This is a genomic window from Azospirillum halopraeferens DSM 3675 (assembly GCF_000429625.1).
Classification (GTDB): Bacteria; Pseudomonadota; Alphaproteobacteria; order Azospirillales; family Azospirillaceae; genus Azospirillum; species Azospirillum halopraeferens.
Map to the genome: position 1 here is coordinate 1 of NZ_AUCF01000013.1, position 56488 is coordinate 56488.

Genomic DNA, 56488 nt, shown 5'->3' on the forward strand with positions numbered 1-56488 from the left:
CTTTCCCCCGAAGGGCGTATCCGGTGTTAGCTCCAGTTTCCCGGAGTTATTCCGAACCGAAAGGCAGGTTCCCACGTGTTACTCACCCGTGCGCCACTAAGGCCGAAGCCTTCGTTCGACTTGCATGTGTTAGGCATGCCGCCAGCGTTCGTTCTGAGCCAGGATCAAACTCTCAGGTTCAAGTCGGCCGGGCCGTAACCCAACCGCTCGTTCGGGGCCGCCCTCAAGCGACACACCTCAAACCTAAGCTCGATTCTGAACTTACCTTCAAGATGCGACTTGCGAACGACCCGACAATCCAATCCACTCCCGTGAACCGGACCACAGTGCCCATCCGCCTGCGCATCCCTTCTCAAATCACGTCTTCACTTGTCAAAGATCCGGTCGCCGATCCCTGGCGGGTCGTGCGAAACGGGACCTTGGCCTTTACACCGGCGTGACGTCAATCAACTTGCGTTGTCTGAGCGGCTGGTGCGCTTTGCTTTTGGTCCCGGCCCGGCGGCGTCGGCTCGTCTTGCGTGCCGTCCACCGCGTCGGGAGCCGGGTTATAGGCGGGGAGACCGCCCCGGTGCAAGCATTTTTTTCGGTCTTTGTTCGGCCCATTTGGGCAGGATTGTTGCGCCCTATCCCGCCAGTGCGGCGATCAGCAGCCGGATGTCCGTTTCCGCCGCGGCCGGAAGCAGCCGGCGCAGGTTCGCCTCGGCGGTGGCCGGGTCGCCCTGTCCCGGCCGCAGGCCGGATGCGGCCAACAGGCGGTCCTGCTCCACCCGCTCCGCCTCCAGCTCCAGGGCCTTCACCTTCTCCCGCAACGCGGCGGCCGCGGCGTCGTGTTTGAGGTGGCGGCGTACGGCGCGCAAGGGGCCGACCACCCCGGCCTGCCATGGCCCGACGGCGGCGCGCAGCCGTTGCAGGTCGCCGGCGTCCAGCGCCGCGCCGCAGACCCCGCCGGCCCACAGGGCGAATAGAACGAGATTGACGTCGGCCCCGCAGCGGTCCTGCAGGGCGAGGCACGCCCCGGCGACGCCGGGGCGGCCGTAGAAGTCCAGCGAGAATGCCCAGAACGGGTTTCCCGCCACGGCGGATCAGTCGCCCAGGCTGATGCCCAGGCCGCGCGCCGTTTTCACCAGCGTGCCGTCCAGCTCGACGCAGGAGTACTTGGCGATCGCTTCCTCGATGGGCACGTCGATGACGCCGCGGTTCGACCAGGCGACCATGCGGTCGAACTTGCCCTCGGCGATCAGGTCGACGGCGTGCACGCCGAACGCCGAGGCGACCAGGCGGTCACGCGGACTCGGCGGGCTGCCCCGCTGCACGTGGCCCAGCACGGTGACGCGGGTCTCGGCACCGGTGGCTTTGGCAATCCGCTCCCCGATGTAGTCGCCGATGCCGCCGTAGCGCTTCTCGCCGCCCTCGTAGACCTTCTTGACCTCGCCGCCGTCCTCGGTCTTCACCGCCTCGGACACGACGACCAGGGCGAAGTTGCGTCCGGTGGAGCGGACCTGGCGGATCTTCGCGGCGATCTTGTCGATGGAATAGCGGATCTCGGGGATCAGGATGACGTCGGCGCCGCCGGCGATGCCGGCCGACAGGGCGATGTGGCCGGCGTCGCGGCCCATCACCTCCAGCACCATGACGCGGGCGTGGCTGGCGGCGGTGGGCTGCAGGCGGTCCAGCGCCTCCACGGCCACGCCGACGGCGGTGTCGAAACCGACCGACACCTCGGTCATGCCCAGGTCGTTGTCGATGGTCTTGGGAACCCCGACCAGCTTCAGCCCGCCCTTCTGGGCCAGCTTGCGCAAAATGGCGAAGCTTCCGTCGCCGCCGATGCCGATGACCGCATCCAGCCCCAGCTCGCGGTAGCCGCCGACGATCTCGTCGGAGCGGTCCTTGGTGCTGCCGTCCACCATGGGATAGGCGAAGGGGTCACCGCGGTTGGTGGTGCCCAGGATGGTGCCGCCCATGCGCATCATGTTGCCGTCCACCATGGGCAGGTCGAGGACCTGGTACTGGACGGGCCGGTGCAGCAGCCCCTGGGTGCCTTCCTTGAGGCCGAGCACCTGCCACCCGTAGGTCAGGACGGCGCGATGGACGACGGCACGGATGACGGCGTTCAGACCGGCGCAGTCACCTCCGCTGGTCAGGATGCCGATGCGCTTGGCAGGAGTCATGTGGGGTTCCCGTTTCGCGTGGTCCTTGGCAGTGCGCCTAGACATACCAGAATGCCGAAGGTCCGCAATGCCATGCTTGGTGCAACCGGGGCGCGGGGCGATGGTTTCGGCGTACCTCCCGGCGCGGAATCTGTTATCATCGCCGCTGCGTTGCAGCCCTTGCGCCGGCATCATGAACGAACAGGAAATGTTGAGGCAGAAGCTTGCCGCCCTCAAGAGCGAACACCGCGATCTCGACGACGTGATCGCGCGGCTCGTGGAGCGCGCCCCCTTCGACCAGCTTCAGATGCAGCGTCTGAAGAAGCGCAAGCTGTGGCTCAAGGACCAGATCGCCCATCTGGAAAGCCGGCTGCTGCCCGACATCATCGCCTGACCGCGCGACCGGGGCCGGCGCGGTGCCGGCGCCCGGCACACCATCGACCAGGGGCGGCGAATCGCTCAACGCCCCGCTGAAGGAGGCGCCGCCGGCGGGCGCGCCGGGGAGGTCCGGGTAGCCATGTCGGTCCTGCGCACGTTGCTCGTCATCCCGCCCCTGGCCGCCGGAATCGCGCTGGTCGCCGTCGCCGCCGCCAACCGGCCGGCCCCCGCCCGCACCACCGCGGTCGAACGGACGGTGGTCGCCCGCACGGTCACGGTCGAACCCGTGGCCTTCGTGCCCCGCGTCATCGGCTATGGCACGGTGCAACCGGCCCGCACCTGGAACGCCGTGGCACAAGTGGCCGGCCGGGTGGAGCGGCTGGCGCCGGAGTTCGTGCGGGGCGCCTTCGTTCCCGCCGGCACCGAACTGGCGCGCATCGCCCCGGAGGATTTCGAACTGGCGATCGCCCAGGCCGACGCCGCCATCGCCACCGCCGACGCCAACATCGAGGAGCTGGCTGCCTCGGCCGGGGCGACGCGGGCGTCGCTGGCGATCGAGCGGGACGCCCTGAACCTGGAAGCGCAGGACGTCGAGCGCCAGCGCGCCCTGCTGGCGCGCGGTTCGGCGTCGGCCAGCGCGGTGGAGCAGAGGCAGAGCAGCCTGCTGCGCCAGACCGCCCGGGTGCAGGAGCTGGAGAACGCCCTTGCCCTGGTGCCCGCCAAGCTGCGGGCGCTGGAACAGCAAAGGGCGCTCAGCCTCGCCAACCGCCGCATCGCCGAACTGAACCTGGAGCGCACCGTCATCCGCGCCCCCTTCGCCGCCCGCGTCGCCGCGGTCAACGTGGAGGCGACCCAATTCGTCGGGGTCGGCGCGGTGCTCGGCACCTTCGACGGAATCGACGCGTCGGAGGTGGACGTGCAGATCGCGCAGACGGACATGCGGGACTTCGCCGGCCTCGCCGCCCTCAATGGATCGGGTTCCGCCACCACGGCGGACATCGGGACGCGCATCCGCCTGCCGGCCACGGTGCGCCTGCGCGTGGGTGACCGCACCATCGCGTGGGACGGCCACGTCCACCGCGTCAGCGACGCCGTCGACCCCAAGACCCGCACCGTCGGCGTGATCGTCGCCGTCGAGAACCCCTACCGCGACGTGGTGCCCGGCGTCCGGCCGCCCCTGATCAAGGGCATGTTCGTCGAGGTGGAGGTGCGCGGCGCGCCGGTCCCCGGCAGCATCGTCGTTCCCCGGGCGGCGGTGAGCAACGGCCTCGTCCATGTGGCCGATCCCGACGACCGGCTGGCGGTGCGCCCGGTGCGGGTCGCCTACACCTTCCGCGACGCGGCCGTGATCACCGAGGGGCTGGCGCCCGGCGATCGGGTCGTGATCGGCGACCTGGCCCCTGCCCTGCCCGGCATGAAGCTGGTGCCGGTGCGCGACGAGGAGCGTGAGCGGAGCCTGCGCGCCCTGGCCGGCGCCGGGGACGCGCCGTGATCCGCTTCTTCGCCGCTCACCCCACGGCCGGCAACCTGCTGATGCTGGCCTTCCTGGCCGTCGGTCTCCTCACCCTGCCGAGCCTGCGCCGCGAGACCTTCCCGCGCATCGAGCCGCGGGAGGTGGAGGTGCGGGTGCGCTACCCCGGTGCCGGGCCCGAGGACGTCGAGCGCACCATCTGCCGCCGCATCGAGGAGGCGGTCGAGGGCATCGAGAACGTGGCCGAGACCGCCTGCGACGCCCGCGACAACCTGGCCATCGCCACCATCGAGATGATCGCCGGCCGCAACGCCGACCTGTTCCACACCGACATCCGCACCGCCATCGACGGCATCGACGACTTCCCGGCATCGGTGGAGACGCCGATCATCACCCGGCTCGGCCGGACGGAGTTCGTCGCCTCCGTCGTCGTCACCGGGCCGGAGCGCGCGACCGACCTGAAGGCCCTGGCGGAGGACCTGAAGACCCGCATGCTGCACCACGGCGGCATCCCCCGGGTCGACGTCACCGGCTTTTCCGACCGCCAGATCCGCATCGAGATCCCCGACGTGGTGGCCCGCACCCTGGGGCTCAGCCTCGCCGACATCGCCGCGGCGGTGGAGCGCCAGAACGTCGACCTGCCCGCGGGCGAGATCGAGGCCGCCGACGGCATCATCCGCCTGCGCTTCGCCGACGAGCGGTCGACGCCGGACGCCTACCGCGACATCATCGTGGCGTCGGGCGAGCGCGGCGGCCAGATCCGGCTGGGCGACATCGCCACCATCACCGACCGGTTCGAGAAGGCCGAGGTGCGGATGCAGTTCGACGGCCGGCCGGCTGCGGTGCTGAACGTCACCAAGACGCCGAACGACGATTCCCTCGACGTCATGGCCGCCATCCGCGAGGTCCTGGACGCCGAGCGCGCGCAGGCGCCGCCCGGCGTCGCCTTCACCATCGCCAACGACGTCACGTCGATCGTCTCCGACCGGCTCGACCTGCTGGTGACCAACGCGTTGCAGGGGCTGGCGCTGGTGTTCGCCACCATGTGGCTGTTCTTCGGCATGCGCCACGCCTTCTGGATCGCCATGGGGCTGCCGACCTCGTTCCTCGGCGCCATCGCGGTGATGGGGGCGCTCGGCTACTCCCTGAACATGCTGACGATGGTCGGGCTGCTGATCGTGATCGGCATCCTGATGGACGACGCCATCGTGCTGTCGGAGAACATCGCCAGCCACCGCGCCCGCGGCAAGGCGCCCATCGACGCCGCCGTGGAGGGTGCCCGGGAGGTCGGTTCCGGTGTCGTCTATTCCTTCCTGACCACCGCCGCCATCTTCGGTCCGCTGGCCTTCCTGTCCGGCGACCTGGGAGAGCTGCTGCGGGTCATCCCGGTGGTGATGGTCCTCGTCCTCACCTTCTCGCTGGTCGAGGCGTTCCTGATCCTGCCCAATCACCTGAGCCACGCCGGTCCCGCCCCGGCACCGCGCGGGCCGCGCCGACTGGCCGAGGCGGCCATCGCCCGGCTGCGCGACCGGGTCGTGGTGCCGGCGACGATGATGGCGGTGCGCTGGCGCTACCTGACCCTGGGGATCGGCGCCTTCTTCTTCCTGGCGTCCCTGGCCCTGCTGGCCGGCGGTGCGGTCCGCTTCGAGGCGTTTCCGGACATCGACGGCAATGTGCTGGAAGCCCGCATCCGGCTGGCCCCCGGCGCCACGCTGGCCGACACGGAGGAGGCCGTGCGGCGGGTGGTGGAGCCGCTGGAAACGCTTGGCCGCGGGTGGCAGGCGCAGCAGCCGGGCGGCGAACCCGTGATCCGCGGCATCCTCGTGAAGTTCAACGAGAACGCCGATGCCGGGACCACCGGCTCCAACCTCGCCACCGTCGTGGTCGACCTGCTGAACGCCGAGTTCCGCGCCGTCGATAACGCCACCATCCTGGCGCGCTGGCGCGAGGCCCTGCCGCGGGACCTGCCCGCGGCGCGCATCACCCTGACCGAGGCGGTGCTGGGACCGGCCGGCAATCCCCTGGAGTTCCGCCTGTCCGGCGACGACCTCGCGATGCTGGAGGCCGCCGCAGGCGAGCTGACGGCGTGGCTGGACGGCTACGCCGGCGTCCTCAACGTGGGCAGCGACCTGCATCCCGGAAAGCCGGAGCTGCGCGTGCGCCTGCGCGAGGGGGCGGGCACCCTGGGGCTCGACGCCCGGGCGGTGGCCGGCCAGCTTCGCGCCGCCTTCCAGGGGACCATCGCCGGCACCATCCAGGTGGACGCCGAGTCCTTCGAGATCGACGTCCGCGCCGCCGACCGCGACGGCATCGACGACTTCGATCGCTTCGTGGTCACCACGCCCGGCGGCGGCCAGGTGCCCCTGTCGGCGGTGGCGGAGATCGAGGAGGCGCGCGGCTACGCCCGCATCCGGCGGGTCAACGGCCGCCCCGCCGTGACGGTGGCCGGCGACGTGGACACGGCGGTCACCAACGCCGCAGACATCGTGCGCGACACGCAAGCCCGCTTCCTGCCCGGCCTGACGGCCCGCCACCTCGGCCTGACCGTGACGGTGGAAGGAGCCAGCCGCAACGCTGCGGTGACGCAGGGATCCATGATGCGCGGCATGGCCATCGGCCTGATCGGCATCTTCCTGCTGCTGAGCTTCCAGTTCCGCAGCTACGCCGAGCCGGTGGCGGTCATGATCGTGATCCCCTTCGCGCTGACCGGGGCCGTACTGGGGCACCTGATCATGGGCATCAACTTCGCCATGCCCAGCATGCTGGGCACGGTGTCGCTGGCCGGCGTCGTCGTGAACGGCTCGATCCTGATGATCGAGTTCATGAAGCTCCATCACGACCCGACCAACCCCGACATCGCCGCGGCGGCCGCGCGCGCCGCCGCGGCGCGCCTGCGGGCCATCGTGCTGACCACGGCGACGACGCTGGCCGGCCTGTTTCCCATGCTGTTCGAAACCAGCCTGCAGGCCCGCATCCTGATCCCGCTGATCACCAGCATCGCCTTCGGCCTGATGGTGGCGACGCTGCTGATCGCCTTCGTGGTCCCGGCCTTCTACGCCGTCCTCGACGACCTCGGGCTGACCGCCCCGGCGGCGGAGCGGCGCGCGCTGCGGCGTGCCGCCCGGGCATCGGGATGACCGGTCATCGAGTCGCTGGACAGGCGCGGCGCCGTTCCTATAATGCGCCGCTTTCCGGACCAATTTGGGAAGCCAGCAGCCGTGCCCGTCCCGACACCGTCCGCCGACCCGCAGCCGCTGGTCGGCATCATCATGGGCAGTCAGTCGGACTGGCCCACCATGAAGCACGCCGCCGACACCCTGGCGGCCCTCGGCGTCGCCCATGAAACGCGCATCGTCTCCGCCCACCGCACGCCGCTGCGCCTGGTGGACTACGCCACGACGGCGCGCGAGCGCGGCCTGAAGGTGGTCATCGCCGGGGCCGGCGGTGCGGCACACCTGCCGGGCATGGCCGCGTCCATGACCCCGCTGCCGGTGTTCGGCGTGCCCATTGAAAGCCACGCGCTGAAGGGCATGGACAGCCTGATGTCCATCGTGCAGATGCCGGGCGGCGTGCCCGTCGGCACGCTGGCCATCGGCAAGGCCGGCGCCATCAACGCCGCCCTGCTCGCAGCCTCGGTCATCGCGCTGATGGACCCCCGGGTCGCCGCGGCGCTGGACGCCTGGCGCGCGCGCCAGACGGACGCGGTCGCCATGATCCCCCGGGACGAGGGGCCGTAACCCCATGCTGCCTCCCGGTTCCACCATCGGCATGCTGGGCGCCGGTCAGCTCGGCCGCATGACGGCGCTGGCCGCGGCGCGCCTCGGCTACCGGCTCCACGTCTACGCCCCCGACGCCGCCGACAGCCCGTGCGCCCCGGTGTGCGCCCGCGCCACGGTCGCCGGCTGGGATGACCGGACGGCGCTCGCCGCCTTCGCCGCGGCGGTCGACGTGGTCACGCTGGAATGGGAGAACGTCCCGGTCGACACCGTCGAGTTCCTGGCCGAGCGCGTGCCGGTGCGGCCCGGTGCCGCCGTCCTCGCCGTCACCCGGGACCGCATCGCCGAGAAGTCGTTCGCCAACGGCCTGGGCATCGCCACCGCCCCGTGGCGACCGGCGAGCGGTCCCGGCGACGTGGCGCTGGCGCGTGACGCCATCGGGCCGCACTGCATCGTGAAGTCGAACCAGCTCGGCTACGACGGCAAGGGTCAGGCGCGCATCGGCCCCGACACCGACATCGCCGCGGCGTGGCGGAGCATCGGTTCCGATTCGTGCGTCGTCGAGGGGTTCGTCGATTTCACCTGCGAGGTGTCGGTGATCGTCGCCCGTCGCGGCGACGGCGCCATGGCCGTGTTCCCGACGGTGGAGAACCGGCACCGCAACGGCATCCTCGACCGCACCCTGGCTCCGGCCCGCGTCCCCCCGGCCACCGCGGCGGAGGCCGAACGGGTCGCCCGCCGCCTGGCCGACGCGCTGGGCGTCGTCGGCCTGCTGGCGGTGGAGATGTTCGTGACGAAGGACGGCCGCGTCCTGGTCAATGAGATGGCCCCGCGCCCGCACAACTCCGGCCACTGGACCATGGACGCCTGCGCGACCAGCCAGTTCGAACAGTTCGTCCGCGCCATCTGTGGCCTGCCGCTGGGCTCCACCGACCTCCTGATGGAGGCGGAGATGGAGAACCTGATCGGCGACGATGTCGAACGCTGGGCGGCCATCCTGGCCGAGCCCGACGCGCGCCTGCACCTCTACGGCAAGGCGGAGGCCCGCCCCGGCCGGAAAATGGGCCACGTCAACCGCGTCACCCCCCGCCGGTGACGCTGCCCGCGGCGGCGGCAGGGTGAACGGATGGCGGCGGTCATGCGGCGGACGAACGACCCGGCGCAAAGTCGCAGTCGTCCGCTGCTTCTTCCTGCTTTTGCGAATCGCGCAACGGAGGTACTCTCCCTTAGCAAAGTGCCGAAATAGTCTTTCGGAATTTGTCTAAAATTGTTTCTGACGGCGGCAGGGGCATGGAAGGGTTGGCATCCACGCCGGGCGCACCGGCTTCCGGCATACGCCGCCCGAACCGAACGGTGGAGGCGCGCCCAACTCCCCGGCCGGTGCAGACTCACCGCGACCGCGACCGATTCGTCGGTTTCGCCTTCGCAGCCGCCGATCTGCTGATCGAAACCGATCATGACGGCACCATCCTGTTCTGCGCCGGTGCGCGCTGCCGCCTGACGCGCGGCGATGTCGCCACCCTGGTCGGGCGGAATCTCGCCGATCTGGTGGCGTCCACCGACCGCAAGTATCTGCGGGTTCTGTTGGACCGTGTGATCGAGAAGACGCGGATCAAACCGGCCCGCGTCGTGTTCGAAGGGGTGGACGACCAACGGTTCCCTGCCCTTCTCGGCGGCTGCCGGCTTGATTCCTGCCCCGGATCTTTGTTCCTTACCGTGCTTCTGGCGTCGGGTCCCCATGGCCCGCATGCGGCATCGCCGGGTTCCGGCGCCGGGCAGCTTCTGGACCACCATGGCTTCCTCTCCATCCTGGAGGACCGCATCGTCCGCGCCCGCGAAAAGGGTCTGGAACACGGCCTCACCCTGCTGCTCGTGGAGGGCATGCAGGCCATGGTGGACTCGCTGCCCGAGGGGGCGGCGGCCGAGGTGCGCCAGGGCATCGACGCCTATCTGCGCGGCATTTCCGCCGACGGTGAGAGCGCCGGACAGCTCTCTGCCGACCGTTTCGGCGTCATTCACGCGTCGGACGTGGATTGCCAGGAGGTCCAGAAGCACATCGCCGCCATCATCGAGGACGCCGGTGGCGAACTGCCGGGCGGCATCCGAACCTGGGAGCTGGAACTGGACGAAACGCCGCTGGACGCCGCCGATGCGGCGCGAGCCCTGGTCTACACCGTCCAGGCCTTCGCCTCGGCGCAGGGCGGCGAGTTCACCATCTCCAGCCTGGAGGACGGCGCCCGGCGCATGATGTCGGACGCGGTGGAACGCATCGGCCAACTTCGTGCCACCATCGAGAAGCGGGACTTCGTCGTCGTCTTCCAGCCCATCGTCGCGCTGGCGACCGAGACGGTGCACCACCTGGAGGCGCTGACGCGCGTCGATGGCATGTCGTCGCCCATCGACTTCATCACCTTCGCCGAGGATGTGGGGCTGATCTACGACTTCGACCTTCTGCTCACCCAGTCGGTCCTCGACACGCTGAAGGCCTTCCACAAAGAGCCCAAGCTGCCGGACGTGGCCATCAACCTCTCGGCCAAGACGCTGATGAGCCCTCTGTTCCTCAAGCAGTTCCAGGCGGTGACCGAGCCCTATGGCGCGCTGTCGCGCAAGCTGCTGATCGAGGTGACGGAGACCGTCGTCGTCACCGACATCGCCCGCCTCAACGACGTCCTGCAAAAGCTGCGGTCGTCCGGGTTCCGCATCTGCCTGGACGACGTCGGGTCCGGGTCGACGTCCTTCCAGTCGCTCTACGGGCTGCAGGTCGATTTCGCCAAGATCGACGGCTCCTTCGTGCGCGGAGCCGCCGGCAGCCAGCGCGACATGGCCATGCTGCGCTCGATGGTCGATGTCTGCCAGCAGCTCGGCCTCGCCCTGATCGGCGAACAGGTGGAGGAACCCGAGCACGCCCGTCTGCTCACCGACCTCGGGGTCGGCTACGCCCAGGGCTACCTGTACGGTCATCCCAGCCGTGACTTCGGCTATTTCGCCAGGGACTGGTCCAGGATGGCCGGCAAGGGCGGCAAGGTGCTGAAGAAGGGTTAGCCGTTGCGCGCGGCCCGCGTTTCCAGCGCGTCGGTCTGCTCGCGGATCGCCACCTCCGTGCGCGACAGCACCTGACGGCGCAGCAGCACCGCCACCACCGCCGCGCTCGCCCCCATGAACAGCCATGGGTTGATGAACCACGCCAGCGCCGCCAGGGCGAAATAGTACGCCCGCAGCCCGCCGTTGAAGGCGGTCACCGCCAGGGTGAGCGCCGACGCCAGACGGCCGGCCATCGCCTCCCGTTCCCCGCACTCCAGCGGCGGCAACGGGGCGGCGCCGATCAGCGCACAGCAATAGTTGTACTGGCGCAGCGCCCAGGTGAACTTGAAGAATCCGAAGGTGAAGATGCCGACCATCACCAGCATCTTCATCTCGAAGAACTGCCGCGATGTCGGCACGGTGAAGGACAGGTCGGCGACGATGCCGTGCGCCTGTTCGATGGCGCCGAAGGAGCCGATCAGCCCGGCGAGCACCAGCATGGTGGTGGATGCGAAGAAGGTGCAGCTCTGCATGGTGTGGCCGACGAGCGTGGAGTCCATGATGCGGTTCTCCCGCTCCAGCATCCGCGTCATCCAGTGGCGCCGCAGCACCTTCATGTGCTGGTTCAGGCTGCTGCGACCGCGCAGCAGCACGTCCTGCCACAGGTTGAACAGCGACCACGTGCCGAGGAACCACGCGAAGGCGACGAGGTCGAGCGTGGTGACGTCGGAGGGGAACAGGCTGGGCACGGCGGCGGTGCTCCGGAACACGGCGGGCGGATGCCCACCCGTGTAATCCCCGCCTGCACCGCTGGCAAGCCTGTGGGCGGACGGCGATGGCGTTGCTATAGTGCCGCCGCGGACCGGGCCGGTCCGTCGCCGGGATAGGTTCAGCGTGCGCCTGCGCCCCTTCCTTCTCGCCCTCCTCCTTGCGCCGGCGATGCTGTTCGGCGGCGGCGGGCCCGTGCGCGCGGGATGGGAGGCGTTCGACACCCGCCCGGCCTATGACGAGCGGGAATGGTTCGACACCTACAGCCGCTATGTCTTCGTGTTCAACCAGTGGGTCTACGGAACCCTGAATGGCGCGGCTGACGCATCGGCGGAGGCACCGGCGGAACCGGCGCCGCCGTCACCCTGGCTGGCCGGCATCGGCAACATGGCAGCCAACATCGTAAACGAGCCCATGTCCGTGCTGGCGGCCGCCGTGGCCGGCGACGGCGGGGCCATGGCCCGGTCGGCCGGCCGCTTCGCCATCAACAGCACGGTCGGGCTGCTGGGCTTCCACGACGTCGCCCGCGACTGGGGGCTGGAGCCGTACCACACCGATCTCGGCCTGGCGCTGTGCGCGCACGGTGTGGGCGAGGGGCCCTACTTGGTGATTCCCTTCATCGGCCCGCGCACCCTGCGCGACGGGGTCACCGACGTGCTGATCACCAACGTCGTGCTCTATTCCATGTTCATGCCGCTGATGCCGCAGGGGTCGGGGCTGGAGGCGATCCTGGTGGTGGAAGCCATCGAGATCGTGGCGGACATCGCCGCCACCCGCCAGATCGACACCCGCGCCAAGGCGATGCCTTTCGACGATTACGACCGCCTGCGGGATGCCTACCTCGCCCAGCGCCGCCAGCGTTGCGCCGCCCTGGTGGCGGAGCGGGAGGCGGATGCCCGGACGACGGTCGCCGAGCGGCCGCCGACGCGGTGATCGACCGTCACCCGGCCGGCGGAGACTGACGGGCGGGGTCCCGGCGGCCGCGCCGAACGGTGATCGTGAACACCGACCCGCGGCCGGGGCACGTGCGGACCTCCGTCGCATGGTCCAGGATGATGCCCAGCCGGCGGACGATGGACAGTCCGAGGCCCATGCCGCGCTGTCCCGCCGGCTCCCCGTGCGCCTGCTGGAACTCCTCCCAGATCAGGTCCAACTTGTCGGCGGCGATGCCCGGTCCGGTGTCCCACACCTCGATCCGAATGCCGTTGCCGCGGCGTCGGCAGGCCAGCAGAATGCGGCCGTGTTCGGTGTAGCGGACGGCGTTGACGATCAGGTTGCGCACCATGCGTTCCAGCAGCGCCGGGTCGCTGTACACCACCTCGTCCAGGCTGCGGAACCGGAAGTCCAGCCCCTTGGCCTCGGCCCGCGCCGCGGCCTCCGCGGCCAGCGGCGCCAGCAGGGCGGTCAGCGGCACGTCCCGCCGGTCGGGCCGGACGGCACCGGCGTCCAGTCGGGTCACGTCCAGCAGATCGTTCAGCAGGCGCTCGCTCGTTTCCAGCGCGCGGGCGGAGTGAGCGGCGATCCGGCGATGGCTGTCCTTCTCCAGGGTGTTGTCGATGATGCCGAGGAACAGGCGCAACGCCTGGAGCGGCTGGCGCAGATCATGGCTGGCAGCGGCGAGGAACCGCGATTTGGCCAGGTTGGCGGCGACGGCCTGCCGGCGCAGGGTGTCCATCTCCGCCATGGTATTCTCCCGGCGCCGCAGTTCCGCCAGCAGCAGGCGGCCCAGCAGCGCAGCGACCAGGATCGCCGCCATCGTCACGGCGCTCAGCCAGGCGGCCCGCACCCGCCACGGCGCCAGGGCGGCATCGACCGGCAGGCCCACCGCGACGAACACGCCGTCATGGCCCGGGCGGCGGAACGAGACCAGCCACTCGGCCCCGTCCGGTGGCATCCGGACACGCTGCGTGCCCTCGGCGGCCGCAGCCACCGCGGCAAGCAGCGGGGAACCGACGATGTCGGCGCCCGCATCATCCGGCGACACCGGCTGCCGGACCACGATGCCGCCGTCATCGCGAAAGATGCCGTAGAACGCATCGTCGCCCGTACCGATCAGGTCGTACAGGCGCGTGAAATAGTCGGTGCGGATGCCGGCGGCGATGACCCCGGCGAAACGGCCGGCGTCATCGTCCAGACGGCGGGCAACGGTGAACAGCAGCGTTCCTGACGCGCGTCCGCGCACGATCCGGCCGACATAGGGCTCGGGCGCCCCGGCCTTCAGCGCCCGGAAGAAATCCCGGTCGGCCACGTTGAACGCCGGCTGCGGCTGGTCCATGGTGCTCAGAATCGACATTCCGGCGGCGTCGAAGATCACCACCACGCCTTCTTCCGGTAGGTGCGCCGCGGTGCGGTGCAGGAACTGCCCGCCCTGCTCCACAAGCGTGGCCTCCGGGCCGTTGGTGTGGATTCGCTCCGCAACCTGGCGCAGCACCGTGTCGACGGCGGCGAAGGTCCGCCGGGCGTGTTCCTCCAGCAGGCGGACGGCCGCCTCGGTCCGGGTGGTGGCGAGGTCCAGAGTATGATGACGGTCGTACAGGACGAACAACACCAGTGCTCCCGCCAGCAATGCGATGAGCAACCCCACCACCTGGAGCGCGAGGCGAGCCGGCCCGCCGGCGATATGATCCCCGATCGTCACTCCGCGCGCCCCCGCCACGCCCCGGCATCGCCCTCATGCCGCCGGTATCGTACACGTCCGGTTGTTAACGCTCCTTGACTTTAGCCTGTGACAATCCCCGGTCCTCGCGCAACCGGCGGAGCACGAACACGCGGATCGCGCTCGACAGGTTGCCGGTGCGGCCGGCGTCGATGCGTTCGATCAGGGTGTTGACCGAGACGCCCTGCGCCCCGGCCAACTCCTTCAGGGCGTCCCAGAACTCCTCCTCCAGTGACACGCTGGTGGAATGCCCGGCGATGAGGACGGAACGTTTCTTCACGGCCCGGCCCGGCCCTCCCCCTCCTTCCACCGCAGCACGGGCTTGCGGGCGGCGGTGGTCTCGTCCAGACGGCGGCGCGGGGTCAACCGCGGGGCCGCCTGGAACCAGGCCGCCGCGTCACCGGCCCTGGCGCGCTCGGCCAGCGCCCGCAGGGTATCGACGAACTGGTCCAGCCCGGCCCGCGACTCGGTTTCCGTCGGTTCGATCAACAGGGCCCCGTGCACCACCAGGGGGAAGTACATGGTCATGGGGTGGAACCCCTCGTCGATCAGCGCCTTGGCGATGTCGAGCGTGGTCACACCCGTGCCCTTGAGGAAGCGGTCGTCGAACAGGCATTCGTGCATGCACGGCCCGTCGAACGACGGGGTCATCACGTCGCCGAGACGCGCCATGACGTAGTTGGCGTTCAGCACCGCATCCCCCGACGCCTGCCACAGGCCGTCCGCACCGTGGCTGAGGATGTAGGCCAGGGCGCGCACGAACATGCCCATCTGGCCGTGGAACGCCTTCATGCGCCCGAAGGCGGTTCCGGCGTCCGGACCGCCCGCGTGCTCCACCAGGCGCAGGCCGTCGGGGCCGTGCACCACGAACGGCACCGGCACGAAGGGCGCCAGCGACTCCGAGAAGACCACCGGGCCGGAACCGGGCCCGCCGCCGCCGTGCGGGGTGGAGAAGGTCTTGTGCAGGTTGATGTGCATGGCGTCGATGCCGAGATCGGCCGGCCGCACGCGCCCGACGATGGCGTTGAAGTTGGCCCCGTCGCAGTAGAAATAGGCGCCGGCCTCATGCACCGCGTCGGCGATGGAGCGGATGTCGCGCTCGAACAGGCCGCAGGTGTTGGGGTTGGTCAGCATGATGCCGGCCACATCCGACCCCAGCTTCGCCTTCAGGGCCGCGGCATCGACGCGCCCGTCCGGCGCGCCGGGCACGGGATCGACGGTGAAGCCCAGGGCCGCGGCGGTGGCCGGGTTGGTGCCGTGGGCGCTTTCGGGCACCAGCACGCGGGTGCGCCCGCCCTCGCCGCGGTGCTCCAGCGCGGCGCGGATCGCCATCATGCCGCACATCTCGCCGTGGGCGCCGGCCGCCGGGGCCAGGGTCACCGCCGGCATGCCGGTCAGCGTCTTCAGCCAGTGCGCCAGGGTGTCCATCAGCTCCAGCGCCCCCTGCACCGTCGCCTGCGGTTGCAGAGGGTGCAGGTCGGCGAAGCCGGGCAGCCGCGCCATCTTCTCGTTCAGGCGCGGGTTGTGCTTCATGGTGCACGACCCCAGCGGGTACAGTCCGGTGTCGATGGCATAGTTCTTCTGCGACAGCCGGGTGTAGTGGCGCACCACCTGCGGCTCCGCCAGGCCCGGCAGGCCGATGCGGCCGCGCGGCCGGACGGTGCCCAGGCGCAGCGGCGCGTCGGGCACCGCGGGCAGGTCGACACCGGTCATGCCGGGGCTGTCCTGCTCGAAGATCAGCGGCTCCTCGATGCGCAGGCCGCGGTTGCCGGTCACGGTTTCCTCGCCGCCGGCGGATTCGCCGGCGAAGGCGGCGGTGGGGCGTCCCTGAGCGTTCATCGTCATCGCAGCACCTCGGCCAGGCCGTTCGCCAGGGCGTCCATGTCGGAATCGGTTGTGGTTTCGGTGGCGGCAACGAGCAGCAGGTCCTCGTGCTCGCCCGCGAACAGACGCGACACCGGCACGCCGGCCAGGACGCCGCGGCCGGCCAGCGTGTCGACGACCGCCGCCGCCGGCTTCGTAAGCCGCACCGTGAACTCGTTGAAGAAGGCGTCGTTCAGCACCGCGACGCCGGGCACGCCGGCCAGCCGGTCGGCCAGCCGGACCGCCCGGGCGTGGTTCAGCCGGGCGAGGTGCCGGAACCCATCCTCTCCCAGCAGGCTGAGGTGGATGGAGAAGGCCAGCGCGCACAGGCCGGAGTTGGTGCAGATGTTGGACGTCGCCTTCTCGCGCCGGATGTGCTGCTCGCGCGTCGACAGGGTCAGCACGAAGCCGCGCCGCCCGTCGGCGTCCACCGTCTGCCCGCACAGGCGGCCGGGCATCTGGCGGACGTACTTGTCCTTCACCGCGAACAGGCCGACGTAGGGGCCGCCGAAGCCGGTCGGGTTGCCCAGCGACTGCCCCTCGGCGGCGACGATGTCGGCGCCCATGTCGCCGGGCGGGGTCAGCAGGCCCAGCGACACCGCCTCCGTCACCACGACGATCAGCAGCGCCCCCCGGGCCCGGCAGAGGTCCGCCAGCTCCGTATAGTCGCGGACGTGGCCGAAGACGTCGGGGTTTTGGACGACCACGCAGGCGGTCCCGTCATCCACCAGCGCCGCGATGTCCTCGCCCCCCGTCGGGGCGGGCGGCAGCACCACCGTTTCGAAGCCGATGAAGCGGGCATCGGTGGTGGTGGTGTCGCGGTAATGGGGGTGCAGGCCACCCGACAGGATCGCCTTGCGCCGCCGGGTCAGGCGGTTGGCCATCATCACCGCCTCGGCGCACGCGGTGGCGCCGTCGTACATGGAGGCGTTGGCCACGTCCATGCCGGTCAGCAGGGCCACCTGGGTCTGGAACTCGAACAGGACCTGCAGCGTGCCCTGGCTGATCTCGGGCTGGTAGGGGGTGTAGGCCGTGAGGAACTCGCCCCGCTGGATCAGGTGGTCGACGGCCGCCGGGATGTGATGGCGGTAGGCGCCGCCGCCCAGGAAGGAGGGCACGCTGCCGGCCGGCACGTTCTTCGCCGCCATGGCGCCCAGGGCGCGCTCCACCTCAAGCTCGCCCATGTGATCGGGCAGCCCCTCGACGGGGCCGCTGCGGCGCGCCGCGTCCGGCACGTCGCGGAACAGGTCGTCGACCGACCGGACGCCGATGGCGTCCAGCATCGCCCGGCGGTCGGCCTCGGTCAGAGGCAGGTAGCGCATCAGTGCAACCCTTCCACGTAATCCTTGTAGGCGGCCGCATCCATCAGCCCGTCGAGCTGGGCCGGGTCGGCGATGCGCAGGGTGTAGAACCAACCGTCTCCTTCGGCGGCGCTGTTGACCAGGGCGGGGTCCTCGACCAGCGCCTGGTTGCCCTCCAGCACCTCGCCGGACACGGGGGCATAAATCTCGCTGGCGGCCTTCACCGATTCCACCACGGCGCTTTCCTTGCCCTGCTCCAGCGTGCGGCCGGGTTCGGGCACCTCGACGAAGACGACGTCGCCGAGCTGGCTCTGGGCGTAGTCCGTGATCCCAACCGTGCCCACGCTGCCCTCGACGCGGATCCACTCGTGGTCCTTGGTATACCTTACGTCAGCCATCGATCCCCTCCGGAAGCCCTGTTCGTGTTGCAAGACGTCAACCGCGATAATAGCGCTGCGGCACGAACGGCATGGCCGTCACCCGGGCCGCCAGCGGTTTGCCGCGCACCATGAGCTGCACCGGCGTGTCCGGTGCGGCGTGTGCCGATTCCACGTACCCCATGGCCACCGGCGCGTTGACGGTGGGACCGAATCCGCCGCTGGTGACGGTGCCGATGGCCCGCCCGTCGGCGTCGGCGATGCCGGCCCCCTCGCGCGCGGGCTGGCGCCCCTCCGGCCGCAGGCCGACGCGGCGGCGCGCCGCCCCTTCGGCAAGCTGCTTCAGGATGACCGCGGCGCCGGGAAAGTTCGCCTCTTCGCGCCGGCGCTTCGACAGCGTCCATTCCAGCGCCGCCTCGACGGGCGTCGTCTCCTCGGTGATGTCGTGGCCGTAGAGGCAGAGGCCGGCCTCCAGACGCAGCGAGTCGCGCGCGCCAAGGCCGATTGCCTCCACCTCGGGCGAGGCCAGCAGGCTGCGGGCGATGGCCTCCGCATCGGCGGCGGCGCAGGAGATCTCGAATCCGTCCTCGCCGGTGTAGCCGGAGCGGGTGAGCACCACGGGAATGCCGTCGAACACGGCCGGCAGATGGCTCATGAAGGCCATGGTGGCGGCCTCCGGCACGAATCGGGCGAGCACGCCGGCGGCGTCCGGCCCCTGAAGCGCCATCAGCGCCGCGTCGTCCAGCGGCTCCACCGCGGCACGGCCGGCCAGACGGTCGCGCAGGTGGGCGATGTCGTGCGCCTTGCGGGCGGCGTTGACCACCAGGAACAGGTGATCGCCGGCGTTGGTGACCATGAGGTCGTCCAGGATGCCGCCGCGCTCGTCCAGGAACAGGGTGTAGCGCATGCGGCCGGGCTTCAGGCCGCGGATGTCGCCGGGCACCAGCGACTCCAGCGCCGCCGCGGGATCGTCGCCGACGAGGCGGACCTGCCCCATGTGGGACACGTCGAACAGGCCGGCGCGGGCGCGGGTGTGCTGATGCTCCTTCAGGATTCCCGCAGGGTATTGCACCGGCATGTCGTAGCCGGCGAAGGGAACCATCCTGGCGCCCAGCTCCACATGCAGGGCGTGCAACGGCGTCCGCTTGAGTGTTTCCGATGCCCCGGTCACAACGGTCCTCCCGACAGGTTGGCCCACCCGCGCAGGGATTGCGCGGATGCTCGGGCCCCCTCTGTCTTGGACCTGAGAGATTCACCGGCCGGGACCAGCCCGCTCCACCGGCTTACTCCTTCGGTGAGGCCCCGTCCGTGGCCGGCCGGGTCCTGCTTTCCAGAGCGCCTTTCCCTGCGGTCCTTTTGCCTGAGAGTTTCCGGGGCGGTTGCTCCTTCGGCGCCGCCCGGCCGGAGTCCCCGGCCACAGGGCCGGTGGACGCCGCGGCGGTCTCTCCCGCGAGGGATCGTCGGCGTATGGGTGACAAGCTACCCGGCCGGGCGGGTTTGTCAATCCGGGGAACCATATTCAGGTCCCGCGGCCATGCCACGGGACCGTGGACCCGGACGGCAAAGAGGCGCAGGTATGCGCCCCATGGCTTCCCAACTCCTCTCCATCCTCCTGCCCGTCTTCACCATTGCCGCCATCGGCTGGACATGGGTGCGGCTGGGCCGGCCCTTCGACCCGGCAACCCTCTCGGCCCTGGTGACGACGATAGGCGTGCCGGCCCTGCTGCTCTCCTCACTCACCCGCTCGGCGGTGACTCCGGCCTCGCTGCTGGAGATGCTGGCGGCGGGCGCCCTGGCCCTGGCGGCATTCGCCGCCATCGGCGCGGCGGTGCTGCGGTTCGTGAAGCTGCCGGTGCGCCTCTATCTGCCGGCGCTGATGCTGCCCAACACCGGCAACCTCGGCCTGCCCATCGTCTTCTTCGCCTTCGGCGAGGCGGGCATGCCCTATGCCGTGGCCTTTTCCACCCTGGTGCAGATCGGGCATTTCACGGTCGGGATCGGACTGGCATCGGGGCGGATGGCACCGCGCACGCTGCTGACGACACCGGCCATCTGGGCCTTCCTCCTGGCGCTCGCCCTGATCGGCACCGGCACCCCGCTGCCGGGGTGGGCGGCGGACGCGGCGCGCATCCTCGGCGGCATGGCGGTGCCGATCATGCTGCTGATGCTGGGGGCATCGCTGGCGCGGCTCAGCGTGCGCAACCTCGCCCGTCCGCTGGGGCTGTCGGTGGTGCGCGTGGCGATGGGATTTGCGGTGGGTCTGGCCGCGGCGCGGCTGGCCGGGTTGGGGCCCGAGGCGGCCGGCGCCCTGGTCCTCCAGTGCGCCATGCCCGTCGCGGTGTTCAGCCACCTCTTCGCCGTTCGCTACGGCGGTCCGGCGAACGAGGTGGCGGCGATGATCGTGCTGTCGACCCTGGTCTGCCTGGCGACCCTTCCGCTGATGCTGCGGGTGGTTCTGTAGCGGCGGCCGTCAGCGGTTGAAGACCGTCCGGTTGAAGGCAAGCTGTTCCGGCGTGAGCTGGAAGCCCAGCACCACCTGCCAATCCTTGGCGTTGACGTCCTTGCCCACGGGAATGGTGACCGCCACCTCGTCGGTGCCGGCGGCGCGGGCGGCGTTGGCCGGGAAGGTGACGGAGACGTCGTAGACCGCCTTCTGCACCGGGTCCTCGTGACCGGGCGCCATCACCGCCACGAAGTAGCGGTAGGCCGCGCTGTTGCCCTGCATGGCGGGACCGCGCTCGGCCAGCAGGTCGACCTTGACGTTCACGGTCACGCCGCGGGAATCGTACTCGCAGTTGCCGGAATAGTCGGTCAGCGCGGCCCGCGAGGCCACGTCGGTCATGTCGCGTCCGCCGGGGCGGAACTCCGTCACCTCGTGCAGGCCGCCGATGATCGACACCTTCGGGCAGGCCAGCGCCAGTTCCGCCGGCGTCGAGCCGCCGCCCAGTCCGATGCTGGAGCAGCCGGCGAGGGCCAGCACGGCACCCGCCAATCCGGCCACCACGGGGGTTTTCCGGACGAGGGTTCCTATATTACGGTCGCGGCGGGAGGTCATGCGTGTGCCCGAATTCCTGGTTGCATGCGTCGTTCCCGCGACTTTAGAGAAGCCGCCGCAGCCGCACAAGCCGCGGCCCGTGCGACCCTGCCCTTCATCGAACCGCGACGGAAACCGTCATGCCCAAGGCGCCCCTGACCATCCTGCTTGCCGCACCGCGCGGATTCTGCGCCGGCGTCGACCGCGCCATCCAGATCGTGGAGACGGCGCTGGCCCGCTTCGGCGCCCCCGTCTATGTGCGCCACGAGATCGTCCACAACCGATTCGTCGTGGAAAGCCTGGAAGCCAAGGGCGCCGTCTTCGTGGACGAACTGGACCAGGTGCCCGACGGCGTGCCCGTGGTCTTTTCCGCCCACGGCGTGCCCAAGGCGGTGCCGGCGGAGGCGGAGCGGCGTGGCCTGTTCTATCTCGACGCCACCTGCCCGCTGGTCAGCAAGGTCCACCGCGAGGCGGAGCGCCACCATCTGGACGGTCGCCGCGTGGTGCTGATCGGCCACGCCGGCCATCCCGAGGTGATCGGCACCATGGGCCAGCTCCCCGACGGCGCCGTCCTGCTGGTGGAAACCGTCGACGACGTGGCGCGGCTGGAGGTGGCCGATCCGGACAACCTCGCCTACGCCACCCAGACCACCCTGTCGGTGGAGGAGACGGCCGGCATCCTGGCCGCTCTGCAGGCCCGCTTCCCCGCCATCGCCGGGCCGCGCAAGGAGGACATCTGCTACGCCACCACCAACCGCCAGCAGGCGGTGAAGGCGATCGCCCCGCAGGTGGACGCGCTGCTGGTGCTGGGCGCCCCCAACTCGTCCAACTCCAAGCGCCTGGTGGAGGTGGCCAGGGGGGCCGGCTGCGCCCGCGCCCGCCTCGTCCAGCGCGCCGGCGAGATCGACTGGGACTCCCTCGCCGACGTGCGCCGCCTGGGCATCACGGCCGGCGCCTCGGCACCGGAGGTGCTGGTGGAGGAGGTGATCGCCGCCGCCGGGGAGCACTTCACGGTCACGGTGGAACAGGTTCGCACCGCCCACGAGGACATCGTCTTCAAGCTGCCCCCGGCGCTGGCCGGCACGGCGGCGGCCGGAGGTTCCTGACCGCGCCCACCGTGCCCGGGGGAACACAGGCGGGGCGCCATGGCGCGTCGTCCGCCTGCGCACCGTTGACAACCGCCGCGGCGCGCTTCACGTCTGTGCCGGGGTTGCCCCTCGCGTGCCCCGATGGCCAACCGCCGGGGACGGCCGCGCCGCGCAACATTTTCGCCGCCCGGCGGTCATTGCCGTGACAGAGTGCCGCGCTATCCTGGTCCGGCACCGGCGCGCCGCTCCCGACCACCGGAACCCGTTCAGGATACCCCATGAAACGCAAAGGCAGCCCGACCCGCCGCTTCCGTCTGACGAAGATCGTCGCCACGCTGGGTCCGTCCTCCTCCTCGCCGGAGATCATCCGCACCCTGTTCGAGGCGGGCGTCGACGTGTTCCGCCTGAACTTCTCCCACGGATCGCACGAGGACCACGGCCAGCGCCTTGCCATCATCCGCGCCCTGGAGGCGGAACTGGAGCGGCCCATCGCCGTCATGGCCGACCTTCAGGGCCCCAAGCTGCGCATCGGCCGCTTCGCCGAGGGGCCGATCACGCTGGAAGCCGGTCAGCGTTTCCGCCTGGACCTGTCGGGGGACCCCGGCGACGGCCGGCGCGTCACCCTGCCCCATCCCGAGATCTTCGCCGCCCTGGAGCCGGGGGCCGACCTGCTGCTCGACGACGGGCGCGTGCGCCTGCGGGTGGAGGAGTGCAGCAGCGACCACGCCGATACGGTGGTGATGAGCGGCAGCCGCCTGTCCGACCGCAAGGGCGTCAACGTCCCCGGCGTCGTGCTGCCGCTGTCGCCGCTGACCGAGAAGGACCGTGTCGACCTGGCCTTCGCGCTTGACCAGGGTGTCGACTGGGTGGCCCTGTCCTTCGTGCAGCGGCCCGAGGACGTGGCCGAAGGCCGCCGCCTCGTCGCCGGCCGCGCCGCCCTTCTGTGCAAGCTGGAAAAGCCGTCGGCCATCCAGCACCTGGACGCCATCGTCGAGATGTCCGACGGCATCATGGTGGCGCGCGGCGACCTCGGCGTGGAGATGCCGGCGGAGGACGTGCCGACCATCCAGAAGCGGATCATCCGCGAATCGCGGGCGGCCGGAAAGCCGGTGATCGTCGCCACCCAGATGCTGGAATCCATGGTCTCCAGCCCGGCGCCGACCCGCGCCGAGGCGTCGGACGTGGCAACCGCCGTCTATGACGGTGCCGACGCGGTGATGCTGTCGGCGGAGACGGCGGCCGGCGCCTACCCGGTGGAGGCGGTGTCGATGATGGACCGCATCGCCCGGCGGGTGGAGCACGATCCGCTCTACCGCACCATCGTCGGCGCCCAGAGGCCGGAGCCGGAGCAGACCTCGGCCGACGCCATCACCGCGGCCGCCAGCCAGGTGGCCCACACCATCCAGGCCGCCGCCATCGTCACCTACACCACGTCGGGCTCCACCACCCTGCGCGCCGCGCGCGAGCGGCCGGAGGTGCCGATCCTCTGCCTGACGTCGAGCCGCGAGACGGCGCGCCGCCTGGCTCTGGCCTTCGGCGTCCACAGCGTGCACACCGAGGACGTGCAGAACTTCTCCGAGATGGTCCAGAAGGCCGTCAAGATCGCCTACGAGGACGAGCTGGCGCTGGAAGGCCAGCGGCTCGTCATCACCGCCGGCGTGCCCTTCGGCACCCCCGGCAACACCAACATCCTGCGCATCGCCTGGGTCGAGGCGTAGGAGGCGCGCTACAGCGCCTCCCCCGCCAGGTCGCTGCGCAACTCGTCCGCCCGGGCGCGCACGCCCTTGAGGTGGGGGTTGATGGACAGCGCGCCGTCGAAGGCGCGCAGCGCCCCGCCCGGCTCGTCGATGGCGAGATAGATCAGGCCGAGCCCCGCCAGAGCCGGAAAGTGCCGGGGCTCCAGCTCCAGCGCGGTGCGGATGTCGGCCACCGCCGCCGCGTAATCCCCCATCAGGTAATGGGTGTTGGCGCGCCGGTTCCAGCCCTCGGCGTAATCGGGGGCCAGGTCCACCACCCGGTCGAACATGGCCAGGGCGTCGGTGAAGCGTTCGGCGAACAGGTATTGCACCCCCTCTTCCATCAGATCCCGGATCTCCGGACCGGGGTGCTCCAGCCAGATGCTCCGGATGGCGTCCTGGGTCGCCTGCGCGACGGCGTCGTCGCGGGTGTCCTGAAGGACGCGGAACAGGGTGTCCAGGCGGGCGTCATCCTGGCGCGCCGACGCGGGCGGGGCCAACGCGAGGATCACCGCCGTCACGGCGGCGAGAAGAGATGGCAAGCGGATCATGGTGTAAGTGTGGGCCGCCGCCGGCCCGGCGCCCATCCTCCGGGAGCATACGGCGGCCCCCTTGGTCGGGTTAGACCGGGCGCGCCGGCCCTCAGGGCGTGACGTGGATGCGCAGCACGAACGGCGACTGCAAGCCGCCGGCCACCACCACGCTCTCACCGGGCGGCAGGCGCAGCCAGTCCTTGGCGAAGATGCCGCCGAGGAACTGGCCGTTGACCGTTGTGCCCAGCTCGCTGCCCAGGTCGCGCACCACCAGCCCCAGCCGGTCGTCCCGGTCGATGGCGAAATGGCCGGGCGACAGCCGGTAGGGCGGCGCGTCGGGAAGCAGCAGGGCGCCGCGCTCGCGCACCGGCGGGCCGCCATCACGAGGGGCGCGGCCGACGCGGAACGGCAGCGTGTCCACCCACACCGGCGGCATCGCCGGCCGACCCTCCCACCGGATGCTGATGGCGTGGGAGCCGAGACCCAGCCGCGCCGACTGGATATAGCGGCCGATCCGGCGCTCCGCCTCCGCCGCCACCGGCATCGCCGGGACCGGCGCGTCCGGTTCGTCCGGTACGTTCCCCGACGGATGGTCCGGCTCCGCCTCCGCCGGCAGCGGCTCCGCCCCGGCATCGGCGGCGCTGCGCAGGTGTGCCACTTCCTCCGACAGGCTCCGCACCCGCTCGCTCAGGCGCGCGAGCATGCGGCGCGCCGTCTCCGGCTCCCCTGCCACGATGTCGGCCAGGCGGTCCGCCGCGATCAGCTCCACCGTGACGTCGCCGGCGGCCCGTACCGTGGCGCTGCGCGGCCGCCGCTCGATCACCCCCATCTCACCGACGATGTCCCCCGGCCCGGCCTCGCCCAGTTCCACCGCCGCCCCCGGCCCGTCCCCGGGGACCTCCTTGATAACCAGCACCCGCCCCTCGACGATGCGGCAGGCGAAGTCGCTGGCGTCGCCTTCGCGGAACAGAACATCGCCTTCCCTGAAGCGCATCATCATGGCCGCCGCCTCCTCCCGCCCACCCGGATTCGAACGGGCCAACCCAACGTTGTCAAAGGGTTTTCCGGCCCGCTCGGCCGCCGGACGTGACGATTCACCGCGCAAGCGCAACCGCGGCCGTCTTGCGGAATCGGCAAAAATTGCCTACTCTTTCAGGGTAGCATCACGGTTCGGCGGCGTGCGACCGATGGTCGGCTGCCGGCGGCCCGGAACGGAGACCAGCCATGAACATCGGCGCAGTCGGCGGCACGCCATCCTACGTCAGCCCCTTGCAGAGCGGCCCGAACGCCGCGCAGCAGGCGCAGATCCAGGATCAGCAGCAACAACAACAGGCCAGCCAGCAGGCAGGGGCCGGTGACGAGCAGGCGCGACCCGGCACCGTCACGGAAACCCGCGGCAACAACCTGAACATCGTCGTCTGAACGACGCGGACGTTCGCCCCCGACCGGGGAGTCCGCCGGCGTCGTGAGGAGGCGTGCCCATGGACATCAAGGCGATTGCCAGCGTTGCGGCGGCAAGGACCCCGGTGCCCGGGAACGCATCTCCGGCTGCGCCGGCCGCAATCAATGGTACGACGACCAACGACCGGGGAGCCGACTCCGGCGGACGGAGCGGTGAAACCCCGGCGACCGGCGTGTACATCAGTCCGGTGCTCCGCTACGACGTGCTGGCGAAGCTGCCGGTGCTGTTCTTTCGCGACTCGGACACCGGCGAAATCCGCGACCAGATCCCGCCGGAGCGGGTGGTCGAACGGTACCGCAAGGCCGGAGGGCGCGACCGGGCGTACGCCGACGATGGCACCGGCGACCCTTCCGTCGAGGTTGTCGGCGATGAGCGGCGCACGGACGTCGGCGCGTTGCCCGCAGAGACGCCGCCTGCGCTGCGTCCGCCTCCCTCATCCCCGATGTCCCCGGCCTTCGTGCCGTCCATGCCGCCCCCACCCGCGGGCGGGCCACCCGGAATGGGTGGCGGCGCCGGTGCCGCTCCGCCGTCCGGGGACGGCGGGCGTGTGTCGGTTACGGTGTGATGCGGCCGGAAACGAGGTCGTCGGGAAAGGCGAAGGTGGCGACCACCGGGGCGTGATAGCTCTCCGGTGATCGGGCGGTGGTGGCGTGCGCCAGCACCTCGTCGCCCAGGGCCTCGTTGTGGATCTCGGCACCGCGGAACCAGGCGAGCAGCCCGCGCGACACCAGCAGGTGATCAAGCATCACCGCCTGCCCCCCGTGCAGGACCGAGAAGCGGCGGTCCTCGGGCACGCTGCGCTCCAGCGGCACCAGGGCGCGCATGGCCAGGTGGCCGTTTCCGGTGTCGTCGGGATCGCCGCGGATCAGCCGCACCGGGGTCTCGCGGCCCTCCGCATTGTAGTCGCCGGCCACCACCACCAGCGCCTGCGGGTCGGCATCGAACAGCCGTTCCACGGCCAGGCGCGTTTCCAGCGCCTGCCCCGCCCGCTTGACCGAGGCGATGAAGAACCCCTCCCCCCAGCCTGCGACGCTGTGCCAGCTCAGCGCCCCCTTCTTCTGGCCGGGCACCGGAGCGGCCAGCGGTGCGCGTAGATGCAGGTTGAAGACGTGCAGGGTGCGGCCGCCGGGCAATTCGATCTCCGCCTGGAGCACCGGACGGTCCCAGGACACGGGTTCCGGCCCGGCCGACGCCGGTGTGGCGGTGACCATGCGCACCAGAGGTGGCGGCACCAGATCGTGGCGGATCAAGCGATGGGAACGTACCGGCCAGCGGCTGGCGATCACCAGATTGTGCTTGTCGGCAAAGCCGTCGCGCCCGGCTCCACCGGACAGGTGGAATCCCTCATAGGGCGTGTCCTTCAGAAGCGTCTCCAGGCCGCGCAGCGTGCGCGGCCGGCCCTTGACCGGGCGTTGGGCGTTCACCTCCTGAAGGCACAGCACGTCGGCGTCCAGCCGGCGCAACTGCGGGCGCAGCACGGCGCAGCGCTGCTCGAACGGCGGGTCCGCGGTGGTGTCGTCCAGGTTCTCCAGATTGAAGGTGGCGATGCGCAGCGTCCGGCTCATGGCGCGCCTCCGGCGGCGGTGCGGCGGGCCAGGAACAGGTGGTTGGTGTTGACCCTGTGGCGCCGCCGCCGGTGGCCCGACAGCAGGTCGCGGGTCGCCACCACCGCGGCGGACAGCCCGCACGCCGCCAGCCGGGCCGGTGTGTCGCTGCCATAGATCCGGTAATGGTAGGGGTGGCCGTAGGCGGCCATCCGCTTGGCCGGCGTGTCCATGGCGGCATCCTCGGCGGTCGGCCGCCGGGGATCAAAGGGAAACATCAGCACCGCCCGGCCCGAGGGTTTCAGCACACGGGCAATCTCCCGCAGCGCGGCGCGGTCGTCGGGCACATGTTCCAGCACATGGCTGGACACCACCATGTCGAACGCGGCGTCGGGGAACGGCAGGTCGGTCAGGTCGGCCTGCACGTCGGCGTGAGGATTGAAGCGGTCCAGCGTGACGTAGCCGCGTCCGTGCTGCGCCCGGAACGGCGCCTCGAGGCAGGGTTCCGGCGCCGTGTGCAGGACCGTGAGCCTGCGCCGGAAGAAGTCGGTGCGCTCCCGCAGGTAGAGCCACAGGAAGCGGTGCCGTTCCAGGGAGCCGCAATCGGGGCACTGGGCGTTGCGCCGCCCGCCGAGGCCGAAGGGCAGGAAACGGCTGGCGCTTCGGCCGCACACCGGGCAGCGCAGCAGCCCGCCGGCCGGCACCGGCGCCCGCGGCCGGTCGTACAGGGTGCGGCGTTCGTACACCGCCGCCTCGTCCAGGCCGGCGGATTCGATGGTGGGCAGAAGGCGGGCCAGACCGTGCAGCATGGGCTCAGAACAGCTCGACCTCGCCCTCGATCGCGGTGTGGCGCAGCCGTTCCATGAAGGACGCCTCGCTGCGGGCGATGTCGCGCACCGCCTCCTCCCCGATCAGGCGGCGCTGGGAACGTCCGGTGGTGGGATAGAAGCGCACGGCGCGCGGCACCTGTCCACCCACGTCCCAGCTCACCGTCGGGATGCCCTCGGTGGCCAGATAGTCCATGACGAACTCGACGTTCCGCACACCGATGTCGGAGCGTGAACCGTTGACGCTGGCCCCCCCGAACACCTTCGCCCGCAGGCGGTCGCGCCGGCCGGTCACGGCGAGAAGCCGGTTGATGAGCTGTTCCATGGCGGCGCTGCCGTAGCGGGCCGATGCCGACAGGGCACCGCCCCCGGCATCGGGCAGCAGGAAATGGTTCATGCCGCCCATCGCCGCCACCGGATCATAAACGCAGGCGGCGACGCAGGACCCGAGCGTCGTGGTGATGATGACGTTCGGGTCGTCGGTGACCACGCACCCGCCGACCACGATGCTGATGATCTCAGCCCCCAGTCGGCGATCGTGATAGCGCCGCTCAGCCACGGTGGCGTCCGGGGCTCTGCGGCTGGCCAGGGGCCGGAGGACGGAAGGGGGCATGAACGGGCCGATCAGTCGCGAGTCCCGGCCACTGTAAACCGTTGCCGGCGCGGGACCAACGGTTATGAACGTCCGGACGTCCCCTTTATGCAACCCGCCGACGCAGCAGGCCCAGCGGGCCGCCGTCGCGCAGGGCCGCCTGATAGGCCACCGTGATCGGGCCGGCCGCGGCGATCCACGCCGCAGCGTCCCGGCCGGCCGGCAGTTCCACCTCGTCGAAGCCGCAACGGTGCAGGAACTGGTACTGGTCGGGCAGCACGTCACCGACGGCACGCAGCGTGCCGGTGAAGCCAAACTCCTCGCGCAGGCGGCGGGCGGTGGTGAAGCCGCGGCCGTCGCGGAACTTCGGGAAGGCGACGGCGATCAGCGCCAGGCCGGCGATGCCGTCGCCCGGGGCGTCAGCCGGCGCGTCGGATGGCAGCAGCACGCCCACCGGGGCGGTGCGGGCAACCAGCGCCGCGCGCTCCGCCCGCCAGCGCGCGAGGCTGACGATCACCGCGCCGTCGGCCGGAACCGGGGCGTCGTCGGCCAGGGTGGTCCAGGTGTCCGCGGCCGGCCGGCCGTCCTTAACGAGCGGCATTGACCATCTCCTTGAAAGGCCCGTGGCCGACGCGGGCCAGGGTGTCGATGAAGCGCTCGCCCGGCGTGCGCAGATCCAGGTAGCGGTTGACCACCGCTTCCACCGCATCGACCGCATCGTCTGCGGTCAGGGCGGGGCCGGCGATGTCACCGATGGCGGCCCCCGCCAGTTCCGCGTTGCCGCCCAGCGTGATCTGGTAGAACTCCTCACCCTTCTTGTCGACGCCGAGGATGCCGATGTGGCCGACATGATGGTGGCCGCAGGCGTTGATGCAGCCGCTGATCTTGATCTTCAGCTCGCCGATGGCGCGCTGGCGGTCGAGATCGGCGAAGCGGCGCGAAATCTCCTGCGCCAGCGGGATGGAACGGGCGTTGGCCAGGCTGCAATAGTCCAGCCCGGGGCAGGCGATGATGTCGGTGACCAGCCCGGCGTTGGCGCTGGCCAGTCCGGCCGCGGCCAGCCCCTGCCACAGGGCGTGCAGGTCGTTCCGCCGGACGTGGGCCAGCACCAGGTTCTGCTCGTGGGTGACCCGGATCTCGCCGAACCCGTAGCGGTCGGCCAGGTCGGCCACGGCGTCCATCTGGTCGGCGGTGATGTCGCCGGGCACGCCGCCCACCGGCTTCAGGGAGATGGTGACGCTGGCGTAACCGGGGGTGCGGTGGGCGTGGACGCTGGACGTCGCCCAGGCGGCGAACGCCGCGTCGCGGCGCCGGGCCTCCTCATAAGCTTCCGACACCGCAGGAAGGGCTTCGAACGGCGGAGGGGCGAAATGGCCGCGGATGGCGTCCACCAGCACCGGATCCAGGCGGTAGAAGGGCCCGCGGATGCGCGCGAACTCCGCCTCCACCTGCTCGGCGAAGCGCGCGACGCCGATCTGGTGGACCAGGATCTTGATGCGCGCCTTGTAGATGTTGTCGCGTCGGCCGTACTGGTTGTAGACGCGCAGCACCGCCTCCAGGTAGGCGACCAGATCCTCCTCGGGCAGCCAGTCGCGCACCTTGGGGGCGATGAAGGGCGACCGGCCGAGGCCGCCGCCCACATACACCTCGAAGCCGACGTTGCCGTCACCGTCCCGCTTGGTCACCAGACCGACGTCGTGCACGCGCACGGCCGCCCGGTCGTTGGGGGCGCCGGTGATGGCGATCTTGAACTTGCGTGGCAGGAACGAGAATTCGGGGTGCAAGGTCGACCACTGCCGCAGGATCTCGGCGTAGACGCGGGGGTCCACAACCTCGTCCGGGGCGGCGCCGGCGAACTGGTCAGTGGTGACGTTGCGGATGCAGTTGCCGCTGGTCTGGATCGCATGCATGTCGATCTCAGCCAGTTCGGCCAGGATGTCCGGCGTGTCGGCGAGACCGATCCAGTTGTATTGCAGGTTCTGGCGCGTGGTGAAGTGGCCGTAGCCCTTGTCATGGCGCCGCCCGATGCGGGCCAGCCCGCGGAGCTGGGTGGAGCTGAGCACGCCGTAGGGGATGGCGATGCGCAGCATGTAGGCGTGAAGCTGGAGGTAAAGCCCGTTCATCAGCCGCAGCGGCTTGAACTCGTCCTCGCTCAACTCACCGCGCAGGCGGCGTTCCACCTGGCCGCGGAACTGGGCGACGCGCTCGCGCACGAACTGCCGGTCGATCTCGTCGTAATGATAGATGCCGGCCCGGTGGCGGGGGGCGACGTAGGTCATGACGCTATCCTTCGGTTTCAGGCTGCGCGGTCGCGGGGGTCGGCCTGCTTGCCCACGTCGGTGCGCACGCTGGGACCCAGCGCCCGCACCCGCTCGCGGTAGCGCAGGGGCTCCGGGGCTCCGTTGCGCATCTCCACCTCGAAGGCGTAGACGCCGACCACGAGGTTGGCCCGCTCCGCCTCCTGCGCCGTGGCGAGGGCCGCGTCGACGGCGGCGCCTTCGAATGTGCCGGCGTCTTCCAGGCGGTCGACCCAGGCATTGCGGGCGCTCAGCCACACCACCGCCCCGTCGCGCAGCCGGTTGGCGGTGATCGCCTGCAACCCCGTCCGGGACGGTTCCTTCGCCATACTCCTCGCTCTCCTTCCGGTCGCGCCGCATTTCACAACGCGGCTGCATTTTAACATCCAGATGGCGCATTTTTAACAGCGTCGCCGGCCCTAAATCAACACAAATTTCAGCGGCCAATTGCACATAATACGTTAGCCAAATGTATTTGCTTGCCCCGAGTGCCCGCAGGTGATAGTGTCGAATTGGGTTATATAACATTCATTAAAGTGTGAAATGACCGGCCATGCCAGAAGGTTCCCTCCCCACCCATGACACGCTCCGGGCGGCCGAACTCGCCGAACGGTATGCGGACCTCGATGCGGCAGATCTGATTGCGGTCGCCCGTGACGCGTTCCCCGGCCGGCTTGCGCTGGTGTCGTCCTTCGGCACCGAATCGGCGGTGCTGCTGGCGTTGGCGGCGGAGGTGGACCGCCGCATCCCGGTGATCTTCGTCAACACCGGCAAGCTGTTCGGCGAGACGCTGCGCTACCGCGACACGCTGGTCAGCCGGCTCGGCCTGCAGGACGTGCGCAGCGTTGGCCCTCGCCGCGACGAGGTGGACGCCGCCGACCGCGACGGCCTCCTGTGGCAGAAGGCGCCCGACCTGTGCTGCCACCTGCGCAAGACGCTGCCGCTGAACCGGGCGCTGGAGGGCTTCGACGCCTGGATCACCGGGCGCAAGCGGTTCCAGTCGTCGACCCGCGCCGCCCTGCCGGTGTTCGAGGCGCAGGACGGCCGCATCAAGGTCAATCCTCTGGCCCACTGGGACAAGGACCGTCTGGAGGCGGAGTTCGCTCGCCGCGACCTGCCCCGCCACCCCCTGGAAGCCGACGGTTTCCTGTCCATCGGCTGCTACACCTGCACCGAGCGGGTGGCCCCCGGCGCCGACCCGCGCTCGGGCCGCTGGGCCGGCACGGGCAAGTCGGAGTGCGGCATCCACACCAACGGTGCCGGCGACTTCACGGACGCCTGGTCGATCTGAGGGAGAGGGCGATGCGGATGCGGGTGCCGTCGGTCACCCTCGCTTGATCCCCGTCAAGACCGATCGCACCCGGGCATGGTGGGATCACCGGCATTGATCGCCCCTGCCCGGATTCGCCCCCATGAGCCTCAGTCCCGCCGCACCGCTCGGCCGCATCCGGCCTTCCCTGCTGGTCGCCTACGGATTCCGTCCGTTCTTCCTGTTCGCCGGCCTCGCCGCGTTCCTGGTGATGGCGGGCTGGCTGGTCGTGCTGGCGACCGGGAGCTGGCCGGCCGGGCCGGTCGCACCGACGGCCTGGCACGCCCACGCCATGCTCTACGGCTTCGTCACCGCGGCGATCGCCGGCTTCCTGCTGACCGCGGTGCCGAACTGGACGGGCACGGCCGCGCTGAGCGGCGCGCCGCTGGGCGGGCTGGTGGCGCTCTATCTCGCCGGGCGCATGGCCCTGCTGCCCGGCCTCGGCGTTCCGCCGGCAGTGGCGGCCGTCGCGGACCTGCTGTTCCTGCCGGCGCTGGCGGTGGCCCTGGCGGGGCCGCTGGTGCGGGCCGGCGCGCTGCGCAACACCGCCTTCCTCGGTCTGCTGGCCCTGCTGTGGATCGGCAACGCGCTGTTCCATCTGGAATGGCTCGGGCTGGCGGAGGATGGTGTGCGCCTCGGCCGGACGCTGGCGATCGGCACCGTGGTCATGATGATCGCGGTGGTCGGCGGGCGCATCGTGCCCGCCTTCACGCGCAACGCCCTGGCACAGCGCGGCGTCGCCGTCGACGTGTCGCCGCGGCCATGGGTCGAGCGCATCGCGCTGGCCGCCACGCTGCTGCTGATCCCGGCGGAGATGGCCGCGCCCGGCAGCACCCTTGCCGGCGCGGTCGCGCTTGTGGCGGCGCTGGCCCACGGCGTGCGGATGGGGCGCTGGCACGGGTGGCGGACCGGCGGGCAGCCGCTGGTGTGGGTGCTGCACGCCGGCTATGCCTGGCTGCCGGTCGGGCTGGCGTTGAAGGCGATGCACGGGCTGGGCCTGCCGGTGTCGGAGAGCGCCGGCATCCACGCCCTGACCGCCGGCGCCTTCGCGGTCATGATCCTGGCGGTGATGACCCGGGCATCACTCGGCCACAGCGGGCGGCCGCTGGTCGTGGGGGCCGTCATCGCGTGGTCTTACCGGCTTCTTCTCGCAGGGGCGGTGCTGCGGGTGCTGGCGGATGTGGCGCCGGGAAGTCTGTACCGGCCGCTGCTGGACGGCGCCGGTGCCGCGTGGCTTGCCGCGTTCGCCCTGTACCTGATGGTGTACGCGCCGATCCTGCTGAGTCCTCGGGCCGACGGACGGTCCGGTTGATCGGACGTACACGGCGAAAGGGGGTGACCGTCCCTTTCCGAAGCGCATAGGGATGCGCACCGGCATAGGCACGGATGCCGGCTTCCCTTCCGCGGGTTGCCGGCACACAGTGGGCGCCCGCGCGCATGGCAAGGCCCACGGACGCTGATGCACCCGTTTGATCTCCCCGTCGTGGATGTGCTCCAGGCGCTGGGCCGCAACGTCGGGCTGCTGGCGCTGGCGGCCGTGGCCTACGCCGTGGCGATCCGGCGCATCGACCGCGGCAGCCTCGCGGGACAGGCGGTGTACGGCGCGCTGTTCGGCGCCATGACCGTTCTGGCCATGGCGCTGCCGTTCGAGTTCGCTCCGGGCATTCTGGTCGACGGCCGCCCCGTCATGCTCGCCCTGGCCGGACCGTTCGGCGGCCCCCTGGCCGCCGTGCTGGCGGCCCTGGCGGCGGCGGCCTTCCGCCTTCATCTGGGCGGCGTCGGGGCCATCGCCGGCGTGGCGGGAATTGTGATCGCGGCCGGGGTCGGCATGATCATGGCGGCGGTACCGGCGTACGGCGGGCGGCCGTTGCGCCTGCCCCACATCTTCATCCTCGCCGCCGTCGTCAGCCCGCTGCATCTGGCCAGCGCCCTGCTGCTGCCCGATCGGGAGCAGGCCCTGCGCCTGCTGGAGGCCACGGGGCCGGTGGCCCTGCCGGTCACCACGCTGGGGATCGCCATCCTCGGCACCCTTCTCATCCACGAACACTGGCGTCGCCTGGGCGAACTGGCGTTGCGCGACAGTGAGGCGCGGTACCGCCTGCTGGCCGGGAACATCGGCGACGTGCTGACGCGCATCTCCCCCGATGGCACCCGCACCTTCTGTTCCGAGGCGTCGCGGGACGTGCTGGGCTACGAGCCGGAGGAGTTGATCGGCCGGCCCGCGGACGCCCTCGTCCACCCCGACGACCGGCCCGTCTTCGCCGCCGCCCTGTCCGGCCTGTCACCGGAGGCGCCGGCTACGACCTGCGTGATGCGCAAGCGCCACGGCAACGGCCATTGGATCTGGACCGAGGCGTCGATCCGCCTGGTCAGCGATCCGGTGACCGGGCGACCCATGGAATACATCGCCGTGGCCCGCGACGTCACCCGCCGCATCCACAGCGAACAGGAGGCCCGCGCCGCCCGTGACGAGGCGGAACGGGCCAACCGTGCCAAGTCCGCCTTCCTGGCCGGTGTGAGCCAGGAGTTGGTGACCCCGCTCAACGCCATCATCGGCTTCACCGATTCCATCGCGCGGGAGTCCCTGGGGCCGGTGGGCGACCCGCGCTACCTCCAGCTTGCCCTGGATGCCCGCGACAGCGGCCAGCATCTGCTGGAACTGATCAACGACGTGCTCGATCACGCCCGGGCGGATTCGGGGCGGCTGACGCTGACCGAGGACACGGTGGATCTGGACGCCGCCGTGTCGTTCTGCGTCCGCCTGATCTGGCCGCGCGCCGAACGGGCGGGTGTGAACCTGTCCTACGACGTCGCCCCCGACGTGCGCCATCTCCGCGCCGACGAGATGCGGATGCGCCAGATCCTTCTGAACCTGTTGTCGAACGCCGTGAAGTACACGCCGTCGGGCGGCCGCGTGACGGTGTCGGCGTCCCTGCGCGACGGACAGCCCGTGATCGTCGTCGCCGATACCGGTACGGACGCCGACCGCAGCGCACGCCACTCCGCCGCCAACGACGACCGCGCGACCGAGGAGAGCGGCTTCGTCCTGCCTCTGACCCGCCGCCTGGTGGAGCTGCACGGCGGCACTCTGGCGGTGGCATCGCCGGGCCGCGGCGGCATGGTCGCGACGGTCCGCCTGCCGACCGAGCGTCTGACCGACGCACCGGCACGGCCGGCCGCAACCGTCGTGCCCGGCGGCGCCACCATTCTGCTGGTGGAGGATGATCCGCTCATCCGCTTCGCCGCGGCGGAGCTGCTGGCCGGCTTCGGCCACATGGTCCTTCAGGCGGGCAACGCCAACGAGGCGCTGGCCGTGCTGCGCGAAGGCCGGCCCATCGACCTGCTGTTCACCGACGTGGTGATGCCGCCGGGCATGAACGGCGCGGAACTGGCGCGCGAGGTGGAGCGGCTGCGCCCCGGCATCCGCGTGCTGCTGACCTCCGGCTTCGCCGGCCACGCCATCGTCGGGGAGGACGGCATGGGCAAGGGGTACGAGATGCTGCCGAAGCCCTTCAGCCCGGAGGACCTGAAACGCAAGCTCGACACCATGCTGGCCGCCCGCTCCGCCCCGTCAGCCACGGGATGAGGGGCGACGCGGCTCAGGCCGCCTCCAGCACGCGGGTCAGGGCGGCGGCGTCGACGTTGCGGCCGGATACCACCGCCACGGTGCGCGGCGCCGCACGCACCCGGCCGGCCAGCAGTGCCGCCACCGCCGCCGCCCCGGCCCCCTCGGCGACGATGCCGACGGCGCGGTGCAGGGTGCGGACGGCGTGGGCCAATTCATCCTCCTCCACATAGACGATGGCGTCCACCAGGGTGGCCGCCGCCGCCCGGGCCAGCTTGCCCAGATCCGCCACGGCGATGCCGTCGGCCAGCGTCGGCCCCGGCCCGGCCCCGCCCGGCCGGAAACGGGCATGGCGGACGCCGACCACCCGCGCCGACGGGTTCCGTGCCTTTACCGCCGCCGCCACGCCGGCCAGCAGCCCGCCGCCGCCCACCGGCACCACCACCAGGTCGGTGTCCGGCCGGTCCTCCAGGATCTCCAGTCCGACGGTGCCCTGCCCGGCGATGACATCGGGATCGTCATAGGGATGGACGAAGGTCAGGCGCCGATCCGCCGCCAGTTCCAGAGCCTTGTCCCGCGCCTCGGCCACGGTCGCCCCGTGCAGCAGGACCTCGGCGCCGTATCCGGCCGTGCGCTCCACCTTGTTGCGCGGGGCGGTGACCGGCATGACGATGGTGACGGGAACGCCCAGCCGCGCCCCGTGCAGGGCCAGCCCGGCAGCGTGGTTCCCCGCGGACATGGCGACCACCCCCTGCGCCCGTTCGGGCGCGGTCAGGCGCAGCAGGCGGTTGAGCGCACCCCGCTCCTTGAAGGCACCGGTGGCCTGGAACGTCTCCACCTTCACCCCGATCGCGATGCCGGGACCGGCGCCGAGACCTGGCGCGTCCAGCAGCGGCGTGCGCACCACCTGCCCGGCCAGACGGGCGGCAGCGGCGCTTATGGCGGAGGAGGGCAGCCAGGCGGGAAGTCGGGGGGAACGGTCGGAACAGGCGCCACATCGGGGGTGGCGCACGGCGACGGCGTGCGCGGCGAACATCGCAGGGAGTCCTTGCGGCAACGGAGGAGGCGGAGGCGACGCGAACGGTCCCGGACCGCGTCAGCGGCCCGGGCGGATAATTCGACGCATTCGCCCGCCCGCCATACGGCGGCACGGTCCGATACGGTTCCGATTGTCATTGCCGGCCGGGTTCAGGGTCCCGGCGCCCCACGGGCGTTCCATCACGCCACACTCCATCCACCGCACCACGACGAACGCGATTCGTCCCCGACGCTTACAGCGCCGGGCCGCTAATTCGCATTCGCATGAGTCGCAGGGTGGTGTGCATGCCCCGATCCTTAACGCGCCGGGCGGCTCCGCGTCAAGGCCCGCACGCAGCCACTCGCGCGGTGCCGCCGAAAGAGGTACAGTGGCGCAACGATTGGTCGCGCTGTGTGGCTGCCCCATGAGGATCGTTTCAGCCCTGCTCGCCTGCCTGCTGCTGACCGCCTGCTCCGGCGAACCGTCGGAGGCGGAGATGCGCACGGCCGTTGAGGCCCACACCCGCCGCACCATCGAGTCGCAGGGGCGCAGCTTCAGCCGCTTCGATGCCTTCCGCAAGCAGGGCTGCGTCACCGCGAAGAGCCGGCCGGACGGCTATGACTGCTACTACGCCGCCACCTTGCAACCGCTCCCCGGCCAGCCCACGCTCACCGTCAACGGCAAGGGCTGGTTCCGGCGCACCGACCGCGGGATGGAGTTCGCCGATCTCGGCGCCCAGCCACGATAGAAGCCACAACGGCGCTACAGCGTGCCGAAGCTGCGCGCCAGCGATCCGGCGATCAGATACCAGCCGTCGACCAGCACGAAGAAGATGATCTTGAAGGGTATCGCCACCATGGTCGGCGGCAGCATCATCATGCCCATGGACATCAGGATCGACGACACCACCATGTCGATCACCAGGAAGGGCAGGAACAGCAGGAAGCCGATTTCGAAGGCGCGCTTGATCTCCGAGATCATGAAGGCCGGGATCAGCACATGGGCCGGGACGTCGGCCGGCGCCGCGATGTCGTCGATGCGCGCCATCTCGGCGAACAGGCGCAGGTCCTTCTCGTTGGTGTGGCGCAGCATGAAGTCGCGGAACGGTGCGAAGGCACGCCGCATCGCCTCGGTCTCGTCGATGCGTTCCTCGATCAGGGGCTGGATTCCGTCCGCATAGGACCGCTCCAGCACCGGCGCCATGATGAAGAAGGTGAGGAACAGGGCCAGACTGATCATCACCGTGTTGGGCGGCACCTGCTGGATGCCCAGCGCCTGGCGCAGGAAGGACAGGACGATGACGATGCGGGTGAACGACGTCATCATGATCAGGATCGACGGCGCCAGCGACAGCACCGTGATCGCCGCGATCATCTGGATCATGCGGCCGGTGGTGGACCCGCCGGCATCACCGATGTCGAAGGTTACGCTCTGCGCCAGAGCCGGCCCGGCCGCCAGCCCGGCACCCAGCGCCAGCAGGACGGCGATCAGCAGACGGCGGGCGGTCATGGCGTTCCCCCCTCCCCGCCCCGCGGCCGGTCGGCTGCGGCGAGCGCGTCGCGGAAGCCGGAGCGCACGGGGGACTCCACCACCCGATCACCGGTGGTGCTCAGCAGCAGCAGGTGTTCGGAATCATCACGGCGCACCAGGACGAGACGCCGCCGGGTGTCCAGCGGCAGCACCTCGACGATCGACAGCCGGCGCTGGCGGGCCGGCGTGTGGATGGTGCCGCCATAGCCGAGCCGGCGCAGCACCAGCGCCAGCACGACGAACAGCGCGATGACGAACACCAGCGCGAGGGTGAAGCGGATGTAGGTGTCGATGTCCATTATGGCGATGGCCGAGCCTCAGGGATCGTCGGGCCGGTCCGGCGGATCGGCCGGGCCCGGCGGAGGGGCCGCGCCGTAGGCCGCGACGGCGCGGCGGCGGGCGGTGTGCGGGCCGATCACCGGCCCGGCGGCGGCCAGGGCATCGCGTTGGCGCGCCAGCACCGCGGCCAGGGAATCGAGGGCATCCACCACGGCCTCCAGGCGGGCCAGGAGGGGCCGCGCCTCCTCCGGCGCCAGCGCCAGGGCGGCATCGCACACCGTGCGCACGCGCTCGCCCAGCCCGTCCAGATCGAGCCAGGCGCCGCCCTCCGCCTCGTCCCGCGCCTGCGCCAGGGCGGCGGCGACGGCCGCCAGTTGGCGCCCGATCTCCTGCGGAGTCATGGCGCCTCTCCGACGGGGCCGTCCGCGAGCGGATCGGCGGGTATGACCGTGCCGTTGGCCCGGTAGACATGGGCCAGGATTTCCGCCACCGCGGCGATGGCCTCCACGGGAATCTCCGTGTCCACGTCGATGGCGGCGAGGATCTCCGCCAGGTCGGCGTCCTCGCGCACCTTCACCCCGTTGGCGAAGGCCAGTTCCAGGATCTGCTCGGCCACGTAACCCTGGCCGGTGGCCACCACCCGGGGCAAAGCCGCCGCCCCCAACTCATACTTCAGCGCCACCGCGACGGGGCGGCGGGCCGGAGGTGCGGGACGATGCGGCGGACGGCGGGTGGACACGGCGTGCCTGCGGATGAGGGCGGGGCTGGAATGCCCGCGCATCCTCTCCCGAACATGCTTAATGAACGATGAAGGTGTCGGCAGGGAGCGGGAGCGCCGGACCGGTCCGCCGCTCCCGCCGGGCTTCAGTGCGCCGGCTGCGGCATTGCGTGGCCATCCGGCGACATGGCCCCGGCGGCCTGCACCGGCACGTCGAGGGTGACCGCGCCGGCGGTTTCAAAGGTCAGCGTCAGCGGGAACCGGCTTCCCTGCGCCAGCGGCTGCTTCAGCCCGATCAGCATGACGTGCAGGCCGCCGGGGCGCAGGACCGACGGCTCACCGGGCGCCACCTCGATGCCGTCGACCGGGCGCATGCGCATGACCCCGTTGTCCATCAGGTGGGTGTGCAGTTCCACCTTCTCGGCCACCGGGCTGGACGCCGCCACCAGACGGTCGACCGCCTCTCCGTCGTTGGTCAGCGTCATGTAGGTGCCGCCGACCCTGGCGTTGGGCGCGGTGGCGCGGGCCCAGGGGGCGACGATGGCAATGGTGCCAACGGTCGCCGCCGGGGCCCCGGAGGCGGCGGGAGCGGCGGCGGGCGCGGGGTGGCCGTGCCCCCCCTGCGCGAGGGCAGGAGCGGCAGCGGCCAGGGCCGCGACGAGCGCGGCGGCAAACAGGGTCTTCATGATGCGTTTCCTCGAATCGGTGGCCGGCGCACGGCGCGATGCCGGCGGGCGGGCAATAGAACGGACAGGCGATGGTGCGGGAGGTCAGGCCCGTGCCGGCGGGGCGCGGCTGGGCGGCAGGCGGCAGGGTGCGGCGACCGGAGGGGCCGCCGCCGCGTGCTGCGGCAGAATGGCGCGGACCACCCGCTGCGGCTCCGCCGGTGCTGCCGGCAGGGGCGGCGGCGCCCCCACCGCGGCGGCGACGGCCGTGCACACGGGGCAGGCTTGCGGCCCCGGCGCGTCCGTGTCGCCGGCCGGCGTTCCCGGCGCCGCGCGTCCCGATCCGTCGGCCAGGCACAGGCTGTCCCAGGCGGTGTTGGTGCCGGCAGCGGCCAGCACCGCCTGCACGGGCAGCAGCACCTGCATGAGCACCGCCAGCACCGCCAGCCAGACCGCCGGACGCCGCTGCGGCCGGGCGGCGGACGCGCAGACTCCGGAGCGGTGCGGGTGGGCGATGGATTCGGAACGCAGCATGGCGGGTGACAGTACCACAGCGGCCCGCTCCGGCAACTCCCTGCGTTTGCCGGCGGGATTCAGGGTTTGTTAACGCAAACGCGCGCACCTTTCGGAAGGCCCCCGGAGTCGAGCCCGGTGGAGAAAAGGTCGGCGCGAAAGTGCGGGCGGAGAGCACCATGGACCTCAACAACCTCGCCCTCTACAAGCTGCTGACGCGCAAGATGGACTGGCAGACCCAGCGCCAGGAGGTGCTGGCCCGCAACATCGCCAACGCCGACACGCCCGACTTCAAGCCGCAGGACCTGAAGCCCTTCACCTTCCGCGACGCCCTGGCCGACAGCCGGCGGCTGAAGGCGTCGACCACCGCCGCCAACCACTTGCAGGGCACCGTTCCGGTCGGCGGGCTGAACAAGGAACAGCGGGTGCGGGCACCCTACGAGACCGCCCCCGACGGCAACGCCGTGGTGATCGAGGAGCAGGTCATGAAGGTGTCCCAGAACGCCATGGACTACCAGACCATGGTGAACCTCTACCGCAAACAGATCACCATGCTGAAGATGGCGCTGGGCCGCGCCGGCGGCGGTTGAGCGACGGAGGCGACGGATGGCCGATCTTTTCAACACCATGGCCGTGTCGGCCTCGGGCATGAAGGCGCAGGGCGCCCGCCTGCGCGTCATCGCCGAGAACATGGCCAACGCCAACTCCACGGCGGAGACGCCGGGCGACCTGCCCTACCGCCGCAAGACCATCACCTTCGCCAACGAGGTCGACCGCCAGCTCGGCATCGAGACCGTGCGGGTCGCCAAGATCGGCGTGGACAAGGGCGACTTCCAGCGCCGCTACGATCCCGCCCACCCCAGCGCCGATGCCGACGGCTACGTGCTGTTGCCCAACGTCAACACGATCATCGAGTCGATGGACATGCGCGAGGCCCAGCGCTCCTACGAAGCCAACCTGTCCGTCATCGAATCGGCGCGTCAGATGATGATGCGCACGATCGACATCCTGCGCGCCTGATCCTCACGCCCGGAGAGCCTTCGCCATGGTCGCCAACGTCGCCAACGTCATCGCCGCCTATGCCAACACCGCGTCGCGCACGGCCGGTGCCGGCATGGCGCCGCGCGACGAGGGGCCCACTTTCGGCGAGGTCCTGCAGGAAACGGCGAAGTCCGCCGTCGACACCCTGCGCCGGGGCGAGACGGTCACCGCCCTGGCCGCGGTCGGCCAGGCCGACCTGTCCGACGTGGTGCAGGCGGTGTCCAACGCCGAGGTGACGCTGCAAACCGTCACCACCGTGCGCGACAAGGTCATCACGGCCTACCAGGAAATCCTGCGCATGCCGATCTGACGGCGGCGCGTGCGAAAGCGTCCGTCATGACCGATACCGAAGTCATCGAACTGTGCCGCACCACGCTGGTGACGCTGGTCATGGTTTGCGGACCGATCCTGCTGATCATGATGGTGGTGGGAACGGTCATCTCCGTGTTCCAGGCGGTCACCCAGATCCAGGAACAGACCCTGTCCATGGTGCCGAAGGTGCTGATCGTCTTCGGCGTGTCGATCCTGTTGATGCCCTATATGCTGGGCGAGATGACCGAGTTCTTCAATCTGGAGATCGCGGACCGCATCGTCGCCATCGGCACCGGCCGCTGACGGCCCGCGGAACGGGCCGATGGACATCATCCCCACCCTGTTCGCCGACCAGATCTATGTCTGGCTGCTGGTGTTCGCGCGGGTCGGCGCCGCCTTCATGGTGATGCCCACCATCGGCGACCCGTTCGTGTCCGCCCGCACCCGTCTGCTGTTCGCGCTGGCGGTCAGCGTCGTCGTGGCGCCCGTGCTGCGGCCGCAGCTTCCACCCGAACCGCAGCAGGCGCTGGCGCTGGTGACGCTGATCATCGGGGAACTGACCGTCGGGGTGTTCATGGGCACCATCGCGCGTCTGCTGGTGGGCGCGCTGGAGGTGGCCGGGACCATCATCGCCACCCAGTCCGGCCTCGCCATGGCCCAGATGTTCAACCCGGCGCTGGGCAGCCAGGGCACCCTGCCGGGCGCCCTGATGGGCTGGCTGGGGCTGCTGATGCTGTTCGCCACCGACCTGCACCATCTTCTGATCATGGCGGTCGTCGACAGCTATCATCTGTTCGTGCCGGGCGCGGCGCTGCCGGTCAACGACATGGCCGACCTGATCGCCCGGCTGGTGTCGCGCAGCTTCCTGATCGGCGTCCAGATGGCGGCGCCGTTCCTGATCATCGGCCTTATGTTCGGCGTGGCGCTGGGCATCCTCAGCAAACTGGCGCCGCAGATCCAGGTGTTCTTCCTGTTCATGTCCACGCAGGTGGCGATCGGCCTGTTCCTCTTCGCCCTGACGCTGTCGGGCATGATGCTGTTCTGGCTGTCGCACTTCGAGTCCACATTCATCGAATTCCTCAGCCCGACCTGACCACCGAGGGAGTGCCGGGTGTCCGAAGACGCTGACGAGTCATCAAAAACAGAAGACCCAACAGAGAAAAAGAAAGAAAAGGCTCGCGAAGAAGGGCAGTTCGCCCGCAGCCAGGAGATCAACAACTGGCTGATCGTCGCCGTCATGTTCATCGTCCTGGTGTCGATGCTGCCGAGCACGTTATCGGGTTTGCAGCGGCGCCTGACGTTCTACATCGAGCATGTGTACCAGATCCCGATGGACACGGGCGGCGTGGGACAGGTCCTTTATCGCGTGGTCGGCGACGTGCTGTGGGCTCTGTGGCTGCCGGTGGTGCTGCTGGTCATCGCCGGCATCCTCGCCTCCGTCGCCCAGACGGGATGGCACATCTCCTGGAAGCTGATCATCCCGAAGTTCAGCAAGCTCGACCCCCTGAAGGGGTTGAAGCGGATCTTCTCCGGCGGGGCCCAGGCGGTGGAACTGGCCAAGGGCGTGGGAAAACTGCTGCTGGTGGGCGGGGTCTCCTACCTGGCGCTCCTGCCCATGCTCCGCTCCATCGAACTGTATGTGGGCATGGACCCGTTCGGCCTGCTGGCGTCGATGGACGACATCGCCTTCACGCTGCTGGCGGGTGTCCTGGCGGTGTTGTCGATCATCGCGGCGGGCGATCTGGCCTGGCAGACCTACAGCCACAACAAAAAGATGAAGATGACCAAGCAGGAGGTGAAGGACGAGCACAAGCAGGCCGAAGGCGACCCCGTGGTCAAGGGACGCATCCGCCAGCTCCGCTTCGAACGCGCGCGCCAGCGCATGATGGCGTCGGTGCCGCAGGCCGACGTGGTGGTGACCAACCCGACCCACTATTCGATCGCGCTGAAGTACGACCCGCAGACCATGCAGGCGCCGGTGCTGCTGGCCAAGGGTGTCGACAGCGTCGCCATGAAGATCCGCGAGGTCGCCACCGAGCACGACATCCCCATCGTCGAGAACCCCCCGCTTGCCCGTGCGTTGTACGCCACCGTCGACATCGACGAGGAGATTCCGGCGGAGCACTATCGTGCGGTTGCCGAGATCATTACCTATGTTTTCAAGCTGAAGCAGCGGAGCTTCGGACGCTAGGTCGGCGTCGGCACGGGCACCGCTGCGGAAACGGCAAGGCGGAACGGCAAGGCGGGAGAGCCGGTGGGCGACGCAACCTCCATTCTCGACGGCCGGCGCGACCGGACGGCCCGGCCGCCCCGGCCGGAGCCGGCCGGGCTGACGGCCCTGACCGTCGTCTCCCGGGCCCTGGGCGGGGCGGGACTGGCGACGGCGGCGGCGGGGCTGGTCGCCGGCCACATCGGCCTCGCATGGGCCGGCGTGGCGACCGCGGCGGCCGGCTTCGTCGCCCTGCTCGTCCGCGTCAGCCGCCTGCGCCGCCGCGTGGAACGCGACGGCGCGCTGGTGACGGGAGCGCTGGAGGGGCTGACCTGCGGCGAGGCGGTGTGCGACGCTGACGGAAAGCCCGTTTTCGTCAACAGCACCTTCTCCGCCCTGGTCGATGTCCACCCCGGCGAATCGCCGGCGGCGGCCCTGAAACGGCTGGTCAGCGCCGATCCCGACGGGGTGGCCGGGCTGGAGCGGGTGCAGGAGCGCGCGCGCGCCGGGGTCGCGGCCACCACCGAGATCCGCATTCCCCGCGGGGACGGGCCGCCGGAATGGCGGCGGCTGCAGGCCCTGCCGGTTGCCGGCTTCCCGGGCGCCATCCATTGGCGCCTTGAGGACATCACCGCCCGGCGGGAGCTGGAGCAGGTCATGCTGCGCGAGCAGAGCAAGCTCGTGGACTTCATGGACCACGCCCCGGTGGGGTTCTTCTCGGTCGACCAGGACGGCGCCTTCCTGTTCGTCAACGCCACCCTGGCAAAGTGGCTCGAATCCACGCCGGGCGAGCTGATGGATGGCGGTCGCCACCTGCACAACGTGCTGGCCAACCCGCCGCGGGGGGCCGCCCCGTACGACCTGTTCGAGGCGGGCGGGCCGGAGCAGCGCGGCGAACTGACCATGTGCGGCGTTCGCGGCCGGCGTTTTCAGGCGTCCGTCGCCCAGTCGGTGGTGATCGCCGACGACGGGCGCACGGTCCACACCCGCTCGGTCGTGCGCGACCTGACACCGGAGCGGGAATGGGAGGAGGCCCTGCGCCTCTCCGAACAACGCTTCCAGCGGTTCTTCGAGGATGCCCCCGTCGGCATCGCCCTGGCCGACGAATCCGGCCGGCTGGCGGAATGCAACGACGCCTTCCTGACGCTGACCGGCGCCCGCGCCGGCGACGTGATCGGCCGGCCGACCGCCGAGCTGATCGAGCCGGGCGAGCGGGACCTGGTCGACGCCCGCCTGCGCGAGGTTCTGGGGGGCTCCGATCCCGCGGCACCGCTGGAGGTCCGCCTGTCGGGCGAACGGGACGTGGTGGTCCAGCTCTACGCCCGCCGCCTGGGCCGCCCCGGCGCGGATGCCGGGACGGGCCTGATCCTGCACTTCATCGATCTGACCGAGCGCAAGAGCCTGGAGGCACAGTTCGCCCAGTCGCAGAAGATGCAGGCGGTGGGGCAGTTGGCGGGGGGCGTGGCGCACGACTTCAACAATCTGCTGACGGCCATGATCGGCTTCTGCGATCTGCTGCTGCTGCGCCACAAGCCGGGCGACCATTCGTTCAGCGACATTATGCAGATCAAGCAGAACGCGAACCGCGCCGCCAACCTGGTGCGCCAGCTCCTGGCGTTCTCCCGTCAGCAGACCCTTCAGCCCCGCATCATCAACGTCACCGACGTGCTGGCGGAGCTGTCCAACCTGCTGCGCCGGCTGATCGGCGAGAACATCGACCTGAAGATGATCCACGGCCGCGACCTGGGCCTGGTGAAGGTCGACCAGAACCAGCTCGAACAGGTCATCATCAACCTGGTGGTCAACGCCCGCGACGCCATGGCCGGCGCCGGCGGGCGCCTGACGGTGGTCACCGGCAACTACACCGTCACCGCCCCGGAACGGCGCGAGCATGAGGTGATCCCGCCGGGAGAGTACGTGTCGATCGAGGTGATCGACACCGGCATCGGCATCCCCCGGGAGAACCTCCAGCGCATCTTCGAACCGTTCTTCTCCACCAAGGAGGTGGGATCGGGCACCGGCCTCGGGCTCAGCACCGTCTACGGCATCGTGCGCCAGACGGGCGGCTTCATCTTCGTGGACAGCGCACCCGGCCAGGGCGCCAAGTTCACCATCCTGCTGCCCCGCCACCAGGGCCAGCCCGCACCGGTCGAGACCGGCGAACCGCGCGAGCGGCGCGGCAGCGATCTGACGGGCACCGGCATCATCATGCTTGTGGAGGACGAGGACGCCGTGCGCGTCTTCTCCGCGCGCGCCCTGCGCAACAAGGGCTATCAGGTGCTGGAGGCAAAGAACGGCGAGGCGGCGTTGCAGCAGATCGGCGACGACGGGGGCCGCATCGACCTGCTGATCACCGACGTGGTGATGCCGCAGATGGACGGGCCGACGCTGGCCCGCCGGGTGCGGGAACGGCGCCCGGACATGAAGGTGATCTTCATCTCCGGCTACGCGGAGGACCGCTTCAAGGACGAGTTCGATGGCGCCGGCGCCGCCCACTTCCTGCCCAAGCCCTTTTCGCTGAAGCAGCTCGCGTCCAAGGTGAAAGAGGTCATCCGCGGTCCGGGCTGACGGACGCCACCGGCGGCAGGGGCATCGGGGATTCGCAGCGGGCATAGAATCGGACCGTCGCGCGCCCCGCCTGCTTGGCCTCGTACATGGCGGCGTCGGCGTGACGGATCAGCGTGTCGGCGTCGGTGGCATCGACCGGGAACACACTGGCGCCGATGCTGGCGCCGATCTCCACCGTGCCGAACTCCAGCTCGAAGGGCCGCGCCATCGCCGTCAGGATGCGCGTCGCCACGCTCACCGCCTCGGTCTCCTCGCGGATGGCCATCAGCACCACGAATTCGTCGCCGCCCAGGCGCGCCACCGTGTCGTCGTCGCGCACGGTGGTGCGCAGGCGGGCCGCCACCTGCACCAGCAGCTCGTCCCCCGCCTCGTGCCCGAAGGTGTCGTTCACCGGCTTGAACCGGTCCAGATCGATGTAGAGCAACGCCAGCCGCCCGCGGCTGTGCCGCGCACCGTCCATGGCCCGGGCCAGGCGGTCGCGCAGCGTGTTGCGGTTGGCCAGCCCGGTGAGGGCGTCCAGGTGGGCCTGCTGCCACACCCGCTCGGCGGCCAGCTTCTCGGCGTTGATGTCGTCCTTGACGGCGACGAAGCTGACGGTTCGGCCGTCCTGTCCCAGGATCGGCGCGATGGCCGCGCGTTCCCAATAGACCTCGCCGTTCTTGCGACGGTTGCGGAACTCGCCGTGCCAGACGCGCCCGGCCGTCAGCGCCTCCCACAGACCGCGATAGGTGTCCGGGGGCGTTTCGCCGCTTTGCAGAAAGCGGGGGTTCTGCCCCTTCGCCTCGTCCGCCGTGTAGCCGGTGGTGGCGGTGAAAGTCGGGTTGACATAGGTGATCCGCCCCTCCGGATCGGTGATGACGATGGAACTGGGGCTGTGCTCCAGCGCCTTCAGCAGGGCCGCCGTGCGCTCCTCGGCGCGGCGCCGTTCGGTGATGTCCACCAGGATGCCGACGACGCCGCCGGGCGTGCCGTCGGCCCGCGCGAACACCGCCTTGCTGGCGATGATGACGCGCTCGGTGCCGTCGGGAAAGCGGGTCGGCTGTTCATAGGACAGGGCTCCGCCGCCCTCCAGCACCCGGCGATCGGCGGCCTCGTGCGCGGCGGCATCGGCGGGCAGGAACAGCGAATCGGTGCTGCGTCCGGACAGCTCACCGCTGCGGCACCGCACCAGCTCCTCGAAGGCGGCGTTGCAGCCGAGATAGCGCAGCTCCGTATCCTTCCAGTAGATCGGCAGAGGAATGGTGTCGAGCAGCGCGTTGCGAAAGGCGAGTTCATCGCGCAGCCCGTCCTCGGCGACGCGCCGATGGCGGGCGTGCAGGACCAGCACCCCGACCATGGCCAGCAGCAACGCAGCGGAGGCGCCGAGCGTGGTGGCCAGCAGCCACGCTTCGTGCCACCAGTTCGCCAGGGCGGTGTCCCGCCGCACCGCGGCGGCAAGGCGGAAGGGGAAGTCGGAAAGCTGGTGGACGACGACGATCCACGGCGGTGTCGCGGGCCGGTCCGCCGCAGCGGCAAACGGCCCCGGCCCGGCATCATCCGCCGCTGCGTCCGACGGCTGCGGCCAGGTCGCCAGCACGGTGCCCTGTGCGTCGGTCAGCCGCGCGGCCTCGGCCGTTACCCCGATGGCGGGCGACGACAGCGGGGCATAGAGCCGCTCCACGTCGACCACCGCCAGGACCATGCCGGCGAACCCGCCACCGGCGACCACCGCCCGGCTCAACCCGACCAGCGCCCGCCCTTCGTGACCCATCTGCGCCGCCGTCTCGTATTGGAAGGTGGCGAGCTGGTCGCGGTGGCGGCGGAAGAAGTCACGACCGGACACGTTCTCCAGACCCGGCTGGCGACGGCCGGCCAGGGCGACCGTCGCGCCGCCGGCGTCGTACACCAGCAGGCTGACCGTATGGGACGAGGCGAGATGACGGCGGGCCAGGGTTTCGAGGGTCGCCGCGGACAGCAGGACATCCGGTTCGCCCGATGCATCGCCGAGGTGTTCGGCCAGTTCGCGCAGGCCGAAGTCGACCAGGGCCAGGACCCCGCTGATCTGCTGGCCGTGCACGCGCGCCTCATGATGCAGCGCCAGTTCCGCCATCTCCAGCGCCGCCTCGCGCGACGACCACAGGCTGGAGGCCAGCAGCGCCGTCAGCGCGGCCAGGGCGACCGCCACCGCCTGGGCGATGTTGCCGCCCCCCCACCCGCCCCGGCTCATGGCGACGCCGCCCCGGCGGTCGGCCGGTCGAGCGCCGCAGCGAAGGCGTCGACAATCGCCGGGTCCATGCCCGTGGCGGCGACCCAGGCGTCCTGGCGGTCGCGCAGGCGCTCGCGCCAGGACGCCAGGACCTCCGGCGGCGGCGTCACCAGCATCACGCCGTTCTCCGACAACACCCGCCGCGCCTCCTCCTGCGCCGCCGCAGTGTCGCGGCGTGCGGTATCGACCTGCTCCTCCCAGGTCGCGGTCAGCAGATCCTGCAGATCCGGCGGCAGCCGATCCCACAGGTAGCGGGACACCAGCGGCACATAATGCGAAAAGTAGGCGCGGTCCTCGAACGCATGGCGCACCCCCTGCCGCCACAGCTCGGCGCTGACCACGGTGGCGTGGGTGCTGAGCAGCCCGTCGATCCGCCGGGTCCGCAGGGCGTCGGGCAGCTCGGTCCAGGGGACCGCCACCGGCCGGGCTCCCAGCGCCTCGAGACGCAGATCGTTGATGTCCCCGCCGGGGGAGCGGATGCGCAATCCCTGCAGATCCTTGATGTCCCGCACCGGCCGCTCCAGCGTGTAGACATGAGCGAAGCCCAGATGCACCCACCGCCCGGGAAGGTACAGCCCGGTGCTGTCCATCAGCCGCGCGTTCAGCCGCGCCCCGGTGGACCCGTCAAGAATACGGTCGACGTCGAGGCTGTCGCGACCATAGACCATGGGCAGAAGCAGCGCCCCCACGGTCGGCTCGTACCGGTCGAGCTGCCAGGTGCCCGGAAGCGCCATCTCGATCCGGCCCTGCTGAAGCGCCCCCACCACGTCGCGGTCCCGGTACAGCGTGCCGCTGTGATGAAACTCGACGGTCAGCCGGCCGGCGGCGCGCTCCCGAAGGGTGTCGGCGAAGCGTTGAAGGATGCGCGTCTGGACGTGGGTCGGCCCGTTCTCGGTGGAAATCCGGACGAGCAACGCCGGCTCCGCCGCAGCGTTGCCGTCCGCCGCCACGGCTGCCAGCGCACTGAGCAGCACGACCACCGCCGGTCGAACAGCCATGATGCGCATGAAAGGAACACCTCGCGGACCGGGACACCCCTTTCGATATAAGCGCATTCCTGTATGCACGGCAATCATCGGATGTGGCGGCGGGACGCTGCTCGTTTCGAACAAACCATGAATACCCCCTTGCGCATGAGAACAAAAAGCGTACAATCGGGCCGTTGCAGTTCGCCCGGCCGTGTGGTCTAAGGAAGGGATACGCGCTATGACGTCCCCGCAGCTTCGTGTGGTTGAAAAGGATTCCATGGACAAGCAGAAGGCTCTGGACGCCGCGCTGAGCCAGATCGAGCGTGCCTTCGGCAAGGGCTCGATCATGAAGCTCGGGGCCCGTGAGAACATGGTCGAGACGGAGGTGATCTCCACCGGCTCGCTCGGCCTCGACATCGCGCTGGGCATCGGCGGGCTGCCGCGCGGCCGCATCGTGGAGATCTACGGACCGGAAAGCTCGGGTAAGACAACGCTGGCCCTGCACGCCATCGCCCAGGCCCAGAAGAACGGCGGCACCTGCGCCTTCGTGGACGCCGAGCACGCGCTCGACCCGACCTACGCCCGCAAGCTGGGCGTCAACATCGATGAACTGCTGATCTCCCAGCCCGACGCGGGCGAGCAGGCGCTGGAAATCGCCGACACGCTGGTGCGCTCGGGCGCCATCGACGTGCTGGTGGTCGACAGCGTCGCCGCCCTGGTCCCGCGGGCCGAGCTTGAAGGCGAGATGGGCGACAGCCACGTCGGCCTGCACGCCCGCCTGATGAGCCAGGCGTTGCGCAAGCTGACCGGCTCGATTGCCAAGTCGAACTGCCTGGTGATCTTCATCAACCAGATCCGCCTGAAGATCGGCGTCATGTTCGGCAACCCGGAAACCACCACCGGCGGCAACGCGCTGAAGTTCTACGCGTCGGTCCGCCTCGACATCCGGCGCATCGGGGCGATCAAGGACCGCGACACGGTGGTCGGCAACCAGACGCGCGTGAAGGTGGTCAAGAACAAGATGGCCCCGCCCTTCCGGGTGGTGGAGTTCGACATCATGTACGGCGAGGGCGTGTCGAAGGTGGGCGAGTTGCTCGACCTCGGCATCCAGGCCGGGGTGGTGGAGAAGTCGGGCGCCTGGTTCTCGTACGACGGCACCCGCATCGGCCAGGGCCGCGAGAACGCCAAGACCTATCTGCGCACCCACCCCGACGCCGCCAAGTCCATCGAGGACAAGATCCGCGCCAACGCCGGCCTCGTTGCCGACGCCATGATGGGCACGCCGGAAACCGACGGGGACGCCTCCGGGCCGGAGTGAGCGGCCGACCGGCGCGTTTCCATAAGAAAAAGCCCCTCTCCGGCCGGAGAGGGGCTTTTCTTTTGGTGGTTGCCGGACCCGCCTACTGCACCATGCGCCAGGACCCGTCCGCCTGCTGGCAGGCGGTGCCGGTGACCTGCTGCATCCGCCCGCCGATGGAGGCGGTGGTCTGGAACTCCCGGCAGTACTGGCCGCCGGAGGCGTAGCCGTCACGGACCGGGGTGTAGCTGCCCCAGTTGCCGTTCTGCGGGTTGTTCCAACTGATGGTCTGGCCGACGGGGGCGCCGTACGCCGTCCGCTCCGCCTGCTGGGCGTAGGCGAGATCGGCCCGGTCCATGGACGCGCCGGCCGCACTGCCCAGCGCCGCACCCAGCAGGGTGCCGACGCCCACCGCCACCAGCTTGCCCGTGCCGCCGCCGAAGCGCGATCCGGCAAGGCCGCCGACGACGCCGCCCAGCACGGCGCCCGCCATCTGCTTGTTGCCGCCGCCGTCGCCATACCCGTAACCGCCGCCGGTGCCGCTCGACATGCACCCCGTCACCAGGAGTGCGGAGCAGAGCAGGGCCGCCACCGACCGACTGAGCCTCATCATCGTCATGCCTCGGAAAAAGCGTTGATACGATCGTAAACGCGCGAAGGGGCGGTTCTATTCCCGAACGATCGGGGTGCCGCGCCTTTATCACAGAGCCACCCCTCACGACACCGACGCGATCTCCGCCATGCGGTCGGAGGTGGCCGCCGCGTGGTGGTCCTTCGCCAGCACCGTGTAGACCGCCGGCAGCACGAAGAGGGTGAACAGCGTGCCGATCAGCATGCCCGCGACGATGACCAGACCGATGGAGAAGCGGCTGGCGGCACCGGCGCCGGATGCGGTCAGCAGCGGCACCAGGCCCACCACCATGGCCGCCGTCGTCATCAGGATGGCGCGCAGGCGCACGCGGGCCGCCTGTTCGATGGCGGTGCGGCGGTCGACCCGGCCGGCCACCTGCATGTCGCGGGCGAACGCCACCATCAGGATGCCGTGCTTGGAGATCAGGCCGATCAGCGTCACCAGCCCCACCTGGGTGTAGATGTTCATGGTCGCCAGACCGAGGAACAGCGGCAGCAGCGCGCCGAAGATCGACATGGGCACGCTGACCAGGATCACCAGCGGGTCGCGCAGCGATTCGAACTGCGCCGCCAGCACCAGGTAGATGATGACCATGGCGAAGGCGAAGGTGATGATGAGCTGGTTGCCCTCGCTGACGTACTGGCGCGATTCCGACAGGAAGTCGTGGGAGAAGCCGGCCGGCAGATGGATGCGCGCCTGGTCCTCCAGGAAATCGACGACCTGCCCCATGGTGACGCCCGGCATCGGCACGGCCGAGAAGGTGGCCGAGGGAAGCTGGTTGTACTTGGACAGGGCGTTGGGCTCGATCTCCGTCTCGATGCTGACCACGGTCGACAGCGGGATCTGCATGCCGTTGGTGGCCGGGACATAGTACTGGGCGAGATCCTCCGGGGTCAGGCGCTTGCTGCGCGGCACCTGCGGAATGACCTCGTACGACCGACCGTTCAGGTTGAACCGGTTGACGTAGTTGCCGCCGACCAGCACGCCCAGCGTGTCGCCGATGTTGGCCATGGAGAGGCCGAGGTCGGCGGCCTTGGAGCGGTCGACGATCATGCGGTAGGACGGGCTGCTGAACTGCAGGTCGCTGTCGGAGATGATGAACATGCCGCTTTGCTGCGCCGCCGCCTTAATGCGCTCCATGGCGTCGTAGATGGTGCGGTAGTCGCCGGGGCTGGAGATTACCATCTGCACCGGCAGGCCACCGGTCGAGCCCGGCAGGGCCGGCGGCGACACCAGGAAGATGTTCACCCCCGTCACCTGCGCCAGCGCCGCCTGGGCCTCCGGCTGGACCTCCTTGGCCGAGCGGGTGCGCTCGTCCCACGGCTTCAGGATCATGCCGGCGAAGCCCTGGGTGGGTGTGGGCGCGCCGTTGATGACGAAGCGCGTGTCGGTCTCCGGGAATTCCGCCAGGATGGAGTCGAGCTGCTTTCCGTAGGCGTCGTAGTAGTCGAGGTTGGCGTACTGCGGCGCCTTGGTGATGCCGAACAGGATGCCCTGGTCCTCTTCGGGGGCCAGCTCCGCCATGGTGTTGGCGAACAGGAACCCGACGGACAGCAGGATGCCCAGGCCGAAGACCAGGGTGGCGGCGCGGTGTTCCAGGGCGCCGTGCAGGCGGCGGGAATACCAGTTCTCCAGCCGCGTGAAGTTGCGGTCCACGAAGCGGGCGAAACGGCCGGCGTTCATGTCCGGCGTCAGCAGCACCGAGCACATCATCGGCGACAGGGTCAGCGCGACCACGCCGGAGATGATGACCGCCCCGGCCAGGGTGAAGGCGAACTCGCGGAACAAGGCACCGGTCAGCCCGCCCAGGAAGCCGATCGGGGCATACACGGCGGCCAGCGTGATGGTCATGGAGATGACCGGCCCGACGATCTCCCGGGCGCCGATCAGCGACGCCTGCACCGGACTCTTGCCCTCCTCCAGGTGGCGGTGGACGTTCTCCACCACCACGATGGCGTCGTCGACCACCAGGCCGATGGCCAGCACCATGGCCAGCAGCGTCAGCAGGTTCAGCGAGAAGCCGAACGCCAGCATGAAGGTGGCGGCGCCGATGAGCGACAGCGGGATGGTGACGATCGGGATGATCACCGCCCGCACCGAGCCGAGGAACAGGAAGATCACCACGATGACGATGGCCACCGCCTCCACCAGGGTCATCACCACCTCGTCGATGGACGCCTGGATGAAGCGGGTGCTGTCGTAGACGATCTCCATCTCCAGCGACGGCGGCAGGTTGCGCTCCAGCTCCGGCACCAGCTTGCGGATGTCTGCCACGATGTTCAGCGGGTTGCCGGTCGGCGTGGAGTTGACGCCGATGAAGATGGCCTGCTGCCCGTTCATCGCCACCGAGGAGTCCGTGCGCTGGGCGCCCAGTTCCACGGTCGCGATGTCCTTCAGCCGCACCAGCGACGTGCCGCTGGCCTTCACCACCATGTCGCGGAACTGCTCCACGTCGGTCAGGCCGGTGTTGGTCGTGATGTTGGTGACGACGAAGACACCCTTCGCCTGGCCGGGGGCGGATTGATAGTTGTTGGACTGGATGGCGGCGCGCACGTCGGACGCGGCGATGCCGCGGGCGGCCATCTTCTCCGGATCCAGCCAGACGCGCATGGCGAAGGTCTGGCCGCCCAGGATCTGCGCCTCCGACACGCCCGGAACGGTGGACAGCACCGGCTGCACCACGCGGGTCAGGTAATCGGTGATCGCCGCCTCCGACAGCTCGGGGCTGGCGAAACCCATGTACAGGATCGAGGTCGTCTCGCCCGTCGACTTCAGGATGACGGGGTCGTTGGCCTCGCGCGGGAGCTGGTACTTCACCTGCTGGACCTTCGCCATGACGTCGGTCATGGCGATGTTGGGGTCGAAGTTCAGGCGGATGTTGGCCGTCACCACGCTCATCCCCTGGGTGGAGGAGGAGGTGATGTAGTCGATGCCCTCGGCGGTGGAGACGGCCTGCTCGATGGGCGTGGTGATGAAGCCCTGCATCAGGTCGGGCGACGCGCCGGGATAGAGCGTCGTCACCGTGATGACGGTGTTCTTCAGCTCGGGATACTGGCGGATCGGCAGGTCGAACAGGGCCCGCGCGCCGACCAGCAGGATCAGCAGGCTGACGACGACCGACAGCACCGGCCGGCGGATGAAGATGTCGGTGAACGCCATGGCGGCGGATTCCTCAATTGCGCGGCAGCATCGCCGGGATGGCGAGCGGATCGTTCTGCGCGATCGCCACCGCGGCCCCGTTGTTCAGCTTGATCTGGCCGGAGATGACCACGCGGTCGCCGGCCCGGACGCCGCTCAGCACCTCGACCTTGCCTTCGAAGCGGTCGCCGACCTTGACCGGCACGCGCTCCACATGCAGCGATTCCTTGCCCTCGGCGTCGGTGCGGCCGTGCACCACGTACACGGAATCACCGTAGACCGTGTAGTCGACCGCGGTTTCCGGCACCACGACCATGTCCGCCTGCGGCGGCAGCACGACCCGCACGTTGGCGAACATGCCGGGCAGAAGATGGCGCTGCTGGTTGTCCAGGGTCGCCTGCACCTGGATGGCGCGGGTATCGGTGGTCACCTGCGGCTCGATGGTGGTGATGCGCGCCTCGAAGCTGCGCCCCGGCGCCGCGTCGGACCCGATCAGCACCGCCTGCCCCACGTCGATGCGGTTCAGCGCGTTCTCCGGCAGGGAGAAGTTGACGTACAGCGTCGACAGGTCGGTCAGCGTGACCATGGGATCGCCGGCGTTGATGTAGTCGCCCGCGTTGATCTTGCGGATGCCCAGTTCGCCCCCGAAGGGCGCGCGGATCAGCTTCTTGGCGATCAGCGCTTCGGTGCGCTTGATGTTGGCATTGGCCTCGTCGAGCTGGGCCAGGTTCTGGTCCACGGTGGTCTGCGGCCCGACCTGGTTGCGCAGCAGGTTGCGTGACCGGTCCAGATTGGCGGCGGCGAGCTTGGCCTGCGCCTGGTACGCCTGGAGGTCGGCCTGCTCGGTCGCGTCGTTGAGCTGGACCAGCGGGTCCCCGGCGCTGACGCGGGCACCGGAATCGAAATGGATGGTCATGACGCGCCCCGCCACCTCCGACGCCACGGAGATCTGGCGGCTGGCCGTCAGCGTCCCGATGGCGGACAGGTACTTGGGCACGGACTCCACCGACGCGGCCGTCACCGACACCGGGGTGGGCGGTGGCACGTTGCCGGCGAAGAAGTCGGCGATCGCCTGGTCGCGGAAGGTCTTGAAGCCGTACATCCCGGCCATCAGCAGGCCGATCACGATCAGCACGACGGTGAAGATCACGACCCGGGAGACGCGCCCGGCCGGGCGCGCCGCGGGCGCCGCCGGGGCATGGGGATGGGAGTGGGGGTGGGCCGTCTCGCGCACGGGCTCCGCCTCACGGGGCCGCCGGGGAGCGGCGTCGATTCGGGTGTCGATGGTCACGGTCATCCTCGCGAATCAGCGGTGGGCGAGCAGCCGGCCGCGGTGTCGTCATATTGTTTTGTTTCGGGGCACAGGCGGGCCAGCGCGGCGTCGGTCATCCCCAGCCCGCGCAGGATGAACCAGGTCACCCCCCCTACGGACTGCGGGCCGAAGCTCCGCGGCGCCACCGGCCGCCCCGGCAGGCAATGGGTCGCCAGGGCGGAGCACAGATGCTCGGCCAGCCACAGCCCGTCCTCGGCGGGCAGCGGCGTCGGCACCATGTCGCCCGACTCCCGCGCGGCGAGCAGCGACGCGGTGAAGAGCGGGTGGACCTCCTCGGCAACCCAGGTGTAGGCCAGCCGCGCGAACTCCCCGTCTTCCAGAAAGCTGCGCAGGAACAG

The 56488-nt window shown here is 70.3% G+C and carries 55 protein-coding genes, 1 rRNA gene and 1 riboswitch (1 of these 57 cut by a window edge); of the genes, 24 read left to right on the forward strand and 32 right to left on the reverse strand.

What is annotated here, in order from left to right:
• The 3 genes from G472_RS0113515 to G472_RS0113525 form a co-directional block, all read right to left on the reverse strand.
• Positions 1–180 (reverse strand): 16S ribosomal RNA (locus tag G472_RS0113515); the annotation flags it as partial.
• Positions 181–623: 443 nt separating this feature from the next.
• Positions 624–1076: a TIGR02444 family protein gene (locus tag G472_RS0113520; RefSeq protein ID WP_029008834.1), complete on the reverse strand. Its 453-nt coding sequence runs from the start codon at positions 1074–1076 to the stop codon at positions 624–626.
• A 6-nt stretch (positions 1077–1082) separates the two neighbouring features.
• Positions 1083–2168 (reverse strand): ATP-dependent 6-phosphofructokinase, encoded by a 1086-nt coding sequence (locus G472_RS0113525; protein ID WP_029008835.1) that lies wholly within the window; start codon positions 2166–2168, stop codon positions 1083–1085.
• Between the two features lie 187 nt (positions 2169–2355).
• Between G472_RS0113525 and G472_RS0113530 the strand changes: the two genes are divergently transcribed.
• The 6 genes from G472_RS0113530 to G472_RS0113555 all read left to right on the forward strand — a co-directional run bounded on the left by G472_RS0113530 (position 2356) and on the right by G472_RS0113555 (position 10754).
• Positions 2356–2541, forward strand: coding sequence for a YdcH family protein (locus G472_RS0113530; protein ID WP_425387985.1), 186 nt, complete (start codon positions 2356–2358; stop codon positions 2539–2541).
• 123 nt (positions 2542–2664) lie between these two features.
• Positions 2665–4017 carry an efflux RND transporter periplasmic adaptor subunit gene (locus tag G472_RS0113535; protein ID WP_029008837.1) on the forward strand — a complete coding sequence of 451 codons (1353 nt, stop codon included), beginning with the start codon at positions 2665–2667 and terminating at the stop codon, positions 4015–4017.
• The gene (locus G472_RS33030; RefSeq protein ID WP_051340785.1) at positions 4014–7133 is read left to right on the forward strand and encodes an efflux RND transporter permease subunit; all 3120 of its coding nucleotides are present in this window, start codon (positions 4014–4016) and stop codon (positions 7131–7133) included. The genes G472_RS0113535 and G472_RS33030 overlap by 4 nt, the downstream gene beginning before the upstream one ends.
• Before the next feature lie 132 nt (positions 7134–7265).
• Entirely contained in the window at positions 7266–7733 is a 468-nt protein-coding gene (gene purE, locus G472_RS0113545) for a 5-(carboxyamino)imidazole ribonucleotide mutase (RefSeq protein ID WP_051340816.1), read from the forward strand.
• Between the two features lie 4 nt (positions 7734–7737).
• Positions 7738–8808, forward strand: a complete 1071-nt coding sequence (locus G472_RS0113550; RefSeq protein WP_029008839.1) for a 5-(carboxyamino)imidazole ribonucleotide synthase — start codon at positions 7738–7740, stop codon at positions 8806–8808.
• Between the two features lie 284 nt (positions 8809–9092).
• A complete protein-coding gene (locus G472_RS0113555; protein WP_245593485.1) occupies positions 9093–10754 on the forward strand; it encodes a sensor domain-containing phosphodiesterase in 1662 nt (553 codons plus the stop codon).
• Here the strand turns inward: G472_RS0113555 and G472_RS0113560 are convergent.
• Positions 10751–11482 carry a DUF599 domain-containing protein gene (locus tag G472_RS0113560; protein ID WP_245593486.1) on the reverse strand — a complete coding sequence of 244 codons (732 nt, stop codon included), beginning with the start codon at positions 11480–11482 and terminating at the stop codon, positions 10751–10753. The genes G472_RS0113555 and G472_RS0113560 overlap by 4 nt on opposite strands.
• A gap of 145 nt (positions 11483–11627) precedes the next feature.
• Here G472_RS0113560 and G472_RS37145 point away from each other — a divergent pair, with 145 nt between their 5' ends.
• Positions 11628–12434, forward strand: a complete 807-nt coding sequence (locus G472_RS37145; RefSeq protein ID WP_051340786.1) for an MlaA family lipoprotein — start codon at positions 11628–11630, stop codon at positions 12432–12434.
• Between the two features lie 7 nt (positions 12435–12441).
• Here G472_RS37145 and G472_RS37150 read toward each other — a convergent pair whose 3' ends face one another.
• From G472_RS37150 to gcvT, 6 genes are all read right to left on the reverse strand, one after another.
• Complete coding sequence (locus G472_RS37150) at positions 12442–14139, reverse strand: sensor histidine kinase (protein WP_169732812.1); 1698 nt, start codon at positions 14137–14139, stop codon at positions 12442–12444.
• A gap of 64 nt (positions 14140–14203) precedes the next feature.
• Entirely contained in the window at positions 14204–14437 is a 234-nt protein-coding gene (locus G472_RS0113575; protein WP_029008843.1) for a ribbon-helix-helix domain-containing protein, read from the reverse strand.
• The gene (gcvPB, locus tag G472_RS0113580; protein WP_245593494.1) at positions 14434–15996 is read right to left on the reverse strand and encodes an aminomethyl-transferring glycine dehydrogenase subunit GcvPB; all 1563 of its coding nucleotides are present in this window, start codon (positions 15994–15996) and stop codon (positions 14434–14436) included. The genes G472_RS0113575 and gcvPB overlap by 4 nt, the downstream gene beginning before the upstream one ends.
• Positions 15997–15998: 2 nt before the next feature.
• Positions 15999–17342 (reverse strand): aminomethyl-transferring glycine dehydrogenase subunit GcvPA, encoded by a 1344-nt coding sequence (gene gcvPA, locus G472_RS0113585; protein ID WP_029008845.1) that lies wholly within the window; start codon positions 17340–17342, stop codon positions 15999–16001.
• On the reverse strand, positions 17342–17719 hold the full coding sequence (gene gcvH, locus G472_RS0113590; protein WP_029008846.1) for a glycine cleavage system protein GcvH: 378 nt from the start codon (positions 17717–17719) through the stop codon (positions 17342–17344). The genes gcvPA and gcvH overlap by 1 nt, the downstream gene beginning before the upstream one ends.
• A gap of 37 nt (positions 17720–17756) precedes the next feature.
• Positions 17757–18869: a glycine cleavage system aminomethyltransferase GcvT gene (gene gcvT / locus G472_RS0113595; protein ID WP_029008847.1), complete on the reverse strand. Its 1113-nt coding sequence runs from the start codon at positions 18867–18869 to the stop codon at positions 17757–17759.
• Positions 18870–19036: 167 nt separating this feature from the next.
• A riboswitch (glycine riboswitch) is annotated at positions 19037–19158 on the reverse strand.
• 125 nt (positions 19159–19283) lie between these two features.
• Here gcvT and G472_RS0113600 point away from each other — a divergent pair.
• A complete protein-coding gene (locus G472_RS0113600) occupies positions 19284–20159 on the forward strand; it encodes an AEC family transporter (protein WP_029008848.1) in 876 nt (291 codons plus the stop codon).
• Between the two features lie 9 nt (positions 20160–20168).
• Here the strand turns inward: G472_RS0113600 and G472_RS0113605 are convergent, their stop codons facing one another.
• The gene (locus G472_RS0113605) at positions 20169–20699 is read right to left on the reverse strand and encodes a hypothetical protein (protein WP_245593487.1); all 531 of its coding nucleotides are present in this window, start codon (positions 20697–20699) and stop codon (positions 20169–20171) included.
• 173 nt (positions 20700–20872) lie between these two features.
• On the opposite strand from G472_RS0113605, the gene ispH reads away from it, so the two are divergent.
• A complete protein-coding gene (ispH, locus tag G472_RS0113610; RefSeq protein WP_029008850.1) occupies positions 20873–21838 on the forward strand; it encodes a 4-hydroxy-3-methylbut-2-enyl diphosphate reductase in 966 nt (321 codons plus the stop codon).
• Between the two features lie 260 nt (positions 21839–22098).
• Positions 22099–23538: a pyruvate kinase gene (pyk, locus tag G472_RS0113615; protein ID WP_029008851.1), complete on the forward strand. Its 1440-nt coding sequence runs from the start codon at positions 22099–22101 to the stop codon at positions 23536–23538.
• A gap of 8 nt (positions 23539–23546) precedes the next feature.
• On the opposite strand, the gene G472_RS0113620 is transcribed toward pyk, so the two are convergent.
• On the reverse strand, positions 23547–24107 hold the full coding sequence (locus G472_RS0113620; RefSeq protein ID WP_051340818.1) for a tetratricopeptide repeat protein: 561 nt from the start codon (positions 24105–24107) through the stop codon (positions 23547–23549).
• A 91-nt stretch (positions 24108–24198) separates the two neighbouring features.
• Positions 24199–25089: a cyclic nucleotide-binding domain-containing protein gene (locus tag G472_RS37155; protein WP_051340788.1), complete on the reverse strand. Its 891-nt coding sequence runs from the start codon at positions 25087–25089 to the stop codon at positions 24199–24201.
• A 224-nt stretch (positions 25090–25313) separates the two neighbouring features.
• Here G472_RS37155 and G472_RS0113630 point away from each other — a divergent pair, with 224 nt between their 5' ends.
• Together G472_RS0113630 and G472_RS0113635 are read left to right on the forward strand one after the other, a co-directional pair.
• Entirely contained in the window at positions 25314–25511 is a 198-nt protein-coding gene (locus tag G472_RS0113630) for a hypothetical protein (RefSeq protein ID WP_029008853.1), read from the forward strand.
• Positions 25512–25570: 59 nt separating this feature from the next.
• Positions 25571–26116 carry a hypothetical protein gene (locus tag G472_RS0113635; protein ID WP_156927114.1) on the forward strand — a complete coding sequence of 182 codons (546 nt, stop codon included), beginning with the start codon at positions 25571–25573 and terminating at the stop codon, positions 26114–26116.
• On the opposite strand, the gene G472_RS0113640 is transcribed toward G472_RS0113635, so the two are convergent.
• From G472_RS0113640 to G472_RS0113665, 6 genes are all read right to left on the reverse strand, one after another.
• Positions 26106–27116: an endonuclease/exonuclease/phosphatase family protein gene (locus G472_RS0113640; RefSeq protein WP_029008855.1), complete on the reverse strand. Its 1011-nt coding sequence runs from the start codon at positions 27114–27116 to the stop codon at positions 26106–26108. The genes G472_RS0113635 and G472_RS0113640 overlap by 11 nt on opposite strands.
• Positions 27113–27904 carry a class I SAM-dependent methyltransferase gene (locus G472_RS33050; protein ID WP_051340789.1) on the reverse strand — a complete coding sequence of 264 codons (792 nt, stop codon included), beginning with the start codon at positions 27902–27904 and terminating at the stop codon, positions 27113–27115. Before G472_RS33050 ends, G472_RS0113640 begins: the two co-directional genes overlap by 4 nt.
• Before the next feature lie 4 nt (positions 27905–27908).
• On the reverse strand, positions 27909–28481 hold the full coding sequence (locus G472_RS0113650) for a chemotaxis protein (protein WP_245593488.1): 573 nt from the start codon (positions 28479–28481) through the stop codon (positions 27909–27911).
• A 139-nt stretch (positions 28482–28620) separates the two neighbouring features.
• A complete protein-coding gene (locus tag G472_RS0113655) occupies positions 28621–29115 on the reverse strand; it encodes a DUF934 domain-containing protein (RefSeq protein ID WP_029008857.1) in 495 nt (164 codons plus the stop codon).
• The gene (locus G472_RS0113660) at positions 29102–30793 is read right to left on the reverse strand and encodes a nitrite/sulfite reductase (protein WP_029008858.1); all 1692 of its coding nucleotides are present in this window, start codon (positions 30791–30793) and stop codon (positions 29102–29104) included. The genes G472_RS0113655 and G472_RS0113660 overlap by 14 nt, the downstream gene beginning before the upstream one ends.
• 17 nt (positions 30794–30810) lie before the next feature.
• Positions 30811–31140, reverse strand: a complete 330-nt coding sequence (locus tag G472_RS0113665) for a DUF2849 domain-containing protein (protein ID WP_035692375.1) — start codon at positions 31138–31140, stop codon at positions 30811–30813.
• A 224-nt stretch (positions 31141–31364) separates the two neighbouring features.
• On the opposite strand from G472_RS0113665, the gene G472_RS33055 reads away from it, so the two are divergent.
• The 3 genes from G472_RS33055 (at position 31365) to G472_RS37160 (ending at position 35706) form a co-directional block, all read left to right on the forward strand.
• On the forward strand, positions 31365–32102 hold the full coding sequence (locus G472_RS33055; protein ID WP_051340791.1) for a phosphoadenylyl-sulfate reductase: 738 nt from the start codon (positions 31365–31367) through the stop codon (positions 32100–32102).
• Positions 32103–32223: 121 nt separating this feature from the next.
• A complete protein-coding gene (locus G472_RS0113675) occupies positions 32224–33432 on the forward strand; it encodes an NnrS family protein (protein WP_029008860.1) in 1209 nt (402 codons plus the stop codon).
• Between the two features lie 147 nt (positions 33433–33579).
• Positions 33580–35706 carry an ATP-binding protein gene (locus G472_RS37160; protein WP_051340792.1) on the forward strand — a complete coding sequence of 709 codons (2127 nt, stop codon included), beginning with the start codon at positions 33580–33582 and terminating at the stop codon, positions 35704–35706.
• 13 nt (positions 35707–35719) lie between these two features.
• On the opposite strand, the gene G472_RS0113685 is transcribed toward G472_RS37160, so the two are convergent.
• Positions 35720–36721, reverse strand: a complete 1002-nt coding sequence (locus tag G472_RS0113685; protein ID WP_029008861.1) for a pyridoxal-phosphate dependent enzyme — start codon at positions 36719–36721, stop codon at positions 35720–35722.
• A 406-nt stretch (positions 36722–37127) separates the two neighbouring features.
• Between G472_RS0113685 and G472_RS0113690 the strand changes: the two genes are divergently transcribed.
• A complete protein-coding gene (locus tag G472_RS0113690; RefSeq protein WP_035692377.1) occupies positions 37128–37451 on the forward strand; it encodes a hypothetical protein in 324 nt (107 codons plus the stop codon).
• 14 nt (positions 37452–37465) lie between these two features.
• On the opposite strand, the gene fliP is transcribed toward G472_RS0113690, so the two are convergent.
• The 6 genes from fliP to G472_RS0113720 form a co-directional block, all read right to left on the reverse strand.
• Positions 37466–38212, reverse strand: coding sequence for a flagellar type III secretion system pore protein FliP (fliP, locus tag G472_RS0113695; protein ID WP_029008863.1), 747 nt, complete (start codon positions 38210–38212; stop codon positions 37466–37468).
• The gene (locus tag G472_RS0113700) at positions 38209–38532 is read right to left on the reverse strand and encodes a flagellar biosynthetic protein FliO (protein ID WP_029008864.1); all 324 of its coding nucleotides are present in this window, start codon (positions 38530–38532) and stop codon (positions 38209–38211) included. Before G472_RS0113700 ends, fliP begins: the two co-directional genes overlap by 4 nt.
• An 18-nt stretch (positions 38533–38550) precedes the next feature.
• A complete protein-coding gene (locus G472_RS0113705) occupies positions 38551–38913 on the reverse strand; it encodes a hypothetical protein (RefSeq protein WP_029008865.1) in 363 nt (120 codons plus the stop codon).
• Entirely contained in the window at positions 38910–39251 is a 342-nt protein-coding gene (locus G472_RS0113710; protein WP_029008866.1) for an EscU/YscU/HrcU family type III secretion system export apparatus switch protein, read from the reverse strand. Before G472_RS0113710 ends, G472_RS0113705 begins: the two co-directional genes overlap by 4 nt.
• A 125-nt stretch (positions 39252–39376) precedes the next feature.
• Positions 39377–39916 carry a copper chaperone PCu(A)C gene (locus tag G472_RS0113715; protein ID WP_029008867.1) on the reverse strand — a complete coding sequence of 180 codons (540 nt, stop codon included), beginning with the start codon at positions 39914–39916 and terminating at the stop codon, positions 39377–39379.
• Positions 39917–40000: 84 nt separating this feature from the next.
• On the reverse strand, positions 40001–40447 hold the full coding sequence (locus tag G472_RS0113720; RefSeq protein WP_156927115.1) for a DUF2946 family protein: 447 nt from the start codon (positions 40445–40447) through the stop codon (positions 40001–40003).
• A gap of 140 nt (positions 40448–40587) precedes the next feature.
• Between G472_RS0113720 and flgB the strand changes: the two genes are divergently transcribed.
• From flgB to G472_RS0113755, 7 genes are all read left to right on the forward strand, one after another.
• Positions 40588–40998: a flagellar basal body rod protein FlgB gene (gene flgB, locus G472_RS0113725; protein WP_029008869.1), complete on the forward strand. Its 411-nt coding sequence runs from the start codon at positions 40588–40590 to the stop codon at positions 40996–40998.
• A gap of 16 nt (positions 40999–41014) precedes the next feature.
• Entirely contained in the window at positions 41015–41428 is a 414-nt protein-coding gene (gene flgC, locus G472_RS0113730) for a flagellar basal body rod protein FlgC (protein WP_029008870.1), read from the forward strand.
• A gap of 25 nt (positions 41429–41453) precedes the next feature.
• Complete coding sequence (gene fliE / locus G472_RS0113735) at positions 41454–41759, forward strand: flagellar hook-basal body complex protein FliE (protein ID WP_029008871.1); 306 nt, start codon at positions 41454–41456, stop codon at positions 41757–41759.
• Between the two features lie 26 nt (positions 41760–41785).
• On the forward strand, positions 41786–42064 hold the full coding sequence (locus G472_RS0113740) for a flagellar biosynthetic protein FliQ (RefSeq protein WP_029008872.1): 279 nt from the start codon (positions 41786–41788) through the stop codon (positions 42062–42064).
• A gap of 19 nt (positions 42065–42083) precedes the next feature.
• Positions 42084–42854 carry a flagellar biosynthetic protein FliR gene (gene fliR, locus G472_RS0113745; RefSeq protein WP_029008873.1) on the forward strand — a complete coding sequence of 257 codons (771 nt, stop codon included), beginning with the start codon at positions 42084–42086 and terminating at the stop codon, positions 42852–42854.
• Positions 42855–42872: 18 nt separating this feature from the next.
• Positions 42873–43952 (forward strand): flagellar biosynthesis protein FlhB, encoded by a 1080-nt coding sequence (gene flhB / locus G472_RS0113750; protein WP_029008874.1) that lies wholly within the window; start codon positions 42873–42875, stop codon positions 43950–43952.
• A gap of 63 nt (positions 43953–44015) precedes the next feature.
• Positions 44016–46538 (forward strand): PAS domain-containing hybrid sensor histidine kinase/response regulator, encoded by a 2523-nt coding sequence (locus G472_RS0113755; protein WP_029008875.1) that lies wholly within the window; start codon positions 44016–44018, stop codon positions 46536–46538.
• Here the strand turns inward: G472_RS0113755 and G472_RS37165 are convergent.
• Together G472_RS37165 and dctP are read right to left on the reverse strand one after the other, a co-directional pair.
• Entirely contained in the window at positions 46519–48744 is a 2226-nt protein-coding gene (locus G472_RS37165; protein ID WP_051340793.1) for a diguanylate cyclase domain-containing protein, read from the reverse strand. The genes G472_RS0113755 and G472_RS37165 overlap by 20 nt on opposite strands.
• On the reverse strand, positions 48741–49790 hold the full coding sequence (dctP, locus tag G472_RS33070; RefSeq protein WP_051340794.1) for a TRAP transporter substrate-binding protein DctP: 1050 nt from the start codon (positions 49788–49790) through the stop codon (positions 48741–48743). Before dctP ends, G472_RS37165 begins: the two co-directional genes overlap by 4 nt.
• A gap of 199 nt (positions 49791–49989) precedes the next feature.
• On the opposite strand from dctP, the gene recA reads away from it, so the two are divergent.
• Positions 49990–51069 (forward strand): recombinase RecA, encoded by a 1080-nt coding sequence (recA, locus tag G472_RS0113770; RefSeq protein WP_029008876.1) that lies wholly within the window; start codon positions 49990–49992, stop codon positions 51067–51069.
• 82 nt (positions 51070–51151) lie between these two features.
• Here recA and G472_RS0113775 read toward each other — a convergent pair whose 3' ends face one another.
• The 4 genes from G472_RS0113775 to G472_RS37170 all read right to left on the reverse strand — a co-directional run.
• A complete protein-coding gene (locus G472_RS0113775; protein WP_029008877.1) occupies positions 51152–51658 on the reverse strand; it encodes an RT0821/Lpp0805 family surface protein in 507 nt (168 codons plus the stop codon).
• A gap of 105 nt (positions 51659–51763) precedes the next feature.
• On the reverse strand, positions 51764–54838 hold the full coding sequence (locus G472_RS0113780; protein WP_029008878.1) for a multidrug efflux RND transporter permease subunit: 3075 nt from the start codon (positions 54836–54838) through the stop codon (positions 51764–51766).
• A gap of 13 nt (positions 54839–54851) precedes the next feature.
• The gene (locus G472_RS33075) at positions 54852–56108 is read right to left on the reverse strand and encodes an efflux RND transporter periplasmic adaptor subunit (RefSeq protein WP_245593489.1); all 1257 of its coding nucleotides are present in this window, start codon (positions 56106–56108) and stop codon (positions 54852–54854) included.
• Positions 56109–56110: 2 nt separating this feature from the next.
• On the reverse strand, positions 56111–56488 hold the 3' end of the coding sequence (locus tag G472_RS37170) for a TetR/AcrR family transcriptional regulator (RefSeq protein ID WP_051340795.1). The gene runs 378 nt beyond the window's last position; 378 of the gene's 756 nt are visible here — the last part of the coding sequence; the start codon falls outside the window, past its right edge; its stop codon occupies positions 56111–56113.

Coding starts and splice junctions, on each gene's coding strand:
- G472_RS0113525 (WP_029008835.1), bottom strand. CDS start 2,168: ATGACTCCTGCCAAGCGCATCGGCATCCTGACCAGCGGAGGTGACTGC.
- G472_RS0113530 (WP_425387985.1), top strand. CDS start 2,356: ATGTTGAGGCAGAAGCTTGCCGCCCTCAAGAGCGAACACCGCGATCTC.
- G472_RS0113535 (WP_029008837.1), top strand. CDS start 2,665: ATGTCGGTCCTGCGCACGTTGCTCGTCATCCCGCCCCTGGCCGCCGGA.
- purE (WP_051340816.1), top strand. CDS start 7,266: ATGGGCAGTCAGTCGGACTGGCCCACCATGAAGCACGCCGCCGACACC.
- G472_RS0113550 (WP_029008839.1), top strand. CDS start 7,738: ATGCTGCCTCCCGGTTCCACCATCGGCATGCTGGGCGCCGGTCAGCTC.
- gcvPB (WP_245593494.1), bottom strand. CDS start 15,996: ATGAACGCTCAGGGACGCCCCACCGCCGCCTTCGCCGGCGAATCCGCC.
- gcvPA (WP_029008845.1), bottom strand. CDS start 17,342: ATGCGCTACCTGCCTCTGACCGAGGCCGACCGCCGGGCGATGCTGGAC.
- gcvH (WP_029008846.1), bottom strand. CDS start 17,719: ATGGCTGACGTAAGGTATACCAAGGACCACGAGTGGATCCGCGTCGAG.
- G472_RS0113600 (WP_029008848.1), top strand. CDS start 19,284: ATGGCTTCCCAACTCCTCTCCATCCTCCTGCCCGTCTTCACCATTGCC.
- ispH (WP_029008850.1), top strand. CDS start 20,873: ATGCCCAAGGCGCCCCTGACCATCCTGCTTGCCGCACCGCGCGGATTC.
- pyk (WP_029008851.1), top strand. CDS start 22,099: ATGAAACGCAAAGGCAGCCCGACCCGCCGCTTCCGTCTGACGAAGATC.
- G472_RS0113620 (WP_051340818.1), bottom strand. CDS start 24,107: ATGATCCGCTTGCCATCTCTTCTCGCCGCCGTGACGGCGGTGATCCTC.
- G472_RS37155 (WP_051340788.1), bottom strand. CDS start 25,089: ATGATGATGCGCTTCAGGGAAGGCGATGTTCTGTTCCGCGAAGGCGAC.
- G472_RS0113630 (WP_029008853.1), top strand. CDS start 25,314: ATGAACATCGGCGCAGTCGGCGGCACGCCATCCTACGTCAGCCCCTTG.
- G472_RS0113635 (WP_156927114.1), top strand. CDS start 25,571: ATGGACATCAAGGCGATTGCCAGCGTTGCGGCGGCAAGGACCCCGGTG.
- G472_RS0113640 (WP_029008855.1), bottom strand. CDS start 27,116: ATGAGCCGGACGCTGCGCATCGCCACCTTCAATCTGGAGAACCTGGAC.
- G472_RS33050 (WP_051340789.1), bottom strand. CDS start 27,904: ATGCTGCACGGTCTGGCCCGCCTTCTGCCCACCATCGAATCCGCCGGC.
- G472_RS0113655 (WP_029008857.1), bottom strand. CDS start 29,115: ATGCCGCTCGTTAAGGACGGCCGGCCGGCCGCGGACACCTGGACCACC.
- G472_RS0113660 (WP_029008858.1), bottom strand. CDS start 30,793: ATGACCTACGTCGCCCCCCGCCACCGGGCCGGCATCTATCATTACGAC.
- G472_RS0113665 (WP_035692375.1), bottom strand. CDS start 31,140: ATGGCGAAGGAACCGTCCCGGACGGGGTTGCAGGCGATCACCGCCAAC.
- G472_RS33055 (WP_051340791.1), top strand. CDS start 31,365: ATGCCAGAAGGTTCCCTCCCCACCCATGACACGCTCCGGGCGGCCGAA.
- G472_RS0113675 (WP_029008860.1), top strand. CDS start 32,224: ATGAGCCTCAGTCCCGCCGCACCGCTCGGCCGCATCCGGCCTTCCCTG.
- G472_RS37160 (WP_051340792.1), top strand. CDS start 33,580: ATGCACCCGTTTGATCTCCCCGTCGTGGATGTGCTCCAGGCGCTGGGC.
- G472_RS0113685 (WP_029008861.1), bottom strand. CDS start 36,721: ATGTTCGCCGCGCACGCCGTCGCCGTGCGCCACCCCCGATGTGGCGCC.
- G472_RS0113690 (WP_035692377.1), top strand. CDS start 37,128: ATGAGGATCGTTTCAGCCCTGCTCGCCTGCCTGCTGCTGACCGCCTGC.
- fliP (WP_029008863.1), bottom strand. CDS start 38,212: ATGACCGCCCGCCGTCTGCTGATCGCCGTCCTGCTGGCGCTGGGTGCC.
- G472_RS0113700 (WP_029008864.1), bottom strand. CDS start 38,532: ATGGACATCGACACCTACATCCGCTTCACCCTCGCGCTGGTGTTCGTC.
- G472_RS0113705 (WP_029008865.1), bottom strand. CDS start 38,913: ATGACTCCGCAGGAGATCGGGCGCCAACTGGCGGCCGTCGCCGCCGCC.
- G472_RS0113715 (WP_029008867.1), bottom strand. CDS start 39,916: ATGAAGACCCTGTTTGCCGCCGCGCTCGTCGCGGCCCTGGCCGCTGCC.
- flgB (WP_029008869.1), top strand. CDS start 40,588: ATGGACCTCAACAACCTCGCCCTCTACAAGCTGCTGACGCGCAAGATG.
- flgC (WP_029008870.1), top strand. CDS start 41,015: ATGGCCGATCTTTTCAACACCATGGCCGTGTCGGCCTCGGGCATGAAG.
- fliE (WP_029008871.1), top strand. CDS start 41,454: ATGGTCGCCAACGTCGCCAACGTCATCGCCGCCTATGCCAACACCGCG.
- G472_RS0113740 (WP_029008872.1), top strand. CDS start 41,786: ATGACCGATACCGAAGTCATCGAACTGTGCCGCACCACGCTGGTGACG.
- fliR (WP_029008873.1), top strand. CDS start 42,084: ATGGACATCATCCCCACCCTGTTCGCCGACCAGATCTATGTCTGGCTG.
- G472_RS37165 (WP_051340793.1), bottom strand. CDS start 48,744: ATGAGCCGGGGCGGGTGGGGGGGCGGCAACATCGCCCAGGCGGTGGCG.
- dctP (WP_051340794.1), bottom strand. CDS start 49,790: ATGCGCATCATGGCTGTTCGACCGGCGGTGGTCGTGCTGCTCAGTGCG.
- recA (WP_029008876.1), top strand. CDS start 49,990: ATGACGTCCCCGCAGCTTCGTGTGGTTGAAAAGGATTCCATGGACAAG.
- G472_RS0113775 (WP_029008877.1), bottom strand. CDS start 51,658: ATGAGGCTCAGTCGGTCGGTGGCGGCCCTGCTCTGCTCCGCACTCCTG.
- G472_RS0113780 (WP_029008878.1), bottom strand. CDS start 54,838: ATGGCGTTCACCGACATCTTCATCCGCCGGCCGGTGCTGTCGGTCGTC.